Raw genomic sequence first — 56,454 nt, forward strand, 5'->3', positions numbered from 1 at the left:
GATCGTTCACGGTCTGTTTGCCCATTAAGATCTTTTCCATCTCTTTCTTTACTTTGGCGAGCTGCAGGAACTGTTCGGGGGTGAGCTTGGGCTTTTGTGGTCGCTTTTTCAGGGCTTTTTTGGCTATCTCCAACCCTTTGAGTAACTCTTCCATATCGATACCTCCTACGCAAAATGCTATGCCATCTTCTGGATGAAAACTTGGTAAAAACCACGAACTAATTCCTCGGTTCACCTGAGAACTTTTCGCCAGCTTCTACCAAGATGAAAAGAAATCATTACTCTGGAAGCGCCATGAAAAACAAAGCTCTTATTGTCAGTTGGATGACCTTGGTTATCGCTTTATCCGGCTGTGCCTTGCAGTTTATCGCCAGCTACGATCAGCAAACTCTTCAGCAGATCGAGCACATCGATCAGGAAGTGGAAAGGCTTTATCTGGATCTGACTTTTACGCCGATTGAAGATCGTAAATTTGATCGCTTTGCCAAGCAGTATCAGGCGATCACTTTGCAGATCCGAAGTTTGGAAAGAAGGCAAAAGCGCCGAGAGAAAAACACCGAATCGCTAGAACAAACGCGAATTCTGCTCTCCCTATGGGTGCAGGATGAAGCCACCCACAGAAAGAACGACGCCATTTCTAATTTCATTATTAACAGGCGAACCAGTCAGTATCGCCGGCTGTTCGATGCCCTGATAGATGGCGAACTGGCGAAACAATAAGATGGAGGCGAACATGAACAACACCCTACACTCAGTGATTGACACCATTACCTCTCAGCTAGAGAACTCCCCTTATAAAAACCTGCTAGGCAGTGCGCTGAAGTCGTGCATTGAAAAGCAGCAGAATGACATTGAAACTTTGCTGATTGCCAGACAAGCCGGGGATATTTCAGAAGAAGAATTTGCTATTGAATTGGAAAGGGAAAAACAAATCGTTGAAGCGGAAATGCTGACTTGGCAGATCACCGCAAAAGCGGAAGTTCAAAAGGTGGTGAACAAAGCCTTTCATGCGCTCACTCAGGCTGTATTGTCTTAGCCTCTGAAGGACACATGATGAGAAGAAGAAGGCGTACAATCTGGATACCTTATGGCTATCGGCTCAAATCCAATTTGAAGCTTCGCGATCGCCAGAATATCGAGCCGACTTCGCATGAACATGAACCTTCAGAACTTGTGGCAGAAACTCAGTCCCCTCTCAATGAGCCCTCAGCCCAACACAGTGAGAATCGGGAAGAGCATGTTATTCCGGAAGAAGAGAAACAACTGACATCTAGCTCCGAACAAGCACAAGCACAAGCAAGTTTTGAAGACTCATCCTCTGTCGCCCAGTTTGATGATGCCCTCAACCCTTACAAAAACTACGTTCAGGATTTGTCGTTGTGCTTAACGGGGATGCCGAAAGAAACCTTTTTGGCCTATGATGATCAAAAAGGTTGCCATGATCTTTTTGATCACCCTGATACAGAAAATATCCAAAGCGATCCCTTCTCTTCTTCTGAATCGGATTCACCCGATTCTTATATCGCTTGTGATCAGAACGAGTGTGTTTATTCGGATCATAAGCCGTCAATGACCGTTGAAAACACCGATCCTGACGCAAGCAATCATCAGGTTGAACCCAATAGTAACGACGTCAAAAAAGCCGAGGCTAATCCTAAGTATATTCCCAAGCCCAAAAGCTCGGGACCTCACCTCCGGCGTTTACCTGGTATTGCGGCTTGCCTGCTTTCAGGTAAGTGAAGGTTTCAGGTAAATAGCGCTTTTCAGGTGTAGAGCTCACTCCGTATCTTTCGTCCGTTTCCCCAAGATTCACTCACCACTCATGCGTATCCTGTGGAGGTCATAACTCAATAGGAGACCGAGATGAGACAACTACTTTTTCGTCTGTGCGAAGCCTCAGACGGACGCAAATTCGCTTTTTTGACCGACCAGCCTGATGTAGAAGACATGTTTGATGGCGGATACAAAGTCGCCTACAAATTCCGAGATGCGGGCAACGGGCAGGAACTGCTGGCGCGCTGGCGTTCGGCTTATTCCGTCACCTCGCGTGAATTTGAACAACTGCCGGATGATGACGAGCTGCCTGAAGGCGTTCAGCAGGCGTTCGATACCATGATCTCCAGCCTGATCCCAAGCGTGGATGTGTTCTTCTGCGATTACAATCTGGCGATCGAGGCTGATCTGCCTATCTGCAATAACGTGATGGATCGTTATCGTTCTACCGACTTTGTGCTGTTTTCCTGTGAAGAGCTGATCGGCAACGATCCGTCAACCCAGCCGTATATGGTGTCTTACGCATCACCGCGTTACCCGGGCAGTGGCAACACTGGAAGCCAGCACCGCATCTACTGTAAAACCGATGCCTTTGCGTTTTGCCAGGCAGTACACGCGATTGTGATTCAACGTGAAAAAGACTCGCTGACCGGTGGGCACATCCGCACAGAAGTCGACACTTACATCAGCGAACCTTCCATTGAAGCGCCAACGGCAGAGCAGGTCATCAACCGATTTGTGGAATCGCTGCCGCAATACAACAGCAGCATTAAAGCGTTAAGTGCGCCGGAATCTCACTCCAACGAGGAGTAATGCGATGCGTTCAGACGAAATGTACTATGCGGCGTTTAGCGCCGCATTAATGGCAGGTACAGAGCCCGGAATTGCTCAGCAGCTTGCCTATCAACTGGCTTATATCCACTTAACGTCACCAGCGGATAAAGCCTTTAAAGATGAACCCGAACCTTTCCACCAGCATGAATCCATTCAGAAACAGGCGGTTCACATTCGCCCCATCAACCCGCTGAATCACGTGGACTGGCTTAAAGGAGGAACGCTCAACGAACGTGGAATGCAGCTTGGCAGGCTATGCGCACCATCGCCAACTCAGGGGGTTCGGCAACCAATTAAATCGCTTGGTAGAGTAACGCCCGCTTCTGCTCAGCAAACCGAGAAGCATCAGCACAAAATCAATCAAGCCATTATGCTGGCTCTGATGGATTCGGACAGCAACGCCCAAAACAAGTTTGTTGCCGCGCTTTATTTCTACTGGAGAGCGAGCAAAACACACATCTGTAAAAGCACCAAAGCGAGCTACTGGCTGCTGATGCACGCTATTCGTTGTTACCTGTTTGGCACCACCTTTCAGTGGGATGAAAGCTTCATTAACAGCACCGACGAACGTCAGCAGAAAAAGCCCATGTACCCAACCGTTAAAGAACTGATTGAACACCTAAATTTCAACCGAGAAGAATCGCACTTATTGCATGCCCTTTCTGAACAGATGAGCTACTACCCGTGCAACCAGCAGATCCAGTGCATCGAACTTGGTCTGGCTTATCGGGCAGAGGTGATTTCTGTTCTGGAACTTGCCAACGTACACCACCAGCAGTCTCTTAATCTGGATGGTATGCAGGACGCTGCCTTGTGGGCTATGAAATCCTGAACCTCTACCGGTACCGAAAGTACCGGTTTCTGCCACATTGTTAAAAACGTCATTTATTTCACCGATAACTCCCCTTTATCCCCCACGTTAAATTCGACCTTGCCCGCTAGATTATTGAGACATTCGTTCAATATCTTGGTGGGTTATGAGTATTTCAGATTGTTTATCCATTACAGAACTGGGGCTGCCTCAGGCGGATAAAAATGCCGTTTTGAGAGAGTACCTTGAGGAGATGCAGCTTAAGAAGCAGCACTTTCTGGGCTACCAAACCAATCAAAATGTGGTGTTTTCACCCGAACTGTCGCCATTCCTGTCTCTCAATCTTCTGAATTTGGGGGACGGCTATGAAGATGGTTCCTATCAGATCAATGCCAAGCAATTTGAGCGAGCTGTCCTGAATTATTACGCCAGGCTCTGGGGGATGACCGCGCCAAACTCCAAACGAAATTACTGGGGATACGTGACCTCTATGGGGTCGACGGAAGGCAATCTCTACGCCCTATGGAATGCGCGCGATTACCTGAGTGGCAGTGAAGTAGAAGGCTATGAAAAAGCGGTCGAAGTGCCGAACCCGCCTGTTCTGATTTCATCAGAAAGCACGCATTATTCGGTGTACAAAGCCTGCCAGATGCTGGGTATTCCCACGTTTAATCAGGCGGGAGAAAAGCTGGGATATTGCCCCATTAATGAAGGCGACTGGAAAAAGAAGCTCGCAGTTAATGAATACGGTTCGGTGATTGAAGAGGATTTGTTTCGGCTCACCGAGTTTTTTCTGCAACACCAGCACCCAGTGATTCTGTTTTTAAATCATGGCACTACGTTCAGCGGTGGCAGTGACGCCATCTTTCGGATTCTCACCAAACTGAAACCGCTGCTCGGCAAGAATACCGAGAGCAATCGGCGGTACTGGGTTCATGTGGATGGCGCACTTTCAGCAAACTTTTCTCCCTTTCTGCAACCGGACCCTTTTACCGTTTCTGATCACCCTTACGAATTTCGCCACCCAGAGGTGATGTCGGTTTGTGCCAGCCCTTACAAATGGCTAGGCGCACCCTGGAGCTGCGGTGTTTACCTGATGCAGAAAAGGTACAAGGTGGGTTCTTCCAGCCGCCCGACTTACATCGCCGGACGCGATTCCACCATTGCGGGCTCTCGGCAGGGGCTGTACTCCCTTTACTTGTGGGAAAGGCTGTCTTCGCTCGGCACTGTCGGGCTGAAACAGTTAGCCGAGCAGAACGAAAGTAACACCGCATTTTTGCAGCAGGCACTACTAGATTTGTCGAAGTCGAAGAGAAACACTCATCGGCAGTCACTCATCGTGATGCCTCGAATGCCCGGAGCCAACATGGTGCGCTTCTCTTCCCCCCGAAGCCACATCACCGCCAAATATTCGCTGGCGGAAGAAAACATTCCGGTGAATGGTAGGCTTCAGCGTTTCTGCCATGTGGTTTTGCTCAGCCATATACAGCGTCCTTTGCTTGATCAGTTTTTAGCGGAGCTGTCTGACCCTTATGCCTTTTCGGGTCAGGCACTTTTACCGCGCAATCCACTGAGTCACCCAGATTTTGTCACTCATTTACTTTCCAAGGAGAATCAATGAAAGCCGTTTTGACTCTGCTTTTTATGCTGAGCTTTTTGCCTTTCTCGTCGCTTGCTCAGCAAGTGATCCACACGTCGTTTTCAATCAATAAGATCTATGGCGTCAACACCATTGATCAAACCTACAAGATCGACGGTTATTTAGTAGCAACCTGGCAAGATCCGAATCATCCACTCAAACCCAAATCGGGTATCCGACGAATCGAAAACCGGCATCTCGACAGAATGTTAGAAGACGGCTCCTGGATGCCTGCTTTTGAATTCATCAACATTATCGGACAGCGCCTTACCCCAAATAAAAGGCTGGTGATCACTGATGAAGGCGGCATCACTTACAACGAACGCTTTCAGGGCACCTTCACCACCGAGATGGATTTTCGGCGCTTTCCCTTCGACAACCAGTCGTTCGAAATCATCATGGAGCCCTTTTCTTTCGACCAACAAAGCCTGAAGTTTGGTGACGCCAGCGTGTTTGTGGAAGAGATGACCAATAAAACCATCAGCGAATGGGAAATGGACACCAGCTCGACGGCGAAGGTCAGCCGACACAGCTATCACCATCTTGATAGTGCAGAGAGTACCGACTATTCGCGCCTGACGGTCACTATCGATGCCACCCGAAAGCCGAACTATTACCTTTGGCAGTTTATTCTTCCGCTGTCGCTGATTCTGATCGCCAGTTGGGCAGTGTTTTGGATTGAAGGGTTTTCCGAGCGATTGATGACGTCTTTCACCATGATGCTGACGGTGGTGGCGTACACCTTTTACACCAGTAGCCTGCTGCCGAGACTGCCTTATACCACCTTTATCGAGCGCATGATCATCATGGGTTACGTCAGTATATTTGCCGCCATTCTGATCATTGTATTTGTGAAAATTAGAGAAGAGAGAGGCAAGCCGACTCATGGGCTGATCCCTTATTGCCGAAGCATTTTCCCTACGTTTTTTCTGGCCGCAATTGCCATCCTGATCGGAGTTAATAGCCAACTATGAAGCCTTCTAAATCTTTGCAGACCATTATTGAAGCCGTTATCTGCTCATCGATCTTTATTCTGCTGCTCGGTGTCACAACCTATCTACTCTACTCCAAATCGCTCAACGCACTGGAAGAGCAGATCAAAATTGGGCTGGTATCGACCGTTAAAGCTTCTGCTTCGACATTGGATGGTGCTGCGCACCTGACTTTTGATGAAGAGACCATGGCGTCGGACGAAAGCTACGCGTTAATGGCAAAGCAGATGGAAATGATCCGCCGTTCAGCAACCGACGTTCGCTATATATACACCAGCATTCTTGAAGATGGAGAGGTGTACTTTATGGTGAACCCAAGCCCGCAGAATGATGCCGACGGAGACGGGTTACCCGATCCGCCCCCAGCCCTGATGACCTTATATGATGATGCGCCGACAGAGCTGAAAAAATCTTTAGAAAACCAGAGCATTGAAATCAGCACCTATCGCGATCAGTGGGGCAGTTTCATCAGTGCCTATGCGCCGTTTTACAGTGTTGAAGGAGATTTTGCCGGCATTCTGGCGATGGATCTGGAAGTCAGCCGTTTTCAGGATCGGTTAGAGAACATTGAACGCGTTTTTGATAAAGCCAAGATCATCATACTGTTCCTTGGTTTGATTGTCGGGCTGATCATCTGGTGGATCCGCCGCTCTCAGGTCAACCATCTCAATACCATTCGTCACCGGGAAGCTGATGCCAAAGAAAAGCTCTCTCGCGCTCATCATCTGAACGTGCTGCTCTCGGGGTTAACCACTTACTTTTACAGACGCATTCCCAGAGAAATCATCAAACACACGCCGAGAATACGGGCGCTGTACCACTATTCGCAAAGCCTGAGACCACTTGCCTTTCAGCCAGATACGCAACCGGTTCAGGACTGGTTTCACACTCTGGATCAAAACACCTATCAACGCTGTAAAGGCTTCCACGAATGGCACATTCCCTTGCAGTCAGAGGCAGTGTTTACCAGCAATAAAATCACAGAAGAGCTGACTCATCTGCACGCTCAGCTGGCAAGAGCGCAGTCAGAGCCTCTCAGAGCAGAAACCCGCTTGCTCAAAGAGCACCTCGACTGCTGGGCGTTTTCTACCCATTTCTATCTGGAAGAGTCCTCAGAGCTGAGCGAGTTGCATACCTTAATTAATAACGAGTTCGAGCACATTACGGGCAGTGCCTACATGACTCAGCAAACCCCAAATGCGCTGGGGATCATGAGCACCATCAACCGATTGAGACAAATGGGCTTTGACCTGGTTTCTGGAGAAGAAAACCGAATCGAACTGATTTGGAAAGTGTATAAGGAGAATTCAGCATGACGACCCTCGCCCCTTTTTTACTGATTGTCGCGACTTTGTTTGTTCAGCTTTCCTCTGGCATTAACTACGTCACCATTCCTTTGACCATGAGCGAGCAAGGCTACGGTAATACCTTAATTGGGTTTGCCATGTCTTTTGAGATCATCGGTATCCTTCTGCTTTATCGCCCGCTTTCAAGCTGCGTAGAAAAATGGGGGCTGGTGCCTTCAGTTCTGCTGATGTCGGCGCTTCGGGCTTCCAGCCTTGTTTTGCTCTCGCACAGTCAGAACTACCCGTTATGGCTGCTGGGCATTTTTTGCTACGGCGCGTCTACGGGCATGATGCTGGTGATCATCCAGACCTCTTTAAACACTTGTATTCAGGGAAAACTGAAAGGATTGGTAATGGGGCTGTTTTCAGCGGCATTGTCTGGCGGGTTGGCACTTGGACCTTTGCTGCTTCAGTTGCCCTACATCAACCCGGAATGGCAACTGGAAACCAGCGCACTCATTACCAGCCTACCCTTTGTGCTCCTGCTGCTTGCCGGACAAAACACCCAATCTTCCGACAGTTCAGGGACGGTTCGGGTTCGGTTTGCCCTTCGCCACGCCAAAGTCATTCTGATTTCCGCGTTTGTTGGCGGCATCAGCTTCTTTGGTCTGCCCTCTTTTCTCACTCTGTATGGAATGGAAAACGCGCTCACCGAATCGCAATCGCAACTTCTGCTGACCATGTTTATGTTTGGTAGCGTAACGCTTGGCATCTTTGTAAGTACCGGAGCCTCGTTCCTTAACCGCAGTATTGTGGTGTTGGGCTGCATTTTTTCCTCGGTGGTGTGCGCGGTGTACCTTTCTCTGGCGGTGTACACCGAGTACTGGCTGGCACTGACTCTGCTGTTTTTCTGGGGAGGCTCGATGGGGGGCATCTACGCCATCGGTTTAACCGCGGTGGGCGAACGTTTCTGCCAGCAGGATCAGATGAGCGCCAATATGAGCTATACCATTATGGATTCGTTAGGCGGCATGACAGGCTTACTGGTGATCGGCTTTATGCTCGACTGGATGGGTTCGGAAGGAATGACCACCGTGCTGATCACCTTTGGTTGTGCACTGTTAGTGTTCTTCGTTTACGAGCTTTTAGCCCCAAGGCAGACGTTTGAGTAGCAGAAGTGCATACTCTTAGCCATTCTCGTTGATGGGTTCTAAATCAAAATTCACTCGAAAATTTTATCTAATAATGGGCATTACAGGCGTTTGATTTCGCCTGTTTTTTGCTTCAGCTTCTGCTTATATACAGAATAGTTGCATATAAGCATTTCTTCTCTTCACGTTGTACATCTTAAAAAGCTCAACTAATTTTCTAATATGATTCGAAACATTGGTTAGCCCTGAGATGAAATGCCCCATCAAACGTTGTAAGAATGCCATTTTAAGCCTCCAGTGCGCCCTTTTAATGGCTTTGATGATTCCTGCGGATATGGCTCACTCCGAATCACTCACGCTCAGAAAGGATGTCTCTCAGGAGCAGGTTACCGGTAAGTTCAAGCCGGGTTCGCATGTGATTGCTTACCTGCCGAACCTTCCGTATATCTCGACTTCGCACTCTATTAATGCTGGTTTAACCAAGCCTTCGTACGACGGAAAGGGCTGGGAATACGATCTGGCGGTTTCTCATAAAATCATCGACAGAAAAACCTACGAGTTTGAGTTAAGAAAAGGCGTTCGCTTTCAGGACGGTACGCCTTTCGACGCCGATTCGGTCGTCATGAACATGGAATATTTTAAGAAGGAGCCTTACACCTTCTCCAAGATGGACACCATTTTTGATCGGGTGGAAAAGCTGTCATCGCATCGGGTGCGATTCCATTTAAAAGAAGATTACGGCTTCTTTATGCACGACACCATCTGGCTGCTTTTCTATTCAGAAAAATACCTGAAAAAGCACGGGTGGAACGGCAAACCTTTTTGCCCGAATCTGGCAGAAGCCGGTCCGTATGGATTAGGGCCTTATATTCTCAACAAGGGCTACATTGAAGCCGACCGCCACACCCCAACTGCTGAACTGATTGCGAACCCGTACTACTGGGGAGAAGACGCGCCCAAAGTAGAAAAAATCACCGTCATCATCGACATAGAATCTCAAGAAGCGCTGGACTTGATTCAGAACTCCGAAGGCAAGCTCGACTTAATGCCGATTCCGTTCTCTGACGAGCTACCCACTATTTTGTCGCAGCACGCGAAGCTGGTTCGCTCTCCCTCTAACAACAACTACGTCGCCAAATTCAACCTCATTAGCGGGCACCCTCTGCTTCAGGTTCGGGAAGTGCGGGAAGCGTTAAACCGCGCCATTGATCAGCAGGCGCTGATTAACCTTTCAATGAATGGCGAGGGTGTACTCACCCCGATATCACTGGGAGAGCGTTTCTACGGAGTAAAAGAAGCATCCAGAAACATCGCCACCTTTTCTGAACTCAACAGCCCTCTGGATGAAGATGTACGACAGGAGCTGATTCAAATCATCAAGAAACATCAGAAACGTCTGGGTTACGATCCAAACGAAAAGCTGCCTATCACCATACTGGCTCCCAAAAGCACGCAGTTTATGTTCCGAGACGTGAAGTACCTGCTCGATCAGATCCACATTGATGTGAATTTGCACATTGTTGAAAAAGAGGCAGACGTATTTGCCAACGTGGTTACGACCAACACTCGAAAAAACGACATTTATTACGACATCATCGCCTGGGCAAATTTTGACTGGATCATGAACCCCTGGGATTTGTTCTTTGTGATGCGTCCGGGCAACATTTGGACATCGTTCACCGACGACCCGAAAATGGAAAGCCTGCTCGACGAGTTTCTCGCCACACCATCGGAAGACGCCAGCTATATCCCTGTGATGACGGAGTTGATCGAGTACGTGTATTACCAGGGTTACACGCTATTCTTGCCCAGCCCAAACCACGTTATGGCGGTAAACAAAGAAGTCTTTTTTGTTCCCAGCCCGACAGCTATTTACCCACTCTGGGATATTGAAGTGACCGACATGCACTGGTCGTTGAGAGAGGGGGAATACCCCGAACACCTCAAAGTTCCCGTTGAAATTACCACATACCATCAGTAGGAATGCCCCATGTCCGATAAAGTTGAAAAGGTTGATGAGGCAGATAAATCGCTGTCCAACCGCATTTTGATACTCTTCATCGCCACTACCACGGTGCTTATTTTTCAGGGTATCTACAACATCTACAGTCTGGAAGGTGTGAAAACCTCCATAACGCAAGTGCACGATTCTGCCTTCCAGATCAGTTTGACCGGCACCGACATTGCCCAGCCTGCCTCGGAACTGCGCCAGATGACAATGGGGTTGGTCATGGCACCCAATGAGCAGGTGAAAGAAGAAATCAAATCACAAATCAGCGAGACCCGAGACAAGATCAACAAAGCGTTAAACGGCGATACGTTTACTCAGTTTTCTGACGAAGGTTCGACAGGCTTGCTGGACGATATTTCGAAGAAATGGAAAAACTACGAGAAAGAAGTCGATAAAACCATTGAGTATTCCAATCAGGGCGTCCGGATTGCCGAGTTTCTTCATGTCACCACCAATGAAAAAGCGTCTTACGACCAACTGACGGAATCCATCCAGAACTTCAACGACTACCAGTTAGGCATCACCGAAGCGATTTACACCGAAGCGCAGAACACTTCTTCCATCGCATTCTGGTCGGTGCTGCTTACGACCATCGTGGAAACCATTATCCTCAAGGTCATCCTTGCCTATGTGTTAAGCCTGGTGAAACGTTACGTAGACAACAAAAAGCAGCACGCCGAAGAGCTGCAGGAAAAGAACGAAGCGCTGGAAACCTCTATAGACGATCTCAAGCGAGTTCAGAAACAGCTTATCGAATCGGAAAAAATGGCGTCACTTAACCAGCTTGTGACTGGCGTTGCCCACGAAATTAACACACCGATTGGCATTGGCATTACCGCATCTTCTTACTTCAACGAGCAAATCGAGAAAATTGACCAGTCCCTACAAGACAAAACCCTTCGCCCAGATGAACTGAAAGCCTTCCTCGATTCCGGCAAAGACAGCAATGAAGTGCTTCTGTCTAACCTGAAAAAAGCCGCAGAGCTGGTTCAACGGTTTAAGAATTTGTCTGCTGAAAACATTCGCAGTGAAACCGCCCGCTTTGATGTAGGAACTAAAGTTTCTGAAACGATCAGAACCATGAGCCCCAGCCTGAAAGATGTGGCAGTTAACGTGGAATACGACCAGTCCATCGAGATCGAATCGGACCCTTCAGCCATTTACCACAGTATTTCCAACTTAGTAATGAACTCGCTCAATCACGCTTTTCAGGAAGAGGGAGAGCATCAAATCAACATACGGGTTGAATCCCCTGAAACTGAGCTGGTCACCATAGTGTATTCAGACAACGGCAGCGGCATTTCTGAAGACAAGATCAAAAACATCTTTGATCCCTTCTACACCACCAATCGCAACAAGGGCGGAACAGGTCTCGGATTAGCCATTGTGTTCAATGCATTAAGCCAGATTGGCGGTGATATAACGTGCAGCAGTGAAGTCGGCGTAGGCACCACATTCACCATGAATATCAAAACCCCAGTGACGATAAGGGAGAGTGCGGCGTAGTTGGGGGTAGATAGCCCTAAGTAATTCCAACTTACACAAAACGGGCGACGAAGGGGTGAAAACGCCCATTTCGTCGCCCATTTTGTGTTTTTCTTTATATTAGCAACGGAATGCAAGCCACCCATTTCCCAGTAATTTCGTTATTTAGACTAGGTTATTGATTGGACTTGCGGAGAGAAAGCTACTCACTAGTACTACATTAACTCTCAACTAAAACTTCGTGAGTAGCTTGGTGCTTTGCAGCGCTTTCAAACTCTTATTTATGCAGGCCAGCCCTTTAAAACAATTCAACAATCACACCGTTAAAAAGCAACCTGCCAAAACGGATGTGATTCCACAACCAAATACGATTCAACTGACACCCATTCATCTTAAGCATGCACCGCTCATCTTAAAGCGCATGAGCAAAGACATTTGCCAAGCGTTGAATTGCTTACCGATAAACTCCATTGAAAGTGCGCAGAATTACATCTTAGAAAACAGTGGCAAGCCACATACTCGGCAAGGGGTATTTCATCTTGAGTTTGGCCTCATCGGCTGCGCGGGCTACTACCTACACACTGACCAGCGACAACCTCATGCCTTTATCTATTACTGGATATCTGCTCCCTACCAACGTAAAGGCTTTGCTTCATTAGCCATCGAGCAGCTTATCCACCAACTCAGGCAGCAAGGCATAACCCAGCTTTATGCCGATGTGTTCGACAGCAACTATGCTTCTCAAAACTTACTGCAAAGCTTTGATTTTAAGCAGCAAGAAAAGCCGGTTCGTCTTGAACCTAGAATAATTTTTCGGTTTGAGAGGAGAATGTGAAATGAACAAAAGTGGGAATAACTGGAATAACTGGAATAACAATAACAGGGACACTCACTTTAAGAAAACATGAATCCTATCATTTTCACGAGGTCGCGCCTTAAGCCACAAAGGTAATCTATGCTTATTTTTAGCTCTAAGGGTTTCGGGTATGGTGTGCTTCATTCTTTCTAAAAGAGAGCCTTGTTCATCATGACCAAAGCCCGCGCTCAGCTAATCAGCTTAGAAGCGACGCCCTATTATCACTGTGTATCTCGCTGCGTTCGGCGCTCATTTTTATGTGGTTACGATTCAGAGCGAAACCAATGCTTTGAACACCGCCGCGGTTGGATTGAAGAGCGATTGCTCAATCTTAGCCAAGTGTTTTGTATTGATGTCTGTGCTTACGCCATCATGAGTAACCACTACCACGTGGTGCTGCATATCAACCAAGAAGAAATGCAATCCCTGTCTGACCAAGACGTTTGTGAAAGATGGTTGAGCTTTCACACCCCACCATTGCTGATTCAAAAGTGGTTAAAGCAAGAAGCCCTCACGGAAGCCGAAGCGCTGAAAATTCACGATATGATTAACACTTGGCGAGAAAGATTAGCCAGCATCAGTTGGTTTATGCGTATGCTGAACCAATACATCGCCACCCTAGCCAACAAAGAAGATTGTTGTACTGGGCACTTTTGGGAAGGGCGGTTTAAAAGCCAAGCACTGCTCGATGAGCAGGCCCTCGCCGCCGCGATGACTTATGTGGACTTAAATCCAATTCGAGCGAATATGGCAGACAGCCCCGAAACATCGGAATACACTTCAGTTAAAGCCAGAGTCGACACACTCAGAGTGAGCAAAGCCACAGCGCCTTGTCTGCATCCCTTCGTCGGTTATCCTAGAACAAACCAGCCAACCGGAATCCCGTTCAGGCTGATGGATTACTTAGAATTAATTGACTGGACGGGCAGACATATTCGTGATGATAAACGAGGGTACATCGCTCACGCCCTCCCACCTATTCTTAATCGGCTAAGCATTAGCAAAGAAACTTGGCTTCACGCCTGTACAGAGCTTGAAGGAGGAAATGTAATTGGTAAAGAAGCGTCGATAAAGCGTGCTCTACCGACATTCAAAAGAAAGCGAATCTCTGGTTTTCGGCTTCCTGACAGCTAACCGACCTCTGTCCCCACTTCACTTCCCTCTCAACCTCTCTCAAAGCTCGCTTTGCTGATGTCACCCGCCTTAAAAAGCGTAAAACTGCTTAAAATCACGCCTATGCACTGGGAATTTTCCAGATAACTTACCGGACTCCAAGCTGTCATCGACCTGACGGTGGGATTTTAAGGATCGTCTCAGTCGCCTTTTTTAGATTGCCTGTCCCCGTTTATTCCCGCCTGTATCCAATCTCCTAATGAGCGTTCAAGTTTAACCCTATCTGTTGTTGCGGACGCTGTGCATAAAAATCATCTGCCCGTTCCAGTGCCGCCGTCATTCTTTCTGTTGCCTCCTGAGCATTGAAGGATTTAACGGTAAAGATACAGCAGTCATCGGGTCTAACCCCCATTTCCGTGGTATAACCCCGTTGTTGGCCTGGTTGGCTATTGGCCTGATCTGTTCTGAACAGTTGATCGTAGGCGGTAGCCCGGTTTTGGTTGGTGGTTTGAGCGTTAAACACTGCTGCCATATTGTTGCCGAAAGTCAGTAAGTTAATCGCAGCCGTACCGGCTTGCTCTGCCCATTGGCTCTCATCAAAGCGGCCGATAAAACTTTGATGCTGAAAGCCTTCGACTCTGCCGCCTTCGCTGGGTTGAATTTCGAGGCAAAACTCATGGCCATGAATTTGAACTTGTACGAACAGGTGTTGCTGGTTGTCAGTTAAACCATCGAGGTAGTCTTTCAGGCGATCTGCACCACTGCCGTGGATATAACCGTTTGATTCTGCGGCGGCAGCTTTGTCTTGACCGTTTCTTTTGCTTGCTGCATATACTTGATGGGCCTGCCACAACTGGGGAGAGGCATCGTTGCCGAGAAAAATTTTGCGATAGTTGGTGGCCGTTTGCCCGCACGCATCGTTTGGGCTTTGACGCATGAGGGTGCCAAGTGCCGATTCCACCGGAAGCGATAGCTCGGCATGTCCTGTCAGTATCTGCCGGTATAGATGGCCATTGGGATGCTGAGGATCAGGGGTGTCCAATACAGCGGCGCCTTGTTGTTCGAGCAACAGTGCGATATTTTGCGGCACCCAAGCGAACATATCGCGGATATTTTGGGCGGAAAGACCACCTAAACCAAGCGTTTCTTGCAATGTCATCATTTGGATCATGCCGTGAGTGTTTCTCTCGGCGGCTGCTGCATTATCGGTAGTATCAAATTGTAAGGCATAGGAAATGGAGCGCCGCATCATTGGATTGCCGTTACGCAGTGCGTGAAGAATAGAATTTGCCATCGTCGGTTTCCTTATTGAATTTCGCCATTGTTGAGGTAGTAGATCTCCAGCGTCGCCCCGTTGTCTGTGAGCTGATTGATGAATGACTCTCTTAACCGGCCCAATGTCCACTGCTCTTGTGCATCTGTCGATAGAGCCGTTAAGCCCATATCGGGCCGCACTATACGCCTTATCCAGCCGTTGCTTTGATAACACTCAAATAGATAAAGCTGGCCTTTAGGGCCTATTTGTTCTACGCCAAAATCGAGATATTTATGGGGAGGAAGGCCTGCCCTGTTAGGTACACCAGCGCCCATGGCTTGCACCAACTGAGCCCGGCTGGCACCGTTCCAACCGATGTTGCCATGTTGCACAGGCCCAAGGACGGGCACGGTTAATTTATCTTGCAACCAGGCATTTTGAATGTCTTCAATTTCCTGGTCGGTAATGTTTTGCAGCACGAAGTGACCCGACATATTTGGCTCCTGTGTTATCAAACTCGTTATATTTAGTGCCTGTCCGGAAATTCAATTTCCAGTGGTCCGACACTTCGGCACGTACTTTACTGACCATGGACGTCTTTTTCCGGACATAAACTATTTAGGGGTGAAACATTTATCCAAGTCGTGTCGAGAGTGTATCGTTCGCCGCCCTTGTGGGCTCGGTCGAATCGTAGATTTGTTGCTGTGAAACGATGAAGATCCAGGTGCGTGCTGGATCTTCATCTATCAATATCATTTCACCCGTTTGCCCAGCCCCAATAGCACAGGGATTAATATCAATGTTATCGATGTCGCCAGGTTAAGGGGTCCGAGTTAAGGGGTCAGGATTTTAGTTAATAAAGTTAAGGGGTCAAAGTTAAGGGATCAGGATTTTAGTTAATAGAAGTTAAGGGGTCAGCGAAGTTAAGGGGTCAGGATTTTAGTTAATAGTTTTAGTTGGTCATTTAGATTCGGATCAACATCAATTCGGCTTTTCAATTTACTTACGGCAAGGTTTACGCCGCTGACATGGCCCATATTAAAAGCAGCAGCTATGGCGTTTAATTGATGACTTCCCAACTCTCGACATAGATAGATTGCGCACCACCGAGGAACATTCTCTGCTCCACGCCCCCTGCGAGCCTTAATGATAGAACCGATTTCGACAGAAAACAGTTCCGCTGTTTTTTTCACAACATCTTCTATCTCTGGCAAAATTCCCTGTAGCTTATTTATCCGATCTACCACATCAGCATTTTCCTGTTTGATTTTTATTTGCTCAATAAACATCTGACTGCCCAAAATAGCTGGCCACCTTGGTTTATCTAAAATAGTTTTTACCTCGTCACCCCCACTACCAACAACAAAACTCGAATACGCCTGGCTATTGTTGTCGAACATTCTCAAGGTAAAACCCAGCTCAAGCCAATGTTCACTATGACTACCGTTCATAAAGGCAGGGAAGCTTGACCACTTAAAATCGCCCAATTTTTCAACTAGCGGCTTTCGGCAATCTATTGGGTTGCGATGTATATATTTAGATACTTGGAGAAAATAACTATCTACATCCACCAATAGGGCTTTATATCGCCCCCTAAATAAGGGCCCGTCTGTTTTACGTACACGGTTAAACCTCTGTGTGTAAACTCCGTTAATATGCCTCATACAACGGCTAAGGTTCCCGCGTGTAAATAAAAAAATAAGAGGACAAAATATAAGAGACACCCACTTAAACTCACAGGCACCTCTCCCAACCGCTCAGCCCCTATAAAACCCCTGAAGGCCAAATTGGGTGTCTAATCTCTTACCTAACGTGCTGTTAAATACCTGCGTGACCACTTGCTCTAATGCGATGGTTACGCCGCTGTTTACCCATCTAAGCCACCGTGTTACATAACCCGCAATGTACTCAGGTGAGGCACCTTGCTCGTAAAGCCGCTGGATTTTTGTAAGGTGGTTAGCAATGGTTTTCCACGCTAGGTTTAATGTGTTTTTGGGTTTATCTTCTGCTTTGCCACCGATGCAATAGCCGAGGAAGTCAACACCCTGCTTAGGGATTTTCCCTTGATAAGTTTTACAAGGGTGAATGGTTTGCTTTACCTCGTCTAAACAGCGATACATCCGCTTTTTTAGTTTTTTTAATTGGTAGCGGGTACGGCATAAAATTAACCAGTCATCCACAAAGCGAAATTTTTCAAACCACGTATTTTTTACAAAAGCAGGCAAACCCTAACTGCGTTATCTATAGGGTTACCTTAGTGACCTGTCAGCATGATTAATTGGGTTGTTTTGTGAGAAATCTGGGGGAAGTAATGTTTAGGATAAAATCATTTATTGTTGGAGAATGAAGTGGCTGTAAATAAGTACTCCATTTGGAGCCTATTACTTAACGATTTAGTGGCTTACAAAAAAAGTGGAATGATGCCGAATCAACACCTAAATCGTACAACTTGGTTGTCATCTGTCGCTTTTCAGAACCGACCACTATGACAACCACCAAATACAGATAAATCATGGAGTACTTAACCAAATAAATGGTGGTGTTGAAGGGACAGTCTCCATGATATTGGCTACTCGATATTATCGTTCCTGCCGCTCACTCCAGTCTTTAATAATATGGTGAAGTTGTTTTACCCCATCCGTCAGCGCGGCTGGTCCGGGTTGCAAGATTTCACTTGAGTTGATTTCATACACTTCATCATTTTGAATGGCGGGAATGTTCTGCCAGCCCTCTCGCTGAGTCAGTTTGTCTTTTTGGAAACGACGACCACACCAGGAAGCGATGATAATGTCGGGCTGTTTTTCTATCACCTGTTCAGGGTGTTCGATAATTCTGTTTTTGGCTAACGACTCTTTGGCAAACTCCTGATAACAGTCGATGCCACCAGCGAGCTCCACTAACTCACTCACCCAGGTGATGCCGGTAATTAATGGATCGAACCACTCTTCAAAATACACTCTCGGTTTGTGGGTGAGCGAATCGGCACTTGCCTTAACTTCAGCCAGCCCTTGGGTAAGTTCCTGCACTAACTTTTCACCTTTTTGAGGTTCACCGATAAGTGCGCTAAGCGTTCGTATCATTTGCAGCGTGTCACTTAAAGTTCGGTGATTAAAGCAGTGAACATCGACGCCCTGCTTAACCAAGTCGCGAACAATGTCTGCCTGAATGTCTGAAAATGCCAGAACCAAATCTGGTTTGAGATCCATGATTTTCTCGATACGTGCATTCACAAATGCTGATACTTTGGGCTTTTCGCGTTTGGCTCTTTCGGGGCGTACCGTGTAGGCAGAAACACCGACAATTCTGTCTTCTTCTCCCATCAGGTAAAGCGCTTCGGTGGTTTCTTCTGTCAGGCATATGATTCGTTTTGGCCATTGCGGCGCGGGGATTGGCATCGGGTTCGCCTACTCGTGTTGGTGGATATTAGGTAATTGAATTATAGGGAAGTTTTGAGCGAGTTAAACCCAGGCTTTGGTAAGGAAATTTAGCGGATAACCGTAAGCACTAAACCCGCGGGCTATTCCGCTGCATACTATTTAGGATGAGTTGCTAATTTTCTGATCTTTTTCGTCTTGCGCTACTTTCGTACTGCCATCGGCCACCTTGATTCTTGTGTCTCCAACGACCAGTTCGGTTTCTTTTTTCATGATCTCTGCCAGCTGGCTGTTCATCTCTCTCGCTAATCCGACAAACTCACTAGTCGACGCTGAATTAACATCAAACTGCCTGGCTTTTTCTGCCATTTCTTGCTGGTGCCTTTTCTCTTCGAACTCCATTTGAGCCAGTTTGACTTCTTTCTCCATCTGATACTGTTTAATTCGCTCTTCCCGTTCACGCTCTCTGTCTTTGTAGGTTTCGTCTTCCTCTTTACCCACAGAAGCCTCACGAATAACCATAATAAGCGCCATCACAACCGGAGCAATCATACCCACCACTGGCGTAAACGCTTCCACTTCAAGGAAATAGCCAGACATACAGGTAATAAGTACTAGCACCACTGTTGTAGGCATTGCCCATCTTCCAACAAGCACCATAACCACTTCCTGGGGCTTTGATCGGTCTTTTGCTTTGGTGTGCTCCTCCTCTTCTAAGTCTTTAAGTTCTTGCTCTATACGCTCTAAATCATCAAGATCTTTGTCTGACATGCATCCCCCTACAATTGAAAGGACTGATTTAACTAGCCACTGTTATTATTTGCGACGCTATAAATTGCACCGGTCGGCGACACGTATTGCATAATTTGAAACAACGACTAATCCTAAAAGCCACCGATACCACTCTGGAAACTCAGAGATAAGGGTAAACCCAGGAAGAATGTAGTCCCGGACTACAGGTATAAAACTTAAGATAAAAGGCAGGCAGAAAATCATCGTCAACCATTCGCTTTGCCAGCCGAAACCTACACTCGTCTGGTCGATTAGCCGAATTTTGGCTTCTGCCCGAGCACGCTGTATTTTCTTGTGACTGACTAACCGTTCAAGCAACGATGCTTTGCAAACTTTGTATACGCTCCAAGCCATAATGCTCCTCACTTACTTCTGCATACGTTTAATTTGTAATGTGCCCGTGTATGGGCACTGCCGTTCCTGAAAGGATTTGAACCCAATCCAAGCGTTTCTACCTTGAATCTAATTCAACTCTGGAGCGCTTACTCGGCTTGAGAAATGCAATAGTCTGCGAAATTATCTAGATTTCATAAAATCTCTAATACTTAAAGAAAAAGCTTACCAGCTTAGAAGTGACCAGCATTTAGCCCTGCAAATAGATTCAAAACACTCGGCACCAGTCAATAGTATGTTTTTTATCAGTATGAGTTTTTTCTCTAAGTCGGGCTTACAGCGAATCAATACACAAAGCGTATGCTTGATGTATCTATAACCTTTTAGTCATACCTGTTCCTTAAATTGATATGAATATCCATTATTTCAATGCGTGTATTTATGGTTAGCCATTAAACTACTTTAGGGATAGATCGCATCCAAGAACATGGAGAGACTGGTTATGACGATTTCACTGTTAGTTGGTACAACAAATATAGATGGAACGGGATCTGCGGCAGATTTAACGGCGGAGAATGCTACTCAAGCCATTGAAGGTGCAGGGAGCTCACACGATGTATGGGGAGTTGATCTTGTAAACTTCATGGGTCATGAGGGAAATTCCTCTCATGAAGAATTCAATACTGTCCAAGCATCGGTGGTCAGTTGGGGTAAAAAGGGCTACAAAGAGGCAAAAGTAGAAGGTGATGTCGACGGTGTCTTCCTCGCTAATTTCGTTGATGTTCATGTGTCACTGGACAATGAATCAGGTTCCTATGTGAGCATTGAAAATGCCAAACGCGGATATGTAGAAACATCTTCAGGGGATGATGATGTCTTTATTACGGTACGATCGAACAATAACCTTTGGAGCAACCACTTTGACGTAAAAACGGGCGAAGGTAATGACCGTATATCCATGTGGGATGCCGGGGGTTCACAGTATACAAGCCTGAATATTGATGCTGGAAGCGGGCATGACATTGTTGATATCAGCAGGTTACGAGATGCCGACCCAGGCGTTACAAGGATTGTGGATGGTGGAGAAGGCTTCGATGTGTATGTAAAAGGTGGCTCTCATACTTCTGTTGATTTCAAAAACTTTGAAGTTATTGAGGTCAATTATGCCGACGATTTTCACGTCGAACTTACGTTAGAAGATTTGAGTAAGAATGGGCAGGGCGAGCATGGACTGATCATTGATGCGGTCACCTTTAATATTGAAGATGCTGACCGCATGGAAAAAAGTGCCCTTACCGACTCGGATAAACTTTACCTGCACGATCATGGATATTCCGGCGAGGCTTTTGTCAAAGTCGATGTTTTTGACGATTTTTCAATACCTGATTCGCACTACACCATCTTCGTCTATGACGATATCCTTGCTTAGGATCTCAGGGGTAAAAAACAAAACGCCAGTGATGCGAAAAGCATTTACGCTTTAGCATCGCTGACGTTTTTACGTTCAATTGGTCAGTTACAACACTCGCAGACACTTCTCTGGTGGCAGGCTCAGCAACGTGTTGGCGAAGTTGATTTTCTCGTCACGCCACTTCATCGCCGCTTCATGACTGTCTTTTGATCTTCTGTCTGCTTCAAAGTAACTGTGTTGTGGCAAACCGTCGGCTGGCGTCATAACCATAGACTGCTCATTCACTCGCATAGTAAAGAGGAATTGACCTCGTTGACCCGATTGCGCGCCAGGATGGTGAAGCGTGGTATCACAACAGTAGCGTTTATCGCGCAGTGCACGACAGGTGTATTCGAATGCGTCTTGCGTACCGCGCCCAGGGAAAGAAGTATAAATACTGATGCCGTCGCGCTGTAATGCTCCCGACCCTGCACTCAGTTCAACCGCGTATTGCACCAGCCTAAATCCGAGAACCAACCCTCCGATGCTGTTGATCCCACTGAATTGAATCGCACCAGCTAAGCTCAGGCGCAGTCGATCTTCATTCTCATACAGATAAAGATCTGGGGATGCCCAGTCACTCTGAGGAATAAGTAGCTTGGTGATGTCAGATTGGTCCATTTCGGTCTCCGCTATTATTACGCGTTGGTGATGTTTGTTACTAACTTTATACGAATAAGAACCATTATCAATAATGTATCTAAAAAAACCGGAGATTGGATCCCGCTTCTTTTGTCTGTCCCACGCTTTTCTTCGACTGCTCTACTGCTTAAAGCATTTCGAGACATCGAAGCACTTCAAAACCCAACAAACAAAGGATTAGGCAAAGCGGTAATCAACGTATGAATAGTGAAGAGTTGAAAACTCAGTCAGTTAAACTACTTTTATTAAATACATCTAATTTTATAGTATGAGTTTTATTATATTAATTTCACTGCAACTAATCCCATCAAATGAAGTAGAAAAACGTACGGTAACCAATTTGTCATACCCTCGCCCTATATTGAGATGAATGTCTCTTTCACACATTTCCTAACGCAAAATTAACAAATAGACTCCACTTCGAAACATGTCGTTTCACTTAAATGGAGGTTATTGTTATGAAAGATGTACTGTTGGTCGGCACTACAAATTTAGATAGCACAGGAACAGCCGGAAATTTAACAGTTGAAAATGCGACACAGGCGATCATAGGTACAGGTTGGTCGTTCGGGCTAGATGAAGGTGTTGATCTAGCCAATTACGATTGGGGACACGGCGGTAAAATCTACGCCAGAACAGAGGAATGGGACAAAGGTAATTACAAAGAGGCGAAAGTCGAAGGGGATTCGAGCTGCGTTTACCTTGAAAACTTTGTGGATGTGAATGTCTCTCTGAATAACTACTGTGGCTCTAAAGTTTTTATCAATAACTCTAAACGCGGCGATATCGAGACGGGTTGTGGTCACGATAAAATCTATATTTCCGTTCAATCCAACAACAGTCTTTGGGAAAACGATTTTGATATTTCAACCGGAGCGGGAAATGACGTTATCAAAATGGTGGACAGCAACAATTCTCATCTGACTGATGTCACCATCAATGCCGGCTCTGGGCATGATTTCGTTGATATTTCAAAACTGAAGAACGCGGAAGACGGCATTGTGCGCGACGTTGACGGGGGTTCAGGCTTCGACAAGTTTGTATTTGGTACGGATGATTCCGTCGATTTCAAAAACTTCGAAGTGATTGTCGGTACTGCACAAACCTCGAATTTTAATCTTACGTCTGAACATTTAAAAAACAATGGCTTTGATCAGTATGGGCTTGTTGTGACAGGTTCAAACTTTGCGTTAGAAGGGGTCGATTCGGTTTCACATTCCGAATTGAGCGAGACTCAGGAAGCCTATCTCAACTGGCTGGGTTACGACGATGACGAATATTCAGCGCTGACTGTTTTTGATGGAAGTGACACTTACACCATTCTTACCGATAGCTGCTGTGACGTGATGGTTTAACGTTCTTCAAACCTGAATAACACTTCAAAATCACATCATATATACAAATCCAGGCTGCACTCTTTGTGCACCTGGATTTTCTTCAAAATTTAGAGTCTGTTGTTCTTAGGGTTTGCTGACTTAGTTTTACAGTGTCAGCAACCAGACATCGACGACGCCTTTAAAGGCTTGGTTGAATTGATAAAGAGTCAGAAAGGTCAGCCAGGCTAACATCAGCAGTTCAAGTATTCGCATTGGTTCTCCTTGTACCTAAGTAACCTGAACTCGAGATAACTTAGGGTGAAATTTTTATTCTCAAGGAGGAAATTTTAAAAGAGACTCTGAGTAGTAATCTTCGCTAATACAATGAGATTTATGGTGAATTTACTTATTTCATCGACAAATGAATCAATCAAACTTCTTGGCAACTTCCGCCGCTTTACTGCCGAGTTCTGCAAAATTGGCGGTCCCTTTTTCCATTATCTTCTGAGCCTGTTCGATCACCTGAACGTATTTAGGATCACCGGTAGCCAAAAGCTCTGAGAGCGCAACACCAATGGCTGTTGTACTCATGGTATTCAGGTTACGCAGGTTATCAGCCGCGTCCTGAACCGCGATTGCGGTCGACTGTGCCACCGACTGCTTTGCTTTATCTGTTGTACTTTCACTCGCCATACCCTGCCCTTATACTGACTAGCCACCTTTCTTGAGGATTAAGGCACAGGCGGTTGAGGTTGAGGCGTTGGCAACGGTTTGCATTCCCTGCTGAGTGGTTACCGCATTTTGCATGTGTAACCCCATGGTGTCTGACATGGCGGAGTCGGCAAGTTGCACGATCATGTCCGACACTTGTTCCAGCTCTTTCTTACCATCGTCACTCATTGATGCTCTCCAAAAAGAAAAGGCCAATCAAAGAGGGATGGCCTAAATGGGGTATTAGGGTCTGTTGACCATAGGGATAAGCTTTATTCGCTATCTTTCTCGACGATTTCTTCCGTTGCCCGGCTAAGAGCGGCTGTACCGATGGCGGTGAGTGCATTCACCCCTTGCACGGTTGCTGCCTGCATTCCAATATTCGCCTGCTGCTGAGCATTGGTGGCGTTGTTGTTCAGGTTCGACATTGCCAACCCCATGGAGGTATACAAATTACCCATGGCGTTTGAAGGCGAACTTGCCAATACCTGAGTATTGGTCTGGGTGACAGAATCGGTGATCTGCTCGTTTACTTTTACTTCGTCTTTAGATTTTGGCATTTCTAGACTCCATTATTCACTTGGTAACAACTGCTGCAGTTGTTGGTTAATTTTTCCCATTTCTTGCTCTAGCAAACCTTCAACATTGCTGAGCATGCTGTTGACTTCCGTTTCGATCTTCTCGACCGACTCTTCCGGATCAGACACTTTGAACTGCGCTTGCGATTTAGCGATCATCGCCTGAACTTCCTGCTGTTGCTCACGAGTGAACGCTTCTATCTGCTCCAACTGCTTGTTTACGTCAAAGTTCAGAGCATTTTCACTGCCCACTTTTTCACTACTCACCGCTGTCTCCTTTGTCTTTCTTCAGAAACCCCAGAAGACTAAACTTGCCTTTCTTTTCTTCGACGGGTTCTACGGGCTCTGTGGCGATTTCCGGCTCTTCATCGTGCCCCATTTTCAATGCCCGTGAACCAGACATTGGCTGGGGGTTAGCCGCAGGTTGAGGAGCCGGATTGGATGTCGATTCCTGAACCACCGGAGCGGGTCTTACCTGAGTTTGCAAAAGCCTGGCGCAGGCATTGGTGACTGACGCCGCCGTCGTCATTTGAGATTGCTGCTGGCTGGTGACCGCGTTATGCATAGACAAACCCAGCGTATCAGCCAGAGTGGTTTCCAGCAGGCTGGTAGGCTGAACGGAAAAAGCCTGAAGCGTGTTAAATTCGTCTATTGTCTGGCTTGAGACTTCATGCTCAAACTCATTTTCAAATCGCGTATCCTGCTCTTCCATGTTCACTCCTGTTTACGCTTAAGTTATGCATGTCATAAGACGGTTTCGTGATTACAAAGCAACACTCTGCAATGGCATTTACTGAGCCTGATCCTGCAGAACAGTGGCTACCTTCTCACCGACCACACCAAAGTTTTCGGCACCGTTGGTGACGACCCGCTGAGCTTGATCGATGATCTCAAAGTATTTGGTGTCACCGGTTTCCAGCATCTGACTTAGTGCGGTGCCAATTGCTGTCGTGCTCAGGGTGTTTAGGTTTCTTAAGTTGTCTGTGGCATCAGCCAGTGCGATTGCCGAAGACTGTGCCACCGACTGGTTGGCGGCATTAAATGCCGAGTTATCTTGATCCGGTGGGGAATTGATGTCTTTCATATTCAAGTCTCCTTAGAATGCACCTTTGCCATCGTTTTCAGGCAAAGGTGCTTTCTGCATTACGCGTCTTTCTCGATAATGCCTTCAGCGCTTCGACCAATAACCGAGCTACCGATAGACATAAGAGAGTTAACGCCCTGCACCGTTGCTGCTTGCATGGTAATTTGCGCTTGCTGCTGACCTGCTGTGGCATTGTGAGCGGCTGTGCCCAGCGCCTGGCTGGTAGACATAAGCAAGTTACCCATTGCCATGGCTGGTGTTTCACCCACAACTTTGGTGTTTACCTGAGTAACCGAATCGGTCACCTGACCGTTGACTGTTGTCGGTGCTGTTGCTGCTTCTGACATACGTTCGTCCTTTTAATACGTTAATTGAAGAAATTGCGAATCGAGCTAAGGATTAACCTTTCTCAATGATGCCTTCTGCACCACGACCAATCACAGATGAACCGATCGCCATCAGTGAGTTCACACCCTGCACCGTTGCTGCCTGCATGGTGATTTGCGCTTGCTGCTGCGCTGCCGTTGCGTTGTGGGCGGCGTTGCTCAACGCGTGGCTGGTAGACATAAGCAGGTTGCCCATTGCCATTGCTGGTGTTTCACCCACGACTTTTGTATTAACTTGAGTGACCGAATCAGTCACTTGTGCGTTTACAGTATCAGCCATAATAATCTCCTAGTTTTCTATTGATTAAGCTGCTGGTTGAGGTTCTAAAATCAGTTCAACACTGCGTCCGACCACTGCTGTGCCAGTGGCAAACAGCGAGTTCACGCCTTGAATGGTTGAAGTCTGATGTACCAATTGGGCCTGCTGGTTTGCCCCCGTGCTATTGTGTGCAGAAATGCCCATTGCATGGCTGGTAGCAAGCAACAGGTTTCCTTCTGCCATAGCAGGCGTTTCACCGACCACAGAGGTATTTACTTGCGTTACAGAATCTGTAACGGCTCCGTTCACTGACATAGTTAGTGCTCCTTTTGATGAAGAGACACACCAAAGTGCGCCTCAGAACCGGCTAAGATCCTTTGGCGGCAATCGAATAAATCAATCCAGACCCCAGTGCCGTATTGGTGATCAATATGGTTTGGATCTGTTGCTGCGCGTGAGTGGCGTTTTCTGACGCTTTCCCCAGAGAGTCTGCAACCATGTTGAGATGCATATTTCTTGAGGTCACCGGCGAAAACTCACGCAGCATTTTTTCTATATCGATTTCCATTCAATGAATCTTTGTGTCCGTTCTTGCTTCTCATATTAAGCACTCAGCTGGGTTTCAACTTGGCGAAACCGACGGACTATCGAGGGGTTTGAATCAATCCTTTCTAGACGGCTAAAGAGAATTGAGGACGTTGTCTGTTTTGAGCCCGATACTGGCGAGGCGTGCATCCGGCATACCGTTTAAACATTTTTTCAAAATGACTGAGATCGCCAAAGCCAGATTGCAGGCAGACATCGGTGACTTTAAGCATGGGTGACGCATCAAAGAGCTGTTTGGCACGTTGAATGCGTACCCGAACCAAAATGCCTTTAAAAGACAAATTCAGGTGCTCCCGAAACAGGAAAGACAGGTGTGAAGGGCTGGTGTAAGAGGCAGAAGCCATGTCCGTCAGTTTGATCGATTCTGTGTAGTTTTCCCCGAGGTAAATCAGCGCTTTCTTCAATGCTGGGTGAAGATTTTCCAACCTCTCAAACCTTTTTTCTAAGATGGTTTCAAATATATCGTATGAACAGTCGGTCTTTTTAATTACACCGACGGACAACACATCCTGTTCGGTAATTTCCCCATAACTGCAGGAGGCAAGCAACACCAAAAGACTTCGAAGCTGGGTGAGATTTCCTGGCCAATGATATTGATTGAGAAGGTATTGAGCCCCCTCCGTAATGGAAGTACCTTCTTGCAGATCAAATTTTTTCATGACATGGGTAATGAGTTCTGGAATATCCTCCTTTCTCTCACTAAGAGGAGAAATATTAATCTCCATATACGGTATATTGCATTCTAAAAGAACACTGAGAAAAGCATTGCTTTCTTTTAAGGAATATATTGACGTGTTACATGAAACCATTAATGAAACATTCTGTTTATTCAATTTTTCTTGGTAGCCATCAATGGTAAAAGCATAAATTAGAAAATCCTGAATTTCTCGGGAGAGTTCATCTATATCTTCGAGTAATAACGTCCCTGACTGAGCATCTGTTATCGCTTTCTTCAGATAGAGTTTGTATACATCTGGGCTACTAAAATTAGGAGAGAGCCGAATCAGTTTTCCATTAATATTCAGCCTATTATCATGAATATACTGAGCCACTTCCGTTTTCTCTGTGCCCTTTTCCCCCGTAATAAACACAGACACGTTCATTTCTTTGGCAAACTGTATTTGCTGCTTGGTTCTCAGAGCCGATGCCGATGTTCCAATTATGGGGAATTGTTCTTGGTGGTGTTTCACCAAATCATGTTCTTCTGAAATACAAGATGACGTTTTTATTACTCGCGATGTCGTGTTCAAAATTAATTCCTTTTTATTTAGCCAATTACGTTGAACACACATCCTAGTTGGGTAACTTATTAAAATATTGGTGTATATTACGATCTTTACGAGCCATTCTATGCCGAGAATATGTATATAATCTCGATCAAACAAAAAACTGAGACGACAAATTAATCAAAAACTGTAATAAGGTTTAATATATAAAACACTTACTTAAATAAAATCAGTCATATATTCATTAAACATGAAGCATTTAAGGTCCGTTAGAATTTATTACATAAGTAATAGAAACTTACTCTGTTAATATTTTTAAATATTAACAGAACAGATAAATATAATAATTTTATCAATTAAACCGTACTCCTTACGTATTTAAGCTCGATAACTTTACTCACCGTTCTATTGATTCATTGACCACTCTGCTATTTAATACCTCTTCACCATCATCAGAAAGGAATCCACATGGCAGATAAACAAACCTTGGTTTCAGCTAACGACGCACTGCCAGGTCGCGATGCACCGTTGAGCGTTGAAGCGACGCACTTTGTTAACCAAACCAACATTTTCGACAAGCCGACTGAAAGCCAGCAAGAAGTAATATTTGGCTTAGGCTGTTTTTGGGGAGCAGAGCGTCTTTTCTGGAAACTTGAAGGTGTTGTCTCAACATCGGTAGGTTATGCGGGGGGCTTTACTCAAAACCCAACCTATGAAGAAGTCTGTACCGGACAAACTGGTCATACAGAAGTGGTGCGCGTGGTATTCGACCCGCAGGTTATCTCGTTTAAAGCTTTGCTACAGGCATTCTGGGAAAATCACGATCCAACTCAGGGGATGCGTCAGGGCAATGACCTCGGTACTCAATATCGCAGCGCAATTTACGTGACCAGTGAAGAGCAAATGATGTTAGCGGTGGATTCAAAGCTGGAATATCAAAAAGCCTTATCTGCCGAGCAGCGTGATGACATTACTACAGAAGTATTGCCAGCACCGACATACTTTTATGCCGAAACCTACCACCAGCAATATTTAGCGAAGAACCCACAGGGCTACTGCGGCTTGGGTGGTACAGGTGTGTGCTTCCCGCCAGAAAGCTAAAAAATAGCTTAAGCGGCAAACCCAGAAAGGGAGTCGATGGTCGCATTGACTTCCTTCATTACTTCAAGCATTTCTTTGTTTTTGATATCAGGTAGTAACACCTTACCCTGTTCGAAATAGAACATCCCTATTCCCGAGATGCTGAACGATCCCTTGAACAGAATTTTGACGAACTTAGCTATCTGTCTTGGATGATAGTGCTTAAATACCCGTTCCATGATTCCCTCCATCCCTTTTTTGACGCTTTTACCATCTGTGATGAGTTTGTGTGTTCAAATTTGCAAAATTGGAGCCAAGTATTCGCTTAATAGAACGAATTTGGGCTAACCTGTGAATGCGGACACGTTAACTTGAGTACCCTGCTTTTAAATCAGCGACTTACTTTAGCACCCGCAACAACCATAACTAAATACTCATTAATGAAATCAGCCGGATAACATGATGAAAATAAAACTGCTCTCCACCCTAGTGCTTGCTGCTGCCCCGATGATGGGCATGGCGCACACCATTGAAGTGGGCAAGAATTTGCCCTCTGCCACCGTTTCCAGCCACGGCGAACTGGTGCTGAATGGCGATAAAATTGAATACTCAGAATGGTCGACTGGCAATCTGAATGGCAAAGTGCGAGTCATTCAGGCGATTGCAGGTCGTTCCAGTTCGAAAAAGATGAATGCGCCTTTAATGGCAGCCATTACCGAAGCGAAGTTTCCACGAGATTCATACCAGACCACGACCATCATCAATCAGGATGATGCTATGTGGGGAACAGGATCGTTTGTGAAATCTTCGGCTGAAGACAGCAAGAAGGAGTTTTCCTGGTCGTCCATTATTCTGGACAAGAAAGGGGCGGTTGCCAGTACCTGGGAACTTCAGGAAGAAAGCTCTGCCATTGCAGTGATCGACAAAGCAGGACAAGTGCTGTTTGTGAAAGAAGGATCACTCAGCCAGGATGAAATCGCCAAAGTGATCGAACTGGTCAAAGCCAGCCTTTAATCCCCTAATAGAAAAGAGCGCCTTATACTCACAAAAGGCGCTCTTTTATTGTATTTTCTCGATCAGCGGCGGTCTTCTCGGTAACAGGTGACATCCACTTCCACTTTCACATCCACCACCAAATCACACACCATGCAAATGCGCGCCGGAGGATGTTCGCCAAAGAACTCTTTAAATACTTTGTTGAATGACTGGAAGTAACGTGAATCCGTTAGCACGACTTTCACGTGAACCACATCTTCAAGCCCGTAACCGGCTTCTGTCATGATGTCGACGCAGTTTTGAATCGCCAGACGAGACTGATCCACAATGCCGCCTTCAACCACCTCGCCATCCGTCATCGGCGTTTGGCCAGACACATACAAGAAACCACCCGCTTCTGTTGCTCTTGCAAACGGAAGGTGCTGACCACCTGTGCCTGTACCGCCTTCAACGCCATAACGTTTAATTGTCATAATACTCTCCAGTTTTGATACTTCGAGGGCAAATCCCTCATCATTATTTATTTCGATATAACATTCGACCATGTCGCGCTGTGGCGACTTGCCCGTTTTGGTATGAAATCTTGCCATTCACCATCACAAGGTGAATGCCTCTTGCTGCTGCGACCGGGTTTTCAAACGTCGCTTCGTCTTTAATCTGGCTTGGGTCAAACAACACCAGATCGGCAAAGTTACCTTCTTTGATTTCCCCGCGCTGAGACAGCCCAAATCGCTTCGCTGACATGCCTGTCATTTTATGAACAGCAGTGGGCAGCGAGAATAACTGTCTCTCGCGAGAATAATGACCCAGCACTTTAGGGAACGTCCCCCAAAGCCTTGGGTGCGGGTGAGGATCGTTTGGTAAACCGTCAGACCCCACCATAGATAACCGATATTTCAGCACGCGCTCCACGTCATCTTCATCCATGCAGTGATATACCGCACCCGCTGGCTGAAGGGCTTTCGCCGCATCCATCAGAGACAGATCCAGCTCACTGGCGATGTCTTTCAGCATTCGCCCTGCTAAATCCGGACGTGGATCCGACCAGGTAATAAAGATATCAAAGTCACTAGTCACCTGTTTGAGATCAAGAGTGGAAGAACTGGCAGAATACGGATAGCAGTCGCAACACACATCCTGATGTTTAGCGGTGTGGTCCATCAGTTCTAGCACCTCAACCGTGCGACCCCAGTTGCCTGCCCCAGCGCATTTCAGGTGAGAAATCACCACCGGCACTTTGGCATGCTTCCCGGTTCGAAAAGCTTCGTCCATCGCCTCCAGAATCTGCTCAAACTCGGTTCGCATGTGTGTCGTATAAATGCCGCCAAATTCCGCTAGCTCTTCAGCCAATGCCATCACTTCTTCAGTGGGTGCCTGTTTCGCACTGGCGTAAGCCAAACCAGAACTGAGCCCTATAGCCCCTTCTGCCATGGCTTGATGAAGCGTATTTTTCATCGCGGTAATTTCATCACCAGACGCCGGGCGATGAAGTTCATCCATCACATTATTGCGAAGCGTTGTATGACCAACCAGTGCCGCCACATTAACCGCAGGAATCGCAGCCTCTACGGCTTCGGCGTAAGATTTAAATGTGGGATAGACAAAGTCTGACTGCTTACCAAGAAGATTCATTGGATCGGGCGGCTCGCCACTTAGTACAGCTGGTGATGCACTGATACCACAGTTGCCCACAATTACCGTTGTGACACCCTGACTGATCTTTGGCAGGCAGTCCGGGTAGCGGATCACGTTAGTATCGTCATGGGTATGAACATCCACAAATCCGGGTGACAACACCAGATTCTGTCCGTCGATCAGAGTGATCGCCTGTGCGTTGGCAAGATCGCCTATCGCTGCGATCTTCTCGTTATGTATGGCGACATCAGCGCTGTATCCATCCGCTCCTGTCCCGTCGATCAGATGGACATTTCTGAACACCACATCGTAGTGCATTTACGTTCCCCTGTAGGCTTCGTGTTTATTTCTAACATTCCGAATACAGTGAAACGAAGAAACCATATCGATTTGCTACGTCTTCTGACACTTACGCTCTGCATACAAAAAAATAGAAAGTTAAAACAGCAAGTTAAATCAACAACAACATTCAGGTTAATACGTGAATATCAATGAACTCGCCTCAGTATGAATCCGATATTAGGAGTAATGAATTTACCAAACAGTGAGAATACGCACAGTTTATTAAAACTTGTGTGATACTTTCTATCACAACAAAAAGCAAAGATCGCGATAACGCAAAGTTCTCACAGGTGTTTTGACCTTGTTAGAAAAAATAGGATGCGGAAAGAGAAATCATGAAGAGTGTTACAAATTACCAAGACATACTGGATAACGTTGGTACTAAAGGGGTTTGGGTTCAATCGAACGAATCTGGAAAATACAGCCTGATCGACGAAGAGATCATGTTGCCCGCTGCCGTTATCAAGCATTCTGCTGTTCGTAACAATCTTCAATGGATGCAGTCCTTCGCTGATCAGCATTTGGTGAAGCTGGCACCCCACGGTAAAACCACGATGAGCCCTGCACTGTTCAAACAACAATTGGAAGCAGGTGCATGGGGAATTACTGTCGCGAACATTCAGCAGGCATGGGTCGCATTTGAAGCCGGAGCGAAACGCATCCTGCTTGCAAATCAGTTAGTGGGAAAAGCAAACATGGCGCGTGCTTCTCAGCTTCTAGAGAACCCAGACATAGAATTGTATTGCTGCGTCGATTCACAAGACAACATCGAGCAGTTGAGCCAGTATTTCAACGGTCGCCAGCAAGAGATCAATTTGCTGATCGAATATGGCATGGCAGGAGGACGTTGTGGCGTGCGCCACCCAGAAACCATGCAGCAACTGGCTGGATTGATCCACGAGTTACCGGGCGTTGAACTTCATGGTGTCGAATTCTATGAAGGTGCAATTCATCATTGTGAAGATTCTGAACGCCGCATTCGCTACTTTATTGGCAGTGCTGTGGAACTGGCTTTGTCTTTCAAGCAGCAAGGGGTAATTAAACGTCAGTGCCCGATTCTTACAGGTGCTGGGTCTGCCTGGTATGACGTGGTTTCCGAGTGCTTTATGCATCAGTCCTACCTCACCACGGTTATCCGCCCCGGTTGCTACCTTATCCACGACACAGGCATCTATCAGGATGCACAGCAAAAAGTGATCGACCGCAGTGCGCGGGACAACAGTGTAGCTTGTCACATGGGAAGCGACTTAACTTCTTCACTGGAAATGTGGGCGTATGTAATTTCTACTCCTGAACCGGGAAAAGCCATCGTAGGGTTAGGCAAACGGGACGTGGCATTTGATGCCGGTCTGCCAACCCCAGTGAGACGTTATCGCAACGGCGAGTTACTGGATATCACGGGACTAAAAGCAACAGATATCATGGATCAACATACTTATGTATCGACTCCAGAAGACAGCAACCTGAAGGTGGGCGATATTGTGGTATTTTCTACCTCTCACCCTTGCTTAACGTTTGATAAGTGGCGCTATGTATGTGTGTGTGATGATGACTACCAAGTAACGCACCTAGTGGAAACTCAGTTCTAAAACATACGCCTAGAAACTAATGCAAAGCTTTACGTCATGAGAACGACAAGGCAAACTGAAACACCTTTTGAACAACGTGGAAACGAAAACAATGACGAAAGTTCTACATACAGATTCTGCCCCTGCTGCAATTGGTCCATACGTACAAGGTGTTGATTTAGGCAACATGGTACTGACATCAGGTCAAATCCCTGTAATTCCGGCAACGGGTGAAGTGCCAGAAGACATCGAATCTCAGGCGCGTCAGTCTCTTGAAAACGTAAAAGCAGTGGTTGAATCTTCAGGTCTGACTGTAGCTGACATCGTAAAACTGACTGTATTTGTTAAAGACCTAAACGACTTCGGTACAGTAAACGAAGTGTACGGCAAATTCTTCGACGAACACGACGTAGCAAACTACCCTGCGCGTTCTTGTGTAGAAGTGGCTCGTCTGCCAAAAGACGTAAAAATTGAAATTGAAGCGATTGCCGTTCGTAAGTAACGATTCGCTTTAGTTCCATTAAAAAACGAGTGCGATTGCACTCGTTTTTTATTTAGCCTGAGCTGGGGATAAGCGCTAGCTATGGCTCTCTCGCCTCTTCTATCCGCTCTTCCATATCTGGATGGGTGCTTAACCATTCGGGTATGTCTATCGCAGACTCGTGTAGACGCTCGAAAATCTTCGCCAGCGGCTCACTGCTGCCATGCAAAGTGATTAACGAAGCTTTGGCATATTCATCTGCTTCGCGCTCGGCTTCTCTGGAATGACCGCTCTGCATTAAAAACACACCAGCACCGACCATGGTGTCAATCATGCCGGAACTTTCCCCGGTCAGGAGTGCGACCGTGGCTGATACCAGACTGGAAGAAATCAGCCTTTTCATCACATGCTGATGATGGATATGCCCAAGTTCGTGAAGCAATATGGCGTCGACCTCTTCATCCGATTCGGCCAGTTCTACCATCTCATCCAGCATGATGATCACACCACCGCTCAGTGCAAACGCATTCGGAAAGTCACCAGACTTTCGAAACTCTAACTGCGGCTGAAATTTTGTCGGAGGTAAGCTTTGAACCTGAGCGTAAAAACGTTCTCGGATTCGCGCTTGTTCATCTTCAGATAACTCCGAAGGCAGCAGCCATTCCTCATCAATCGACTTAAGCACATAGTCTGCCAGCGTTTCATGTGCTTCGTCGGGCACCCAATCCACCATTTGCTGGCTAAACCAGGGAATACCGTGGGTAAAGGTGCCAATCGTGAGCCCGATGATCAGCAAAGCACTCACCAGAATCGCCGTGAGATTGGTCTCTAGCTTGCCAAGTAGCCCTTTCTTTCCGTGTTTCGTGAGGTACGCATTCACCTCATCCGCTCGCTCTGGCACAAAAAGCCATCCAGATGGAAAGCGAATCTTAGGGGGAAGTTTACCCGGTGAGGGAGTGACCTCTATGTCGTGGATAGACGCACTCACGATCTGTCCATCCACATGAAGGTACATAAAATCTCGTTGCGATAAATCCAGCTCCGCGTCTGATTTCGCGGAGCTGAGAGGTGGATGAGCAATCCCCTTAATACGCATTAGCCAATCCCGATATTGACATCAAATGCTTCGGAGATTTCATCAGAAATCGCTGACTTCATGTCTTGCTCTTCACCTTCAACCACAAGGTTTGACAGGTCACCAATGACATACGTGTTGTCTGCAAGGTATCGGCTGGTTCGAACCATCACCCATGGTCTTGCAATGCCCAGAGTTACCAGTTGAAGCAGGAAGTTGGTCACGATCAAACCGACGTAACTCCAAGTATCCAGAGTAGATTCGAATTTAAACTCATCGTTTTGGTTGTCCGCATCTTTTACGGATAGTTCAGCAAAGGTGTAATTGCGAATTTGTGCCGCTTTATAGGCATTTACTACCACACCACCAAAGAAGAGACCGATGTAGATAACAATGATTGAACCGAAGATATTTGCATTGCCAAAGTCAAAGCCCGAGGTAAAGATGGTAGAACCCGCAACAACCGCAACCACAGCCCCAATAGCAATCATTACTACCGCGCCAAACAGCATGGCTTTAAGGTAGATCTTCATGTAGTCGCCCAAGGTGTATTCCGCTGAAAACTGGCGTTTGCCATAGCGATAACCGTTAGCAAAATAGTTCGATATACCGACAGTTACCCAAACAAAAGCAAAAGGGACACTCAGTAGCAAGACCGCCGCGAGAGGAACAATGCCAAAGTGTATCGACATTGTGCCGAACATGAAGAGTGCAAACACGACCAGACCTCTGCCAAACAGCGCGATATAAGCCTCTTTTAGTGTGCCCGTAAACGAGAAATGTACGTTGCGGTAACTGGTCATGGCAGCATCAAAACGAGCATTGCTCCACGCTAGCCAAGGCAATATGACCAGAAATGCGAGTATGAGTACCGATGAAACGATTGGGAAAAATTGGTTTGAGATACTCCAGGCTACAAGACACACCGCCGCAACAATACGTCCTTTTAAGATCTGCATGGGTTTGGCGTGATATTCAAAGCCATCATTATCTAACTTAGTGTTGCCATAAAAATACTGATTAGTACGCACTTTTGCCCAGGCGGAATAGATTCCGAGCGTAATCACCGACAAAAGTATATTTACAATCCAAATTCCAAAAAATTCAGAGCCTTCCCCTTCAAATTTGAAAGGGTTCTTTTTGTTTTTATCTTCCATAATTATCCATTCTGACGTGGCTGCTTTTCGATTGTGAAATGTGGGGCGAAAAGTCAGCGATTTGTTTTGTAGCTAAGTGAAGAAACTTCACGTTTCCTTAAATTGATATACAAACACTTACATAAGTGCGTGACTAAAATACCAATATGACGCTTTTTCAGCCACTTACTTGATCACTAAATGCGAGTTAATTTCATGTTTGCGAACTAGATAGAAGTCTTTTAATTGGAAAAAGCAATCAAAAAACCGAAAACAATCTTCTATGACTATTTAAGGAAAGGACATTTCGTAGCGCTAAAGCCACTTGTTCTATCAGAAACTGATCATTAGAACGCGAGCTAAAGAAGAGTCGGATCACAGCTTTTAACTAACGTAATCATGCACCACTTGATCTAGTAATCATTGACCATTAAATTTAGTTGCTATTCGCAACTAAATTTAATCAGCCTTATGAATGTCTCTACTTTACGAACCCTCTCACGCGATCTTGTCCGTCAGCTCGGCATGTTAGACAAACAGTGCGGTGATGTTGAACTTTCTCCAGTGCAGGCACACTGCCTGATTGAACTGGAACAATGCCCTCTTACGGTTAACCAAGTCGCACAAAAGCTTCATGTCGACAAATCCAATGCCAGCCGAACTCTGAAAAGTCTCGCGAGTAAAGAGTGTGTCGAAGTGTCGACCAATAAAGAAGATAAGCGCAGCATCCTTTATGCACTGACTCCCAAAGGGGAAAAGCAACTTGCTCAGTTGAACCACCAGCAAAACGCACGTTATCAGGCTGCACTGAATCAGCTATCGGCAGAAGAGAAATCGGTATTACATAAGGCTCTGGAAAGCTACACACGCGCTTTAGAAACAGCCGAAGCAAGCTCTGAACTGACACTTCGCCCTATACGAAAAAGCGACAATGCGGCGCTGGCAACCATTATTCGTCAGGTATCGGAAGAACATGGGCTGTCTTCCAACGAGGGTTTCAGTGTTGCCGACCCAACGCTTGAGTTTCTTTACGACACCTACTCTCAGCCTCGCTCTCAATACTGGGTGATTGAGAGTAATGGCAGAGTGATTGGTGGCGGAGGATACGCGCCACTGCAAGGTAAAGAAGAAGTGTGTGAGTTGCAGAAAATGTACTTTTTGCCAGAAGCAAGGGGAAAAGGTTTATCCAAGACCATCGCTAAAATGGCAATGGAACACGCCAGCCAGAACGGCTTCTCACAGTGCTATCTGGAAACCACGGCTTGCTTAAAAGCCGCTATTGCTTTGTATGAAAAACTCGGATTTGAACATCTGGATGCTCCGTGGGGTAATACAGGGCATGATGCCTGCGAAGTGGCTATGGCAAAGGCGATCTAACACTTCAAATATGCCCAAGTATCCTCAAGAGGATACTTAGGTGCTAAACCGGAAAGTGGGTAACGCATAAGTCTTTGCTCAGACCAATTCGCATCTGTTGGCTTTGACCGTCTAGGGCTACGTCCAACTGGTATAAATCCTTGTCGCTTGGGAAAATCGGGTTGGCATAGCGTGGTGCTTCAACCTGAAACAGCGCTGTGGCGTGATCCGCTCTTACATCAATTGGAATGTGGTAAGTCATTCCGTCAAACTTCACCGAGGCAGAAATCAGTCCCGCTGCAAATGTTTGATAATAAAGATCAACTTTGAATTCACAGCCGCCGCCGTGGTGCCAGATCTGCTCTGTTGTAATGTGATCGAGTCTCAGGTGGCGAATAAACTGAAGATAGGGAATCTCCCAGACACCAATTCGTGAATCGGTTTCTACGACAGGTTCCTGATTCAACGCGCACACTTCCGGTTCTTCTTCCAACAGCCAGTCGTCGTCTTTCTCTAGGAACAAGATCTCAAATCGGTTTCTGCCTGGCTGCAAATAAGGTCGAATGTCTTTCTTGTATCGGTTTTGTGAACCATCACAATCAAATACGGCAACGCCGTTCACTCTCACTTCTGCGTAGTAATCCACCCCTGCCATCACTAAATCTACCGCAGGAAAAGCCAGCATCGCATCATCAACGTCGATGTCGTGCATTAAATGCCATTCTTGCTGGCGAATAGATTCTTCAGACAATGATTCTGGCAACACCTGACTAAGCGGCGCGGGGAAAGTAATGTCATCCTGCGGGATGGAAAGGTCGGTCAGTGGAGAAACCTGCCAAAGACCTGCGAGTGAAAGTTGCATGGATAAATTGAGCCAGATCAAGTTTGGGGGCATTATAATGAAAGAAGACACATAATTTCTAATGAAATTTCAATAGTCTGACCAGCACGCGATTTTTGTACATGAAAAGTCCCCGGTCACAATTCATAAAAAACGCCGGCATAAGCCAGCGTTTAAAATTGGGTGAATTCAACGTTATTCTTCGTCGTCTTCAATGTCGTAGGCGGCATCTTCACCTTCGTAATACGTGCCCCATCCGTCGTAGATGATGTCGTATTTCTCAGCAAGGTTTACCAGCTTTTCTACCTGCTCATCAATGGCTTCTGCGTTTAGCGCTGACTCCATAGTGGCGTCACAACAAAGCAGCTTGTTGCCGTCTTCGTCTTCCGTTTCTTCAGCTTCAAGCACTTCAAAGCCCATTTTAAAGGCTTCAACAACGGCTTTTTCCAGCTTGTCGAAATCTTCCGCAAACAGGTGATGTTCAATGTCATAAAGAGCATCGGGCTCACTGCCGTCTTCAAGTAACGCATTGATGATTTCACGAGTTTCTTCTTTCTGAATCTCAAGTAACTCTTCTACCGATAGGTATTCATCTTGTTGAGACATTCGCTTGCTCCGCTCTCAAAGTTATAAAACGCGTGAAATATGGCATGGATCGTAAAAAATTACCACCGACAAACCCATTTCCCGTGCATTTTTTCTGCACTTCAAAATTGACCCTAAGTCACATAAACAAAATATTAACAATTGGGTAATGAAATTTTGAAACAGAACAAAGTCAGGTGAAGGTTAAAACGTCAATTTCTGGTTATTCCGCCAAATTATGATGCAAATGTGCATAGAGCAGAATGGCGTCAAAATGAATAAAACAAACGCTTTTTATGACATATTGCTCGAATCATGCATCTTCATTCACACCAGCTCATACATTCTCATTCGCCTGAGTGAGAGCACGATGAATATTCAGGCATCTGTTCGAATGTAACAACACACCGTTAAACGAAAGTAAAATTTATCAAATTAAAGTTTTAAAGGCATATATTCCGAAAAAACGCGGTTATCTTCGACATTATCACTATATTACCGACTTGCATCTTGCTCTCATCCTTGCCATAAATGTGAGTCCGACCTCATTTTAATGCAGGTCATCCTCTGGCTACCTTCCTGTACTGGAAGACAAATTAAGCCCGAGGATCAGTTATGGATATATAAGAAAGGACACCCAATGAGTAAGCTGTATGTCGGCTCTGAAGTCGGTCAATTGCGCAGAGTGTTGTTAAATCGTCCCGAGCGCGCACTCACCCACCTTACCCCTTCTAATTGCCAGGAACTGTTGTTTGATGACGTTCTAGCTGTAGAAGCCGCTGGGGAAGAACACGATACGTTCGCCCAGACTCTGCGAGATCAAGGTGTAGAAGTTCTGTTGCTGCACGATCTTCTGGTCGAGACACTTGCCGTACCTGAAGCGAGAACATGGCTGCTGAATACTCAGATTTCTGACTTTAGATACGGTCCTACTTTTGCTCGTGAGCTGCGTAGCTACCTGAGTGAAATGGATGACGAACATCTCGCAACCGTATTGCTGGGTGGTTTAGCCTATTCAGAGTTGCCCATCGCTTCTTCTTCCATGCTGCCTAAAATGCATCAGCCACTGGATTTTGTGATTGAGCCTTTGCCTAACCATCTGTTTACCCGTGATACCTCTTGCTGGGTATACGGCGGTGTGTCACTGAACCCTATGATGATGCCTGCGCGCCAACGTGAGACCAACCATCTGCGCGCAATCTATCGTTGGCACCCAGTATTTGCCGGGCAGGATTTTATTAAGTACTTCGGTAACGAAGATCTGCACTACGACAATGCAAATATTGAAGGTGGCGACGTACTGGTTATTGGTAAAGGCGCGGTTCTGATTGGTATGTCCGAACGTACCACTCCTCAAGGGGTAGAAAACCTGGCGGCTGGCTTGTTTGAAACTGGTCAGGCAACGGAAGTGATCGCTATTAATCTGCCGAAACATCGCTCCTGCATGCACTTAGATACGGTGATGACGCATATGGATGTCGACACGTTCTCCGTTTACCCGGAAATCATGCGAAACGATCTGGAAACCTGGCGTCTTACCCCTAATGGCGGCAAAGCCATGAACGTTGAGCAAGTTCCTAACTATATCCACGCCGTAGAGCAGGCGCTTGGTCTGGATCAGTTAAAAATCATCACTACAGGTGGTGACAACTACGAAGCGGAACGTGAACAGTGGAACGATGCCAATAACGTTCTTACGGTGAAACCGGGTGTGGTTGTGGCATATGAGCGCAACGTTTACACCAACGAAAAATACGATAAAGCTGGCATTGAAGTTTTAACCATACCTGGCAATGAACTGGGTCGTGGTCGTGGTGGCGCTCGTTGCATGAGCTGCCCAATCGAAAGAGATGGAATCTGATATACCCGCTCTCCTTAGCCTGACTAATAATTGGGCTGCTAAACTGAAAAGGTTGATGCTATGTGCATCAACCTTTTTTTGATTACACAAAAATAATCATTCACAAAAAGTGAATTTATATGTATAAGTAGATTTTAACGCACCGGCAATACCCAAGGAAGATTTATGGCTTTCAATTTACGTAATCGCAATTTCCTTAAGCTGCTTGACTATACGCCTAAAGAAATTGAGTTTCTGATTCAGCTGTCGCAGCAACTTAAAGCTGCCAAATACTCAGGCACAGAGCAGAAGAAACTGGTCGGCAAGAATATCGCATTAATATTCGAAAAAGCGTCTACCCGTACCCGATGCGCATTTGAAGTCGCGGCGTTCGATCAGGGAGCCCAGGTTTCTTACATTGGTCCATCTGGCTCTCAGATTGGACACAAAGAATCGATGAAAGATACCGCGCGTGTTCTTGGCAGAATGTACGATGGCATTCAGTACCGGGGGTTTGGTCAGGACATTGCTGAAGAACTGGGAGCGCACGCAGGTGTACCTGTCTGGAATGGGTTAACCGATGAGTTTCACCCTACTCAGATTCTGGCAGACTTCCTGACCATGCTGGAACACAGCAAAGGTAAGCAGCTTCACGAAATCCAATTTGCCTACCTAGGTGATGCCCGTTACAACATGGGTAATTCACTACTGGTTGGTGCGGCTAAAATGGGGATGCACTTTACGGTAGTAGCTCCGAAAGCTTACTGGCCAGATGCAGAATTGATTGACGAATGCCAAACCATCGCTCAGTCCACGGGTGCTCAACTTCACTTTACAGAAAGCGTAACAGAAGGCGTAAAAGGTGCCGATTTCCTCTACACAGATGTTTGGGTATCGATGGGTGAAGCACCGGAAGCCTGGGACGAGCGTGTCGCTCAGATGACCCCATACCAGGTAAATACCGAAGTTATGCAGGCAACGGGTAACCCTAATGCCAAGTTCATGCACTGTTTGCCAGCCTTCCACAACGATGAAACTGTGATTGGTAAAGAGATCGCGGAGAAGTACGGATTACAAGGCTTAGAGGTAACGGAAGAGGTGTTTGAATCTGAGCAGTCGATTGTCTTTGATCAGGCAGAAAACCGAATGCACACCATCAAAGCGGTGATGGTAGCGACTCTCGGATAAAAACCTGATGTAATCGCTTGCGATCACGTTCCTTAGGCGTATAATTCTCCGCAATTTGTCTGAGGAACGATTAATGAAACCAACACTCATCTCTGCTCTAGCGATGATTAAGAAGCATCAAGGCTTCCCTGTTTTGTTTTATTGTTCCCGTAGTAATTTTTAAAGCCTCCCTATTTAGGGGGGCTTTTTTATGGCATCACCATAGGGAAGAAGATCATGGCGAACTCACTCTATCAAAAGCACATCATCTCCATTTCAGAGCTGTCGCGCGATGAATTGGAACTGATCGTGAAAACCGCGGTTCAGTTAAAGAAAGAGCCACAACCAGAGCTCATCAAAAACAAAGTCATCGCAAGCTGTTTCTTTGAACCTTCCACTCGTACGCGTCTGTCATTCGAAACAGCGGTACAGCGCATTGGTGGAGACGTGATTGGTTTCGACAACGACGGCAACACTTCGCTGGCTAAAAAAGGCGAAACGCTGGCCGATTCTGTTCAGGTTATCTCTTCTTACGTGGACGCTTTTGTTATGCGTCATCCACAAGAAGGTGCCGCGCGTCTGGCGTCTGAGTTTTCCAATAACGTGCCTGTGATTAACGCTGGCGACGGTGCGAACCAGCACCCTACACAGACTTTGCTGGATCTGTTCAGCATTTATGAAACACAGGGTCGCTTAGACAACCTGAATGTCGCGTTTGTAGGCGACCTGAAATACGGACGCACGGTTCACTCACTGACTCAGGCTCTGGCAAAATTCGATAACAACCGTTTCTTCTTCATTGCCCCAGAAGCACTGGCGATGCCGGATTACATCTGTGAAGAACTGGACGACGCAAACATTCAATACAGCCTGCACACCGAAATGGAAAGCGTGGTTCCGGAACTGGACATCCTGTATATGACGCGCGTGCAGAAAGAGCGCTTCGACGAGTCTGAATATGCTCACATCAAGTCCGCTTACGTTTTAACTGCCGCGACCCTGACTGAAGCGAAAGACAACCTGAAAGTACTTCACCCGTTGCCACGCGTGGATGAAATCACCGTCGATGTTGATAAAACGCCGTACGCATACTTCTTCCAGCAAGCAGAAAACGGCGTATATGCCCGTGAAGCGCTTCTGGCACTTGTTCTTAACGAAACTCTGTAACAGGGAGAATCATCATGGCTAAAGAAACTCAATTGCAAGTTGAAGCAATTCGCAACGGCACAGTGATCGACCATATCCCTGCGCACATTGGTATTAAAGTGCTTAGACTGTTCGACATGCACAATTCTGAGCAGCGTGTCACCGTTGGTCTGAACCTGCCTTCTTCAGCACTCGGAGCCAAGGACCTGCTGAAGATTGAGAACGTGTTCATCAATGAAGACCAGGCGCAAAAACTCGCGCTGTACGCACCACACGCGACAGTAAATCAGATTGAAGAATACAAGGTCGTGAAAAAGCTGGCGCTTTCGTTACCGGAACGTATTCAAGGCGTTTTTGCCTGTCCGAATTCAAACTGTATCTCTAATTTCGAACCTGTAGACACGGTATTTTCTTTGTTAGAGCGTAATGGTGACGTGAGACTTAAATGTAAATACTGCGAGAAATCCTTCTCACGCGAGATCGTCACCGAGCTGTAATAGCGGCGGTTTAAAGTAGAGAAAACAGAAAGCGACCATCAGGTCGCTTTTTTGTGTTAACTGCCCTGAATTTAACCAAAATGACGCTTTTCCAGCTCATCCTGTGCAGATTGAGTAAAGAACAATGATACTGGTTAGAAACGTCTGAAAATTCGCTTGCAGGTGCCCTGTTATGTTATTACATTTAGCCCTTTATCGATAACGCCAGAATTCAATGCTGACACGGACGTACAACAAAACCTGTTCAATGCTCGCCATCGCTGCGGTGGTGTGGATGAGTACTGCGTACGTTTTACACAGTCAGGACTGGGAACCCGCTCATCATGAGGATCATATCTGTGAGCTGTTTTCCATCAGTAAGCACGCCATTTCTGGATCAATCATAACTGTTCCTTATGTGCCGCACGTTTTCTGGACCAAGGCCTATGATGTCCTGAAACCTGATCGCGCACCGCTGCCATCCTATTACGCGCGTTCACCTCCTCTGTCTGAGTCTATTACTCACAATTCGTAATATTTTCACTTATAAATCAGAGGTAAACATGAACCACGTATTCAAACTTTCACTATTGGCAGCCGCAATCGTTACAACATCAGCACAGGCAGAAGAATTTCGTCAGCACGACGCACACGTACACGGTGTAGTTGAGCTGAATATTGCTCAGGATGGCAACGAGCTACTGATGGAAATTCACGCACCAGGTGCAGATGTGGTTGGTTTTGAAAGTGCGCCTAAAAATGCAGAGCAAACCAAGCAGTTAAAAGAAGCACTAGCGACGCTGAATCAGGCTAATAACGTCATGACGCTTTCTTCTGCTGCGCACTGTAAAGCAACGTTCACAGAAGTTCGTCATACTCTTGGCGAAGACGAGTCCCATGATGATCATGACCATGATAAGCACGATCATGACAAACACGAACATCATGACCACGATAAGCACGATCATGACAAGCATGAACATCATGACCACGATAAGCACGATCATGACAAACATGAACATCATGACCACGACAAACACGATCATGACAAGCATGAACACCATGACCACGACAAGCACGATCATGATAAACATGAGCACCATGACCATGAAGGACATGACCATGAGGAACATGGTGGTCACGGCGAGTTCATTGTTGAATACCACTTCGACTGTGAACACATCGAAAAGCTGAGCCAGATCGATACACAGTGGTTTAAGCAATTCCCGTCAACGGAAAAGATGTCGGTTAACATGATTACAGATAAAGCGCAGGTTGCCACTGAGCTTACTCCCAATAATCACAAAGTTTCGTTCTAAACCAGCGAATCTTGAGATATAAAGCAACATAGCGACATTGATACCCAGCCGTCAGGCTGGGTATTTGATCCACAAGATAACAAATAACAATAGACGGATTACACCATGCCAGACTCTCCAACGTCTTCGCAGATCATTACTTTGCAAGACATCCGTTATGCCTGGGCACCGGATGCTCCGGATACACTGATCATCGATGAATTTTCCATCCAGGCAAAAGAGCGTGTGTTTATTAAAGGTCCCAGTGGGTGTGGGAAATCCACTCTGCTCGGATTACTCACCGGTATTCTGACACCTCAGAAAGGCAGCGTTAACCTATTAAACGAAGCGGTATCTGAGCTTTCACAGGGCAAAAGAGACCGTTTCAGAGCCGATCACATTGGCTATATCTTCCAGCAATTTAACCTGCTTCCGTACCTGTCGGTCATCGATAATGTTCTGCTTCCCTGTCAGTTTTCCAGCACCAGAAAAAACAAAGTAAAACAATCGCTGGAGCAAGAAGCCAAACATCTGCTTGAACGACTTCATCTGCCAAAAGAAAAGATTCATACACCAGTCATAGACTTGAGTATTGGTCAGCAACAACGTGTCGCGGCTGCCCGAGCTCTCATTGGTCACCCGGAGCTGTTGATTGCAGATGAACCCACTTCGGCACTCGACCATGACAACCGAGAAGCCTTTATTGAACTTCTGATGGAAGAAGCTTCACAAGCGAATACCACACTGGTTTTTGTCAGTCATGACCCGACACTCGAACCTTTCTTTGATCGCACCATCGATCTCCCTACTATCAACCAGGCAGCAGGAGGGCGAGGATAATGGCCATTTTTCATTTAGCCCGAAAAAGTTTAGGGAACCGTAAAGCCACTGCGCTGCTGACCATTTTGACGGTCGCGATTTCCGTGGTTCTGCTGCTCGGCGTAGAACGCATCCGAACACAGGCAAAAAGCAGCTTTGCCAATACCGTATCCGGCACCGATCTGATTGTGGGTTCGCGTTCAGGGCAAGTGAACCTGTTACTGTATTCGGTTTTTCGAATCGGCAATGCCACCAACAACATTGATTGGAAAAGCTTTGAAGAATTCAGTCAGCATCGCTCAGTCAAATGGGCTATCCCGATGTCGCTTGGTGACTCACATCAGGGTTTCCGGGTACTGGGGACCAATCAAAGTTACTTCGAACATTTCCGATACGGTAAGAAACAGCCTCTCTCACTCAGGGAAGGAAGACCATTTGACAGTCTGTTTGAAACCGTTATCGGCGCAGATGTCGCAAAGACACTGAACTACAAAATTGGCGACGAGATCATCATCGCCCACGGAATCGCAGACAAAGCATTTAACCGCCACGACAATCTGCCATTTAAGATTGTCGGCATCTTTGCACCAACGGGCACCCCGGTTGATAAAACGGTTCACGTATCGCTGCAAGCCATCGAAGCCATTCATGTTGGTTGGGAGTCTGGTGCAAAAATTGGCAATACGCCAAGTGCAGAACTGCTAGAACAGCAAAATTTTCAGCCAAAACAAATCACTTCCTTTATGCTTGGGCTGAAATCGAAGATTCATACCTTCGCCCTGCAACGACAAATCAACACCTACACCAAAGAACCTTTGAGCGCTATTTTACCGGGCATCGCCCTGCATGAGCTCTGGGGCATGATGTCGGTTGCCGAACAGGCACTGCTTGCGGTATCAGGGTTTGTGGTTGTCGCAGGTTTACTGGGCATGCTCAGCAGCCTCCTGACCAGCCTGCAGGAGCGTCGGCGTGAGATGGCGATTTTGCGAGCCATGGGAGCCAGACCAAAACATATTTTCTTTTTGCTCATCAGTGAAGCCAGTGCATTAACACTGGCAGGGATTATGTTTGGCGTCGCACTTCTTTACATTTTAATCGCAATAATCAGCCCCATCATCGCGCAATTGTATGGCATAAATATAGAGCTCATTGCATTAAGCGCCCACGAGTGGATGTTACTTGGATTAGTGCAGAGCGCAGGTATACTGATTGGGTTTATCCCCGCATTCAGGGCGTACCGTCAGTCTTTGGCAGACGGCATGACAATAAGGATTTAAAGGAAACCTCATGAAAAAGATTCTGCTCCTTCTTTGTTGCTGGTTAGGTTTTTTGTCACCAGTACAAGCAGAAAAAGTCGTAGTCGAAAAAGTCTCTGCAGAAACGCTCACTCTGGACTGGATAGATCTAATTCCAGAAAGTGAACGCCAGCAGTTTACCGCTGGTGGTATGCCAGTCACAGATCACACCAATGCAAACGTCCAACAATCCAAAGTTGGCAGCGTGCGTCAGGAATTGCATGGCAGTCAGGTAAAAATCCCTGGATTTGTTATTCCTTTAGAAGGCGATGACAAGAAAGTCACCGAGTTTTTATTGGTGCCTTACTTCGGTGCTTGTATCCACGTTCCGCCTCCGCCACCAAATCAAATCATCTACGTGAAGTTCAAAGAAGGTGCACCTATCCACCAGCTTTGGGACGTGATTTATGTTGTGGGAACGTTGAAAACTGAGACCATTAATTCCGATTTGGCTGAGACAGGTTATCTGATCGAAGGAATTAAAATAGAAGAGTACGACGACGCTTAAGCCGCATAAAATATGAGTGTTTGGTCTACCTTATTGAATCCTTCATTACACAATGAAATTTGAGAGGTAGGCTAACACTGCGATGTAAATCAAAAGCAAGAGCGCAACGGACACGTGCTTCTTGAGCTTATCTCCTTTGATAAACCGCATATCACCTCCAATATACTCGCAACAATTTTAACAAATCGTTAGCAAGCCGAATAGTCAAAATCTTGATAAAGTTCCAATAACAATGCTGGACTCGCCCCAGAGAGTGAATTTAGTATATTAATGCAGCACTTAAACTTTATTTGGAATCGAATCAATGGCAGACGACAAAAAGCCTGTAGTCATAGAGCAAACCAGCACCAAAAGCACTTCCAACAAAAAGAGCAGTTACATACGTGACAGTGCCAGCCGCGTTATCCAAATCGCTCAGGTTCATGAGCTGGATGCTCTGCTACAGGATGAAAAACCACAGAAGTCTGCGTTAGAACGAGCCATCAGCCGCCAGAAAAAGAGACAAGAGCAGCGTCAGAAGAATCTGGAACAGATCCTGAAGTTTGCCCATGCCAGTTGTAATAACGAAACCGCAGGTGAACCCGATGCCGACTGGCTACATCGCTTCTTCGATATGGCACAGGATATCCATAATTCCTCAATGCAAAAGCTCTGGAGCCAGGTGCTAAAGCGCGAAATCACCAATCCGGGCTCAACATCAATGAAAGCCTTACAGGTGCTGAAAGACATGTCTCCAAGGGAAGCGCAAAACCTTCAGCGCGCGGCATCTCTGGCATGCAGCTTTGGTAGCGATAACAGTAAGAAGCTACTGCTGGGCTTTAAATCGAAAGACGGCTTTTTCGGTTTCTACAAGAAAGAGAACACCAGTGTTGTAAACATGGGGACGTACCAGCTTCCCTATTCAAGTCTATTGCACCTTATTGAGTTGGGATTGGTGCTGGGCACAGAGCTGGAATCCGGTGAGGTGGAAGTCGACCCTGCCTTAATGGTGAGTTATCAGGGCAAGAACATTGCGCTTCAGCCAATGAGCAAAGGCATTCGCCTGCTGTACTATCGTTTTACCCCCACAGGAGACGAGCTTTGTCGCCTGCTGGGGAACAAACCCAACACCAACTATTACGATCAACTGCTCGCTCTTCTGGCACAAAAATTCACGGTTCAGACGGAAGCAGGAAGCAACGTTAATCAGAGCGTTTAAGCCAGATTAACAACCCGCTCAAAATCAAAAAGGGAATCATTCAGTGATTCCCTTTACTACTTCTAACTCGTTTTTTTCTACGCGTTATTTGATGATTCCGCGTTGGCGTAAATCAGCTAGGCAAAGCTCAACCAGCTCGTCAATCGTCTTCTCACCAGCTGGTAGATCGATTTCCGGATTTTCAGGCGTTTCGTATTCAGAGTCGATACCTGTGAAGTTTTTGATTTCCCCTGCGCGTGCTTTCTTGTATAGACCTTTCGGGTCACGCTCTTCACACACGTCCAGAGACGTATTGACGAAAACTTCGATGAACTCGCCTTCGTCCAGCATATTGCGAACCATCTGACGCTCTGCACGATGCGGAGAAATAAACGCAGAAAGCACAATCAAACCAGCATCTGCCATCAGCTTAGCCAGTTCACCAATTCGGCGAATGTTCTCGCGGCGATCTTGCGCCGAGAAGCCTAAATCAGAGCACAAGCCGTGGCGTACATTGTCGCCATCAAGCAAATAAGTGTGGTAACCCATCTCGGCTAATTTCACTTCTAATGCGCCAGCAACCGTAGACTTACCAGCACCAGACAAGCCAGTGAACCACAGCACAGCAGGTTGTTGGTTTTTCTGCTTAGCACGAGACGTTTTATCGACAGAATGCTGATGCCATACGACGTTTTCATCGCGCTCTACAGTTACTGTTGTCATTTTCTAGTCCTTTATTTACTGCCACCTCACCCAATTGGCGGTGGACTTAAAATGGAAAAAAGTATGGGATCAGTGTCAGCACCAATACTGAGTAAACCAAAGAAATGGGTAACCCGACCCTGATGTAATCCGTTATGTGGTAATTACCCACGCTGTAAACCAATAAGTTCGTTTGGTAACCGTAAGGCGAGATAAAGCTCGCGCTGGCTCCAAACAGTACTGCCATGATGAATGGCATTGGGTCTACGCCATAGCCGATGGCCATACTGTAGCCAAGAGGAAATGCCAAAGCAGCCGCCGCGTTATTGGTGATGAGTTCCGTCAAGACAAGCGTCAGCAGATAGGTCGCAATCAACCCTCCTAACACCCCCCAGCCATTGAAGGCTTCGATAAACATGTCGCCGATTTTCACAGACAGCCCGGAGGACATCATCAGTTGTGCTATCGTCAGCGCACTGCCCACAATCACGACAATATCGGTTGGGAATCGTCGTCTCAGTTCGTTGAACGTAACGGTTCCTGCCGCTAAAAGGATCAACAGATAGCCCGCCAGACCTTTTAACAAAGGCAATACATCCAGCAGAGCCAAACCAATCACTGTGGCAAATCCTGCCAATACCATGGCGGACTTATTAGCATCCAATCGTGCTGTGGAATCCAGATCGTTAACCAGTACAAATTCACGTGAATGTGACTGACGCTCAGCTTCAAATCGTTTACCGGGAACAAGAACCAGAGTATCTCCAGCGGTCAAACGTACGTTCCCCAAACCACCCTCTAAGCGCTCGTGACCGCGGCGAATCGCCACCACAACGGCGTCAAAGCGTTCACGGAACTGGGAAGATTTCAGCGTTTTGTTGCAAATCGATGCCGATGAGCTCACCACTACTTCAACAAAGCTCTGACCGTTAAGGTGATGCTGACCAAAAAGCGTTAGCCCTTGGATCTCTTGTAGAGTCGCAACACTTTCTACATCGCCACAAAACAACAAACGATCTTTCGCCTGTAATACAAAGTCCGGATCCACCGATGCCGTGGTTTCACCGTTGCGGATCACTTCTGCAAGGAAAAGTTTTCTCAGTGCTCGCAGATTGTTTTCAGCAATGGTTCTTCCAACCAGAGGCGACCCTGGTTCAACAATGGCTTCTAAGAAGTAAGGAAGATCATCCTGAGATTGATCATCATGATTAGGCAGAAGGTAGCTCAGTGGAATCAAAATCAGCATCCCACCCACCAATACGGATAAACCAATCATGGTTGGCGTAAAAAAATTCAGGCTAGGTAACCCGGCATCTTCTACAAAGCTGTTGATGATCAGGTTGGTGGAGGTACCGATAAGCGTCAATGTACCGCCAAGAATCGCCGCGTAGCTGAGCGGAATCAGCAAACGTGATGGTGAATGTTGCTGATTGCGTTTTATCGCGCCAATGAGTGAAACAACTACGGCAGTATTGTTGGTAAAAGACGACAATAAAGCCGTTGAAACCCCAAGCTTAGCGACAACAGTTCCTAAGCGTCCTTCTGAAATATGTCGGCTTACCCAACTGATTAAGCGGGATTTTTCTAACGCACACGACACCAGAATCAACAGCACCAATGTCAGCAAAGAAGAGTTAGTAAAGTTTGCAGCGATATCGGTGATGTCACTCAGTCCGGCCATATAAGCAAGAAACGCCGCACCAGCAAAAACAATACTCGGCTTAATGCGCGTGACCAGTAAACAGGTCACGATGCCAAGTAGCACTGCTAATACAAATCCTTGTTCCCACATACCCTACTCTCTGAGAAAAGTAAGGGAGCGTTTTCGCTCCCTTATTTAAGGGCTCTCACCCTTGAGCTTATTTAAGTAATTTACTTAAGTCTTTTGCATCCCAATGCGGGAAGTGCTTGCGAATCAGAGCATTCAGTTCCAGTTCAAAGGCAGAGAAATCTCCAACTTGAACTTCAGCTTCGCTCAGACGCTCGCGAATCAGACCCGCACCTACCGTGACATTGGTCAGGCGGTCGATGATGATGAAACCACCGGTATCCGCACAGTCTTGGTACGCATCCAAGGCTACCGTTTCATTCAGAGACCACTCACAAGCAGCGATACCGTTCAATGGTACTTCTTGCGCATCATGCTGAGACAGGTTGTTGATGTCGTACTGGTATTGAATCGCTTCAACCTGACCAACGGTTTTCTTACCCGCGATCTTGATGTCGTATTCTTTACCTGGCTTAAGTGCGTCTTCTGTCATCCAGACTACGTCTGCCAGCACGCGGTTGGTTGAGTCGATGTCCGCATTTTCCAGAACAATCAAGTCACCACGGCTGATGTCGATTTCATCTTCAAGTGTTAGCGTTACTGCCTGACCTGCAAATGCAGATTCTAGATTTCCGTCGAAAGTCACAATGCTTTCTACTTTCGATGTTTTACCCGATGGCAGAGCGCGAATCGCATCACCCACTGAAATAGAACCAGAAGACACAGTGCCCGCGAAACCACGGAAGTCGAGGTTTGGACGGTTAACGTACTGAACCGGGAAACGGAACTCGCCGTCGCCTTTCTCCTGATCTACATCTACATCTTCCAGTAGCTCAAGCAGTGATGGACCTTCGTACCAGCTCATTGGCTCGCTCTTATCCACCACGTTGTCGCCTTCCAGAGCTGAAATTGGGATCAGCTGGATGTCGATGTTACTTTCAAGCTTCTTAGAGAACTCCAGGTACTCTTGCTTGATTTGCTCGTAACGCTCTTGAGAAAACTCCACCAAGTCCATTTTGTTGACTGCCACAATAAAGTGACGAATACCCAACAGACTTGAGATAAATGAGTGACGACGCGTTTGATCCAGAACGCCTTTACGCGCATCCACAAGGATGACTGCTACGTCACACGTCGACGCACCGGTCGCCATGTTACGCGTGTACTGCTCATGTCCCGGAGTGTCGGCGATGATGAACTTACGCTTCTGCGTCGAGAAGTAACGGTACGCTACGTCGATAGTGATCCCTTGCTCACGCTCGGCTTGTAAGCCGTCAACCAGAAGTGCCAGGTCAGGCTTCTCACCTGTGGTTCCCACACGTTGGCTGTCAGAGTGAACTGCCGCTAGCTGATCTTCATAAATCTGCTTGGAGTCATGCAGCAAGCGACCGATTAATGTACTTTTACCATCATCTACTGAACCACAAGTCAGGAATCTAAGTAGAGATTTGTGTTGGTGTTGATTGAGGTAACCTTCGATCCCCAATTCGGCTAATTGAGCTTCAACAGCACTGTTCATGATTTCTTTCCTTAGATTTAGAAGTAGCCTTGACGTTTCTTAAGTTCCATCGACCCTGATTGGTCGTGGTCGATAGCACGTCCCTGACGTTCACTGGATGTAGCCACCAGCATCTCTTCGATGATTTCTGGTAGTGTGGTTGCTTCAGATTCAATCGCACCCGTTAGTGGGTAACAACCAAGAGTACGGAAACGAACGCTTAGCTCTTCTACTTTCTCATCTGGACGAATTTCCATGCGATCATCATCAACCATGATCAGCATGCCATCGCGCTCTACTACTGGGCGTTTTTCTGCCAGGTACAGAGGCACGATTTCAATGTTCTCCAGAAGGATGTATTGCCAGATGTCTAGCTCGGTCCAGTTTGAAAGTGGGAATACACGAATGCTCTCCCCTTTATTTACCTGACCGTTATATGTTTTCCAAAGCTCAGGACGCTGGTTTTTCGGGTCCCATGTGTGGTTCTTGTCGCGGAAAGAGTACACGCGCTCTTTAGCACGAGACTTCTCTTCGTCACGACGGGCACCACCAAACGCAGCATCAAAGCCGTATTTGTTCAAAGCTTGCTTCAAACCCTGAGTTTTCATGATGTCGGTGTGCTTGGAAGAACCGTGCGTAAACGGACCAACACCCATGGCTAAACCTTCTGGGTTCTTGTGGACCAAAAGGTCAAAGCCGTATTTCTCTGCAGTGCGATCGCGAAATTCGATCATTTCTCGGAATTTCCAGTCGGTATCCACGTGCAGTAGTGGGAAAGGAATTTTCCCCGGGTAGAATGCTTTACGTGCTAAGTGCAACATTACCGATGAGTCTTTACCGATGGAGTACATCATGACAGGGTTGTCGAACTCAGCAGCTACTTCACGGATGATATGAATGCTCTCCGCTTCCAACTGCTTTAAGTGAGTTAATCGTTGTTGATCCATTTTCTATCGCTTCCTTTAAGGCTCGTCGACGAGCTTTCAAATTGCTCAGAGTCGAACAAGAGTTACGCAAAACTCATTGCAGGCTCTAAATCTTGTTGGTTTTCACCAAACCAGCTCAGCTTGCTAGACAGACTAACCACTTCCCCTACCACAATGAGGGAAGGCGACTCCGCATGCGCGGCTAAATCTGCCAACTCACTTAGCTGGCCTTTGAATACTTTCTGACAGGATTGAGTACCACGTTCGATGATGGCGATCGGGGTTGAGCTGTCCCGACCATGCTCGATCAACTGCTCCTGAATGTAGCTTGATTTCATCAGCCCCATGTAGATAACTAGGGTCTGATTACCACGTGCCAATGTTGACCAGTCCATCTGATCGCTTTCTGCTTTGAGGTGACCAGTAATGAACATGGCAGACTGAGCATAATCACGATGCGTAAGAGGGATCCCCGCATAAGCTGTTGCCCCTGCTGCAGCGGTAATGCCTGGAATAACCTGAAACGGGACACCCGCATCAAAGAGTACTTCCAGCTCTTCACCGCCACGACCAAATACAAACGGATCGCCACCTTTAATACGCACAACCCGATGACCCTGGCGAGCAAAATCCACCAGCAATTGATTGGTCTTCTCCTGAGGCACACTGTGGTGCCCTGCGCGTTTTCCGACACACACCAGAATGGTGTCGTCTGGGACCAATGCCATAATTTCATCAGATACCAGATAGTCGTATAACACGACATCGGCTTGTTGAAGGTAGCTCAGCGCCTTCAGTGTCAGCAATTCAGCATCACCAGGACCAGCCCCTACTAATGCCACTTCGCCCGGACGCAGTTTGCTTTTTCGAAGCGATTTCGAATGGTCTGCCACTAAACGAGGCTTTTTATTAGGGAATGTCAGTGTGTCTTTACCGGCCATGGTGCTCATCATCATTTTTCCTGTGATGATGGCATTATGACCAGCTACCGTTATTACCTGAAATTCTAAAATTTCATTTTTTATTCGAAAAGTTGATAAGAACAAAAAGGCATGAGAAATCAGCAATGAGCCAATTATTCATTTCGTGGCAAACTTTCCCTACATCGTCCTGAATTTCTATTTATAAGATGCGGTTTAATGAAGCAGTCAATTACAAACCCAACAGAAAATTTGGTCTTTGGCTAACACTCTGACATTTCCACCTTTACCCTAGATCACACAATTGATAAGCAAGACAAATCTGTTTCATGAATTTTTGTTACATTTCGACACGTCCATTTTCATCTTATTACTCTGGAGCAAATCATGAAGCTGGCTGTGAAACCTCTTTCCGTTGCAGTACTTGGCGGCATGTTAACCATTGCGGGTCCGGCAATGGCAGACACCATTAAATTAAGAATCATCGAAACGACAGATATTCACACCAATGTGATGGATTATGACTATTACAAAGACAAGCCATCTCAGAAAATTGGTCTGACGCGTGCAGCAACTCTGGTGAAAGAAGCTCAGAAAGAAGTGACTAACAGTGTTCTGGTCGACAATGGGGATCTGATTCAAGGTAGCCCAATGGGTGACTACATGGCTGCCAAAGGTATCGAAAAAGGCGAAGTTCATCCTGTTTATAAGGCGATGAACCAGCTTAACTACGATGTTGGTAACATTGGTAACCATGAGTTCAACTATGGGTTGGACTTCTTAATGGAAACGCTGGACGACGCCAACTTCCCTTACATTAGCGCCAACGTTTTCGATAAGAAAACCGGCGAGCACTACTTCACCCCGTACATCATCAAAACCCACCAGTTTAAAGACACCGATGGCGACATGCAGGAAGTCAAAGTGGGTTACATTGGCTTTGTACCGCCACAAATCATGGTTTGGGATAAGAAAAACCTTGAAGGAAAAGTCTTCGCAAAAGACATCAAAGAGACCGCCGAAGAACTGGTACCAAAGATGAAAGCAGAAGGCGCTGACGTGATTGTCGCGATTCCTCACTCCGGTGTATCAACCGACCCATTCAAAGCGGGTGCTGAAAACTCAACCTTGTACTTGTCTGAAGTAGAGGGAATTGACGCCATTGCTTTTGGTCATGCGCACGCCGTATTCCCGGGTAAAGGGTTCGATAACATTCAAGGCATCGATAACAAGAAAGGCACCATCAATGGTGTAGTTTCTGTCATGCCAGGTCGCTGGGGTAGCCATGTCGGTGTAATGGACTTGGTACTTGAAAAAGACGGTGAGGGCTGGAAAGTCTCAGGCGGGCAAGCAGAAGCACGCCCAATCTTTGATAAGAAAACCAAAAGTGCGCTGGCTGAGCCAGATCAAGCGATCGTAAAAGCGCTGGAATCCGATCACAAAGGCACGCGTGACTTTGTTAATCAACCAATTGGTAAAGCGAACGATGTGATGTACAGCTTCCTTGCGCTGGTTCAGGATGATCCAACGATTCAAATCGTCAATTTAGCGCAAAAAGACTACGTAGAACGCTTTATTCAGGGTGACCCTGATCTTGATGGCATTCCTGTTCTGTCTGCGGCTGCACCGTTTAAAGCTGGCGGTCGTAAAAATGACCCAGCTAACTTCACAGAAGTTGAGTCTGGCGAGCTGACCTTCCGTAACGCTGCGGATCTTTATCTATATCCGAACACTTTGGTTGCCTTGAAAGTCACAGGTAATGAAGTGAAAGAGTGGCTGGAGTGTTCTGCCGGGCAATTCAAGCAAATAGATGTGAACTCCACCGCCCCGCAAGGTCTGATTGACTGGGACGGTTT

General features: G+C 46.5%; 62 protein-coding genes (1 of these 62 only partly in view). 31 read left to right on the forward strand and 31 right to left on the reverse strand.

The features are described 5' to 3' along the window. Nucleotides 1–294 precede the first annotated feature (294 nt). From RH89_RS02375 to RH89_RS02435, 13 genes are all read left to right on the forward strand, one after another. Nucleotides 295–720: a hypothetical protein gene (locus tag RH89_RS02375; RefSeq protein ID WP_022591044.1), complete on the forward strand. Its 426-nt coding sequence runs from the start codon at nt 295–297 to the stop codon at nt 718–720. A 13-nt stretch (nt 721–733) separates the two neighbouring features. Then, on the forward strand, nt 734–1,036 hold the full coding sequence (locus tag RH89_RS02380; RefSeq protein ID WP_004398369.1) for a hypothetical protein: 303 nt from the start codon (nt 734–736) through the stop codon (nt 1,034–1,036). A 17-nt stretch (nt 1,037–1,053) separates the two neighbouring features. After that, entirely contained in the window at nt 1,054–1,740 is a 687-nt protein-coding gene (locus tag RH89_RS02385) for a hypothetical protein (RefSeq protein ID WP_004398370.1), read from the forward strand. A gap of 123 nt (nt 1,741–1,863) precedes the next feature. Beyond that, nucleotides 1,864–2,586 carry a hypothetical protein gene (locus RH89_RS02390; RefSeq protein ID WP_004398372.1) on the forward strand — a complete coding sequence of 241 codons (723 nt, stop codon included), beginning with the start codon at nt 1,864–1,866 and terminating at the stop codon, nt 2,584–2,586. Between the two features lie 4 nt (nt 2,587–2,590). Then, nucleotides 2,591–3,439, forward strand: a complete 849-nt coding sequence (locus RH89_RS02395; protein ID WP_004398373.1) for a hypothetical protein — start codon at nt 2,591–2,593, stop codon at nt 3,437–3,439. A 145-nt stretch (nt 3,440–3,584) separates the two neighbouring features. After that, on the forward strand, nt 3,585–5,039 hold the full coding sequence (locus tag RH89_RS02400) for a pyridoxal-dependent decarboxylase (RefSeq protein ID WP_004398374.1): 1,455 nt from the start codon (nt 3,585–3,587) through the stop codon (nt 5,037–5,039). Further along, complete coding sequence (locus RH89_RS02405) at nt 5,036–6,031, forward strand: ligand-gated ion channel (protein WP_004398375.1); 996 nt, start codon at nt 5,036–5,038, stop codon at nt 6,029–6,031. Before RH89_RS02400 ends, RH89_RS02405 begins: the two co-directional genes overlap by 4 nt. Next, the gene (locus tag RH89_RS28590) at nt 6,028–7,365 is read left to right on the forward strand and encodes a cache domain-containing protein (RefSeq protein ID WP_004398376.1); all 1,338 of its coding nucleotides are present in this window, start codon (nt 6,028–6,030) and stop codon (nt 7,363–7,365) included. Before RH89_RS02405 ends, RH89_RS28590 begins: the two co-directional genes overlap by 4 nt. Next, entirely contained in the window at nt 7,362–8,507 is a 1,146-nt protein-coding gene (locus RH89_RS02415; protein ID WP_004398377.1) for an MFS transporter, read from the forward strand. Before RH89_RS28590 ends, RH89_RS02415 begins: the two co-directional genes overlap by 4 nt. A gap of 289 nt (nt 8,508–8,796) precedes the next feature. Next, the gene (locus RH89_RS02420; RefSeq protein ID WP_004398378.1) at nt 8,797–10,467 is read left to right on the forward strand and encodes an ABC transporter substrate-binding protein; all 1,671 of its coding nucleotides are present in this window, start codon (nt 8,797–8,799) and stop codon (nt 10,465–10,467) included. 9 nt (nt 10,468–10,476) lie between these two features. After that, nucleotides 10,477–12,003 carry a sensor histidine kinase gene (locus RH89_RS02425; protein ID WP_004398379.1) on the forward strand — a complete coding sequence of 509 codons (1,527 nt, stop codon included), beginning with the start codon at nt 10,477–10,479 and terminating at the stop codon, nt 12,001–12,003. 262 nt (nt 12,004–12,265) lie between these two features. Then, the gene (locus tag RH89_RS02430) at nt 12,266–12,817 is read left to right on the forward strand and encodes a GNAT family N-acetyltransferase (RefSeq protein ID WP_038144718.1); all 552 of its coding nucleotides are present in this window, start codon (nt 12,266–12,268) and stop codon (nt 12,815–12,817) included. A gap of 192 nt (nt 12,818–13,009) precedes the next feature. Next, nucleotides 13,010–13,972, forward strand: a complete 963-nt coding sequence (locus tag RH89_RS02435) for a transposase (protein ID WP_004398381.1) — start codon at nt 13,010–13,012, stop codon at nt 13,970–13,972. A 235-nt stretch (nt 13,973–14,207) separates the two neighbouring features. On the opposite strand, the gene RH89_RS02440 is transcribed toward RH89_RS02435, so the two are convergent. From RH89_RS02440 to RH89_RS28595, 7 genes are all read right to left on the reverse strand, one after another. Next, nucleotides 14,208–15,245: a hypothetical protein gene (locus tag RH89_RS02440; protein ID WP_004398382.1), complete on the reverse strand. Its 1,038-nt coding sequence runs from the start codon at nt 15,243–15,245 to the stop codon at nt 14,208–14,210. 11 nt (nt 15,246–15,256) lie between these two features. Beyond that, complete coding sequence (locus RH89_RS02445) at nt 15,257–15,700, reverse strand: hypothetical protein (RefSeq protein ID WP_004398383.1); 444 nt, start codon at nt 15,698–15,700, stop codon at nt 15,257–15,259. A gap of 429 nt (nt 15,701–16,129) precedes the next feature. Beyond that, a complete protein-coding gene (locus RH89_RS02450) occupies nt 16,130–16,777 on the reverse strand; it encodes a hypothetical protein (protein ID WP_158091110.1) in 648 nt (215 codons plus the stop codon). 186 nt (nt 16,778–16,963) lie between these two features. After that, on the reverse strand, nt 16,964–17,431 hold the full coding sequence (locus RH89_RS02455) for an RNA-dependent RNA polymerase family protein (protein ID WP_004398386.1): 468 nt from the start codon (nt 17,429–17,431) through the stop codon (nt 16,964–16,966). A 354-nt stretch (nt 17,432–17,785) separates the two neighbouring features. Continuing rightward, the gene (locus tag RH89_RS02460) at nt 17,786–18,601 is read right to left on the reverse strand and encodes a cobalamin-binding protein (protein ID WP_004398387.1); all 816 of its coding nucleotides are present in this window, start codon (nt 18,599–18,601) and stop codon (nt 17,786–17,788) included. A 141-nt stretch (nt 18,602–18,742) separates the two neighbouring features. Then, nucleotides 18,743–19,351: a hypothetical protein gene (locus tag RH89_RS02465; protein WP_004398388.1), complete on the reverse strand. Its 609-nt coding sequence runs from the start codon at nt 19,349–19,351 to the stop codon at nt 18,743–18,745. A gap of 57 nt (nt 19,352–19,408) precedes the next feature. Further along, on the reverse strand, nt 19,409–19,726 hold the full coding sequence (locus RH89_RS28595; protein WP_004398389.1) for a hypothetical protein: 318 nt from the start codon (nt 19,724–19,726) through the stop codon (nt 19,409–19,411). Nucleotides 19,727–20,207: 481 nt separating this feature from the next. On the opposite strand from RH89_RS28595, the gene RH89_RS02475 reads away from it, so the two are divergent. Beyond that, entirely contained in the window at nt 20,208–21,134 is a 927-nt protein-coding gene (locus RH89_RS02475) for a hypothetical protein (protein WP_004398390.1), read from the forward strand. A gap of 87 nt (nt 21,135–21,221) precedes the next feature. On the opposite strand, the gene RH89_RS02480 is transcribed toward RH89_RS02475, so the two are convergent. Then, nucleotides 21,222–21,776 carry a hypothetical protein gene (locus RH89_RS02480; RefSeq protein ID WP_004398391.1) on the reverse strand — a complete coding sequence of 185 codons (555 nt, stop codon included), beginning with the start codon at nt 21,774–21,776 and terminating at the stop codon, nt 21,222–21,224. Between the two features lie 479 nt (nt 21,777–22,255). On the opposite strand from RH89_RS02480, the gene RH89_RS02490 reads away from it, so the two are divergent. Then, entirely contained in the window at nt 22,256–23,152 is an 897-nt protein-coding gene (locus RH89_RS02490; protein ID WP_004398393.1) for a hypothetical protein, read from the forward strand. Between the two features lie 387 nt (nt 23,153–23,539). Here RH89_RS02490 and RH89_RS02495 read toward each other — a convergent pair whose 3' ends face one another. The 11 genes from RH89_RS02495 to RH89_RS02545 all read right to left on the reverse strand — a co-directional run bounded on the left by RH89_RS02495 (nt 23,540) and on the right by RH89_RS02545 (nt 28,029). After that, nucleotides 23,540–23,806 carry a hypothetical protein gene (locus tag RH89_RS02495; protein ID WP_004398395.1) on the reverse strand — a complete coding sequence of 89 codons (267 nt, stop codon included), beginning with the start codon at nt 23,804–23,806 and terminating at the stop codon, nt 23,540–23,542. Between the two features lie 18 nt (nt 23,807–23,824). After that, nucleotides 23,825–24,013, reverse strand: coding sequence for a RebB family R body protein (locus RH89_RS02500; protein ID WP_004398396.1), 189 nt, complete (start codon nt 24,011–24,013; stop codon nt 23,825–23,827). Nucleotides 24,014–24,096: 83 nt separating this feature from the next. Further along, nucleotides 24,097–24,384 (reverse strand): RebB family R body protein, encoded by a 288-nt coding sequence (locus RH89_RS02505; protein WP_004398397.1) that lies wholly within the window; start codon nt 24,382–24,384, stop codon nt 24,097–24,099. A gap of 12 nt (nt 24,385–24,396) precedes the next feature. Then, a complete protein-coding gene (locus tag RH89_RS02510; RefSeq protein ID WP_004398398.1) occupies nt 24,397–24,669 on the reverse strand; it encodes a hypothetical protein in 273 nt (90 codons plus the stop codon). Beyond that, on the reverse strand, nt 24,662–25,114 hold the full coding sequence (locus RH89_RS02515; RefSeq protein WP_004398399.1) for a RebB family R body protein: 453 nt from the start codon (nt 25,112–25,114) through the stop codon (nt 24,662–24,664). Before RH89_RS02515 ends, RH89_RS02510 begins: the two co-directional genes overlap by 8 nt. 78 nt (nt 25,115–25,192) lie before the next feature. Then, nucleotides 25,193–25,486 (reverse strand): hypothetical protein, encoded by a 294-nt coding sequence (locus RH89_RS02520; RefSeq protein ID WP_004398400.1) that lies wholly within the window; start codon nt 25,484–25,486, stop codon nt 25,193–25,195. Nucleotides 25,487–25,545: 59 nt separating this feature from the next. After that, nucleotides 25,546–25,833: a RebB family R body protein gene (locus RH89_RS02525; RefSeq protein ID WP_004398401.1), complete on the reverse strand. Its 288-nt coding sequence runs from the start codon at nt 25,831–25,833 to the stop codon at nt 25,546–25,548. Nucleotides 25,834–25,885: 52 nt separating this feature from the next. After that, nucleotides 25,886–26,152, reverse strand: a complete 267-nt coding sequence (locus RH89_RS02530) for a RebB family R body protein (protein WP_004398402.1) — start codon at nt 26,150–26,152, stop codon at nt 25,886–25,888. Between the two features lie 24 nt (nt 26,153–26,176). Beyond that, nucleotides 26,177–26,446, reverse strand: a complete 270-nt coding sequence (locus RH89_RS02535) for a RebB family R body protein (RefSeq protein WP_004398403.1) — start codon at nt 26,444–26,446, stop codon at nt 26,177–26,179. 52 nt (nt 26,447–26,498) lie between these two features. Beyond that, nucleotides 26,499–26,699, reverse strand: a complete 201-nt coding sequence (locus tag RH89_RS02540) for a RebB family R body protein (protein WP_004398404.1) — start codon at nt 26,697–26,699, stop codon at nt 26,499–26,501. A gap of 103 nt (nt 26,700–26,802) precedes the next feature. Beyond that, entirely contained in the window at nt 26,803–28,029 is a 1,227-nt protein-coding gene (locus RH89_RS02545) for an AraC family transcriptional regulator (protein WP_022551679.1), read from the reverse strand. A 402-nt stretch (nt 28,030–28,431) separates the two neighbouring features. Between RH89_RS02545 and msrA the strand changes: the two genes are divergently transcribed. After that, nucleotides 28,432–29,064 carry a peptide-methionine (S)-S-oxide reductase MsrA gene (gene msrA, locus RH89_RS02550; RefSeq protein WP_004398406.1) on the forward strand — a complete coding sequence of 211 codons (633 nt, stop codon included), beginning with the start codon at nt 28,432–28,434 and terminating at the stop codon, nt 29,062–29,064. Nucleotides 29,065–29,072: 8 nt separating this feature from the next. Here msrA and RH89_RS02555 read toward each other — a convergent pair whose 3' ends face one another. Continuing rightward, nucleotides 29,073–29,282, reverse strand: coding sequence for a DUF1107 domain-containing protein (locus tag RH89_RS02555; protein WP_004398407.1), 210 nt, complete (start codon nt 29,280–29,282; stop codon nt 29,073–29,075). A 223-nt stretch (nt 29,283–29,505) separates the two neighbouring features. On the opposite strand from RH89_RS02555, the gene RH89_RS02560 reads away from it, so the two are divergent. Further along, nucleotides 29,506–30,057 carry a YtfJ family protein gene (locus RH89_RS02560; RefSeq protein WP_004398408.1) on the forward strand — a complete coding sequence of 184 codons (552 nt, stop codon included), beginning with the start codon at nt 29,506–29,508 and terminating at the stop codon, nt 30,055–30,057. A 62-nt stretch (nt 30,058–30,119) separates the two neighbouring features. On the opposite strand, the gene RH89_RS02565 is transcribed toward RH89_RS02560, so the two are convergent. Together RH89_RS02565 and RH89_RS02570 are read right to left on the reverse strand one after the other, a co-directional pair. After that, on the reverse strand, nt 30,120–30,512 hold the full coding sequence (locus RH89_RS02565) for a RidA family protein (protein WP_004398409.1): 393 nt from the start codon (nt 30,510–30,512) through the stop codon (nt 30,120–30,122). A 43-nt stretch (nt 30,513–30,555) separates the two neighbouring features. Further along, complete coding sequence (locus RH89_RS02570) at nt 30,556–31,992, reverse strand: N-acyl-D-amino-acid deacylase family protein (RefSeq protein ID WP_004398410.1); 1,437 nt, start codon at nt 31,990–31,992, stop codon at nt 30,556–30,558. Between the two features lie 359 nt (nt 31,993–32,351). Between RH89_RS02570 and RH89_RS02575 the strand changes: the two genes are divergently transcribed. Further along, entirely contained in the window at nt 32,352–33,605 is a 1,254-nt protein-coding gene (locus RH89_RS02575) for an amino acid deaminase (RefSeq protein WP_004398411.1), read from the forward strand. Between the two features lie 91 nt (nt 33,606–33,696). Beyond that, nucleotides 33,697–34,086: a RidA family protein gene (locus tag RH89_RS02580; RefSeq protein WP_004398412.1), complete on the forward strand. Its 390-nt coding sequence runs from the start codon at nt 33,697–33,699 to the stop codon at nt 34,084–34,086. Between the two features lie 79 nt (nt 34,087–34,165). Here the strand turns inward: RH89_RS02580 and RH89_RS02585 are convergent, their stop codons facing one another. Both RH89_RS02585 and RH89_RS02590 read right to left on the reverse strand, forming a co-directional pair. Then, entirely contained in the window at nt 34,166–35,161 is a 996-nt protein-coding gene (locus tag RH89_RS02585; RefSeq protein WP_004398413.1) for a M48 family metallopeptidase, read from the reverse strand. Continuing rightward, nucleotides 35,161–36,297 carry a YjgN family protein gene (locus tag RH89_RS02590; protein ID WP_004398414.1) on the reverse strand — a complete coding sequence of 379 codons (1,137 nt, stop codon included), beginning with the start codon at nt 36,295–36,297 and terminating at the stop codon, nt 35,161–35,163. The genes RH89_RS02585 and RH89_RS02590 overlap by 1 nt, the downstream gene beginning before the upstream one ends. Nucleotides 36,298–36,747: 450 nt before the next feature. On the opposite strand from RH89_RS02590, the gene RH89_RS28990 reads away from it, so the two are divergent. Next, the gene (locus RH89_RS28990; RefSeq protein WP_139063215.1) at nt 36,748–37,653 is read left to right on the forward strand and encodes a bifunctional helix-turn-helix transcriptional regulator/GNAT family N-acetyltransferase; all 906 of its coding nucleotides are present in this window, start codon (nt 36,748–36,750) and stop codon (nt 37,651–37,653) included. Nucleotides 37,654–37,696: 43 nt separating this feature from the next. Here RH89_RS28990 and RH89_RS02600 read toward each other — a convergent pair whose 3' ends face one another. Further along, a complete protein-coding gene (locus RH89_RS02600) occupies nt 37,697–38,494 on the reverse strand; it encodes a glycosyl hydrolase 2 galactose-binding domain-containing protein (RefSeq protein WP_004398416.1) in 798 nt (265 codons plus the stop codon). A gap of 174 nt (nt 38,495–38,668) precedes the next feature. Then, the gene (gene rraB / locus RH89_RS02605; protein WP_004398417.1) at nt 38,669–39,079 is read right to left on the reverse strand and encodes a ribonuclease E inhibitor RraB; all 411 of its coding nucleotides are present in this window, start codon (nt 39,077–39,079) and stop codon (nt 38,669–38,671) included. Between the two features lie 619 nt (nt 39,080–39,698). Between rraB and arcA the strand changes: the two genes are divergently transcribed. From arcA to RH89_RS02655, 10 genes are all read left to right on the forward strand, one after another. Continuing rightward, a complete protein-coding gene (gene arcA, locus RH89_RS02610) occupies nt 39,699–40,919 on the forward strand; it encodes an arginine deiminase (RefSeq protein ID WP_004398418.1) in 1,221 nt (406 codons plus the stop codon). A gap of 165 nt (nt 40,920–41,084) precedes the next feature. Further along, nucleotides 41,085–42,086 carry an ornithine carbamoyltransferase gene (gene argF, locus RH89_RS02615; RefSeq protein WP_004398419.1) on the forward strand — a complete coding sequence of 334 codons (1,002 nt, stop codon included), beginning with the start codon at nt 41,085–41,087 and terminating at the stop codon, nt 42,084–42,086. Between the two features lie 216 nt (nt 42,087–42,302). Continuing rightward, a complete protein-coding gene (gene pyrB, locus RH89_RS02620; protein ID WP_004398420.1) occupies nt 42,303–43,232 on the forward strand; it encodes an aspartate carbamoyltransferase in 930 nt (309 codons plus the stop codon). Between the two features lie 14 nt (nt 43,233–43,246). Further along, complete coding sequence (gene pyrI, locus RH89_RS02625; protein ID WP_004398421.1) at nt 43,247–43,708, forward strand: aspartate carbamoyltransferase regulatory subunit; 462 nt, start codon at nt 43,247–43,249, stop codon at nt 43,706–43,708. 214 nt (nt 43,709–43,922) lie between these two features. Continuing rightward, nucleotides 43,923–44,222 carry a DUF2607 family protein gene (locus RH89_RS02630; RefSeq protein ID WP_080563948.1) on the forward strand — a complete coding sequence of 100 codons (300 nt, stop codon included), beginning with the start codon at nt 43,923–43,925 and terminating at the stop codon, nt 44,220–44,222. Nucleotides 44,223–44,250: 28 nt separating this feature from the next. Next, the gene (zrgA, locus tag RH89_RS02635) at nt 44,251–45,006 is read left to right on the forward strand and encodes a zinc uptake protein ZrgA (RefSeq protein ID WP_004398423.1); all 756 of its coding nucleotides are present in this window, start codon (nt 44,251–44,253) and stop codon (nt 45,004–45,006) included. Between the two features lie 105 nt (nt 45,007–45,111). Then, the gene (locus RH89_RS02640; protein ID WP_004398424.1) at nt 45,112–45,825 is read left to right on the forward strand and encodes an ABC transporter ATP-binding protein; all 714 of its coding nucleotides are present in this window, start codon (nt 45,112–45,114) and stop codon (nt 45,823–45,825) included. Then, nucleotides 45,825–47,081 (forward strand): ABC transporter permease, encoded by a 1,257-nt coding sequence (locus RH89_RS02645; protein WP_004398425.1) that lies wholly within the window; start codon nt 45,825–45,827, stop codon nt 47,079–47,081. The genes RH89_RS02640 and RH89_RS02645 overlap by 1 nt, the downstream gene beginning before the upstream one ends. Nucleotides 47,082–47,091: 10 nt before the next feature. After that, entirely contained in the window at nt 47,092–47,607 is a 516-nt protein-coding gene (locus RH89_RS02650) for a DUF3299 domain-containing protein (RefSeq protein WP_004398426.1), read from the forward strand. 304 nt (nt 47,608–47,911) lie between these two features. Continuing rightward, nucleotides 47,912–48,805: a TIGR03899 family protein gene (locus tag RH89_RS02655; protein WP_004398427.1), complete on the forward strand. Its 894-nt coding sequence runs from the start codon at nt 47,912–47,914 to the stop codon at nt 48,803–48,805. Nucleotides 48,806–48,889: 84 nt separating this feature from the next. Here the strand turns inward: RH89_RS02655 and cysC are convergent, their stop codons facing one another. The 5 genes from cysC to cobA form a co-directional block, all read right to left on the reverse strand. Beyond that, nucleotides 48,890–49,507, reverse strand: a complete 618-nt coding sequence (gene cysC, locus RH89_RS02660) for an adenylyl-sulfate kinase (protein ID WP_004398428.1) — start codon at nt 49,505–49,507, stop codon at nt 48,890–48,892. Between the two features lie 46 nt (nt 49,508–49,553). Next, the gene (locus tag RH89_RS02665; protein WP_004398429.1) at nt 49,554–51,278 is read right to left on the reverse strand and encodes an SLC13 family permease; all 1,725 of its coding nucleotides are present in this window, start codon (nt 51,276–51,278) and stop codon (nt 49,554–49,556) included. Nucleotides 51,279–51,345: 67 nt separating this feature from the next. Further along, nucleotides 51,346–52,773, reverse strand: coding sequence for a sulfate adenylyltransferase subunit CysN (gene cysN, locus RH89_RS02670; RefSeq protein WP_004398430.1), 1,428 nt, complete (start codon nt 52,771–52,773; stop codon nt 51,346–51,348). A gap of 17 nt (nt 52,774–52,790) precedes the next feature. Continuing rightward, entirely contained in the window at nt 52,791–53,699 is a 909-nt protein-coding gene (cysD, locus tag RH89_RS02675) for a sulfate adenylyltransferase subunit CysD (RefSeq protein ID WP_004398431.1), read from the reverse strand. A gap of 62 nt (nt 53,700–53,761) precedes the next feature. Then, entirely contained in the window at nt 53,762–54,619 is an 858-nt protein-coding gene (gene cobA / locus RH89_RS02680) for a uroporphyrinogen-III C-methyltransferase (RefSeq protein ID WP_038143211.1), read from the reverse strand. A 366-nt stretch (nt 54,620–54,985) separates the two neighbouring features. Between cobA and cpdB the strand changes: the two genes are divergently transcribed. Continuing rightward, nucleotides 54,986–56,454, forward strand: partial view of a 2',3'-cyclic-nucleotide 2'-phosphodiesterase gene (cpdB, locus tag RH89_RS02685; protein ID WP_004398433.1) — the 5' portion only. 493 nt of this gene lie beyond the right edge of the window; only the first 1,469 of its 1,962 coding nucleotides appear in the window; its start codon is at nt 54,986–54,988; the stop codon falls past the right edge of the window.

The organism is Vibrio nigripulchritudo ATCC 27043 (genome assembly GCF_000222685.1).
Taxonomy (GTDB): Bacteria; Pseudomonadota; Gammaproteobacteria; order Enterobacterales; family Vibrionaceae; genus Vibrio; species Vibrio nigripulchritudo.

Excerpts from the sequence above, each read along its gene's own strand:
- RH89_RS02375 (WP_022591044.1), top strand. The coding sequence starts at position 295 with ATGAAAAACAAAGCTCTTATTGTCAGTTGGATGACCTTGGTTATCGCT.
- RH89_RS02380 (WP_004398369.1), top strand. The coding sequence starts at position 734 with ATGAACAACACCCTACACTCAGTGATTGACACCATTACCTCTCAGCTA.
- RH89_RS02385 (WP_004398370.1), top strand. The coding sequence starts at position 1,054 with ATGAGAAGAAGAAGGCGTACAATCTGGATACCTTATGGCTATCGGCTC.
- RH89_RS02390 (WP_004398372.1), top strand. The coding sequence starts at position 1,864 with ATGAGACAACTACTTTTTCGTCTGTGCGAAGCCTCAGACGGACGCAAA.
- RH89_RS02395 (WP_004398373.1), top strand. The coding sequence starts at position 2,591 with ATGCGTTCAGACGAAATGTACTATGCGGCGTTTAGCGCCGCATTAATG.
- RH89_RS02400 (WP_004398374.1), top strand. The coding sequence starts at position 3,585 with ATGAGTATTTCAGATTGTTTATCCATTACAGAACTGGGGCTGCCTCAG.
- RH89_RS02405 (WP_004398375.1), top strand. The coding sequence starts at position 5,036 with ATGAAAGCCGTTTTGACTCTGCTTTTTATGCTGAGCTTTTTGCCTTTC.
- RH89_RS28590 (WP_004398376.1), top strand. The coding sequence starts at position 6,028 with ATGAAGCCTTCTAAATCTTTGCAGACCATTATTGAAGCCGTTATCTGC.
- RH89_RS02415 (WP_004398377.1), top strand. The coding sequence starts at position 7,362 with ATGACGACCCTCGCCCCTTTTTTACTGATTGTCGCGACTTTGTTTGTT.
- RH89_RS02420 (WP_004398378.1), top strand. The coding sequence starts at position 8,797 with ATGGCTTTGATGATTCCTGCGGATATGGCTCACTCCGAATCACTCACG.
- RH89_RS02425 (WP_004398379.1), top strand. The coding sequence starts at position 10,477 with ATGTCCGATAAAGTTGAAAAGGTTGATGAGGCAGATAAATCGCTGTCC.
- RH89_RS02430 (WP_038144718.1), top strand. The coding sequence starts at position 12,266 with ATGCAGGCCAGCCCTTTAAAACAATTCAACAATCACACCGTTAAAAAG.
- RH89_RS02435 (WP_004398381.1), top strand. The coding sequence starts at position 13,010 with ATGACCAAAGCCCGCGCTCAGCTAATCAGCTTAGAAGCGACGCCCTAT.
- RH89_RS02440 (WP_004398382.1), bottom strand. The coding sequence starts at position 15,245 with ATGGCAAATTCTATTCTTCACGCACTGCGTAACGGCAATCCAATGATG.
- RH89_RS02445 (WP_004398383.1), bottom strand. The coding sequence starts at position 15,700 with ATGTCGGGTCACTTCGTGCTGCAAAACATTACCGACCAGGAAATTGAA.
- RH89_RS02460 (WP_004398387.1), bottom strand. The coding sequence starts at position 18,601 with ATGCCAATCCCCGCGCCGCAATGGCCAAAACGAATCATATGCCTGACA.
- RH89_RS02465 (WP_004398388.1), bottom strand. The coding sequence starts at position 19,351 with ATGTCAGACAAAGATCTTGATGATTTAGAGCGTATAGAGCAAGAACTT.
- RH89_RS28595 (WP_004398389.1), bottom strand. The coding sequence starts at position 19,726 with ATGGCTTGGAGCGTATACAAAGTTTGCAAAGCATCGTTGCTTGAACGG.
- RH89_RS02475 (WP_004398390.1), top strand. The coding sequence starts at position 20,208 with ATGACGATTTCACTGTTAGTTGGTACAACAAATATAGATGGAACGGGA.
- RH89_RS02480 (WP_004398391.1), bottom strand. The coding sequence starts at position 21,776 with ATGGACCAATCTGACATCACCAAGCTACTTATTCCTCAGAGTGACTGG.
- RH89_RS02490 (WP_004398393.1), top strand. The coding sequence starts at position 22,256 with ATGAAAGATGTACTGTTGGTCGGCACTACAAATTTAGATAGCACAGGA.
- RH89_RS02495 (WP_004398395.1), bottom strand. The coding sequence starts at position 23,806 with ATGGCGAGTGAAAGTACAACAGATAAAGCAAAGCAGTCGGTGGCACAG.
- RH89_RS02500 (WP_004398396.1), bottom strand. The coding sequence starts at position 24,013 with ATGAGTGACGATGGTAAGAAAGAGCTGGAACAAGTGTCGGACATGATC.
- RH89_RS02505 (WP_004398397.1), bottom strand. The coding sequence starts at position 24,384 with ATGCCAAAATCTAAAGACGAAGTAAAAGTAAACGAGCAGATCACCGAT.
- RH89_RS02515 (WP_004398399.1), bottom strand. The coding sequence starts at position 25,114 with ATGGAAGAGCAGGATACGCGATTTGAAAATGAGTTTGAGCATGAAGTC.
- RH89_RS02520 (WP_004398400.1), bottom strand. The coding sequence starts at position 25,486 with ATGAAAGACATCAATTCCCCACCGGATCAAGATAACTCGGCATTTAAT.
- RH89_RS02525 (WP_004398401.1), bottom strand. The coding sequence starts at position 25,833 with ATGTCAGAAGCAGCAACAGCACCGACAACAGTCAACGGTCAGGTGACC.
- RH89_RS02530 (WP_004398402.1), bottom strand. The coding sequence starts at position 26,152 with ATGGCTGATACTGTAAACGCACAAGTGACTGATTCGGTCACTCAAGTT.
- RH89_RS02535 (WP_004398403.1), bottom strand. The coding sequence starts at position 26,446 with ATGTCAGTGAACGGAGCCGTTACAGATTCTGTAACGCAAGTAAATACC.
- RH89_RS02540 (WP_004398404.1), bottom strand. The coding sequence starts at position 26,699 with ATGGAAATCGATATAGAAAAAATGCTGCGTGAGTTTTCGCCGGTGACC.
- RH89_RS02545 (WP_022551679.1), bottom strand. The coding sequence starts at position 28,029 with ATGTGTGTTCAACGTAATTGGCTAAATAAAAAGGAATTAATTTTGAAC.
- msrA (WP_004398406.1), top strand. The coding sequence starts at position 28,432 with ATGGCAGATAAACAAACCTTGGTTTCAGCTAACGACGCACTGCCAGGT.
- RH89_RS02555 (WP_004398407.1), bottom strand. The coding sequence starts at position 29,282 with ATGGAACGGGTATTTAAGCACTATCATCCAAGACAGATAGCTAAGTTC.
- RH89_RS02560 (WP_004398408.1), top strand. The coding sequence starts at position 29,506 with ATGAAAATAAAACTGCTCTCCACCCTAGTGCTTGCTGCTGCCCCGATG.
- RH89_RS02565 (WP_004398409.1), bottom strand. The coding sequence starts at position 30,512 with ATGACAATTAAACGTTATGGCGTTGAAGGCGGTACAGGCACAGGTGGT.
- RH89_RS02570 (WP_004398410.1), bottom strand. The coding sequence starts at position 31,992 with ATGCACTACGATGTGGTGTTCAGAAATGTCCATCTGATCGACGGGACA.
- RH89_RS02575 (WP_004398411.1), top strand. The coding sequence starts at position 32,352 with ATGAAGAGTGTTACAAATTACCAAGACATACTGGATAACGTTGGTACT.
- RH89_RS02580 (WP_004398412.1), top strand. The coding sequence starts at position 33,697 with ATGACGAAAGTTCTACATACAGATTCTGCCCCTGCTGCAATTGGTCCA.
- RH89_RS02585 (WP_004398413.1), bottom strand. The coding sequence starts at position 35,161 with ATGCGTATTAAGGGGATTGCTCATCCACCTCTCAGCTCCGCGAAATCA.
- RH89_RS02590 (WP_004398414.1), bottom strand. The coding sequence starts at position 36,297 with ATGGAAGATAAAAACAAAAAGAACCCTTTCAAATTTGAAGGGGAAGGC.
- RH89_RS28990 (WP_139063215.1), top strand. The coding sequence starts at position 36,748 with ATGAATGTCTCTACTTTACGAACCCTCTCACGCGATCTTGTCCGTCAG.
- RH89_RS02600 (WP_004398416.1), bottom strand. The coding sequence starts at position 38,494 with ATGCAACTTTCACTCGCAGGTCTTTGGCAGGTTTCTCCACTGACCGAC.
- rraB (WP_004398417.1), bottom strand. The coding sequence starts at position 39,079 with ATGTCTCAACAAGATGAATACCTATCGGTAGAAGAGTTACTTGAGATT.
- arcA (WP_004398418.1), top strand. The coding sequence starts at position 39,699 with ATGAGTAAGCTGTATGTCGGCTCTGAAGTCGGTCAATTGCGCAGAGTG.
- argF (WP_004398419.1), top strand. The coding sequence starts at position 41,085 with ATGGCTTTCAATTTACGTAATCGCAATTTCCTTAAGCTGCTTGACTAT.
- pyrB (WP_004398420.1), top strand. The coding sequence starts at position 42,303 with ATGGCGAACTCACTCTATCAAAAGCACATCATCTCCATTTCAGAGCTG.
- pyrI (WP_004398421.1), top strand. The coding sequence starts at position 43,247 with ATGGCTAAAGAAACTCAATTGCAAGTTGAAGCAATTCGCAACGGCACA.
- RH89_RS02630 (WP_080563948.1), top strand. The coding sequence starts at position 43,923 with ATGCTGACACGGACGTACAACAAAACCTGTTCAATGCTCGCCATCGCT.
- zrgA (WP_004398423.1), top strand. The coding sequence starts at position 44,251 with ATGAACCACGTATTCAAACTTTCACTATTGGCAGCCGCAATCGTTACA.
- RH89_RS02640 (WP_004398424.1), top strand. The coding sequence starts at position 45,112 with ATGCCAGACTCTCCAACGTCTTCGCAGATCATTACTTTGCAAGACATC.
- RH89_RS02645 (WP_004398425.1), top strand. The coding sequence starts at position 45,825 with ATGGCCATTTTTCATTTAGCCCGAAAAAGTTTAGGGAACCGTAAAGCC.
- RH89_RS02650 (WP_004398426.1), top strand. The coding sequence starts at position 47,092 with ATGAAAAAGATTCTGCTCCTTCTTTGTTGCTGGTTAGGTTTTTTGTCA.
- RH89_RS02655 (WP_004398427.1), top strand. The coding sequence starts at position 47,912 with ATGGCAGACGACAAAAAGCCTGTAGTCATAGAGCAAACCAGCACCAAA.
- cysC (WP_004398428.1), bottom strand. The coding sequence starts at position 49,507 with ATGACAACAGTAACTGTAGAGCGCGATGAAAACGTCGTATGGCATCAG.
- RH89_RS02665 (WP_004398429.1), bottom strand. The coding sequence starts at position 51,278 with ATGTGGGAACAAGGATTTGTATTAGCAGTGCTACTTGGCATCGTGACC.
- cysN (WP_004398430.1), bottom strand. The coding sequence starts at position 52,773 with ATGAACAGTGCTGTTGAAGCTCAATTAGCCGAATTGGGGATCGAAGGT.
- cysD (WP_004398431.1), bottom strand. The coding sequence starts at position 53,699 with ATGGATCAACAACGATTAACTCACTTAAAGCAGTTGGAAGCGGAGAGC.
- cobA (WP_038143211.1), bottom strand. The coding sequence starts at position 54,619 with ATGGCCGGTAAAGACACACTGACATTCCCTAATAAAAAGCCTCGTTTA.